This window comes from Yersinia sp. IP36721, from assembly GCF_003634395.1.
Classification (GTDB): domain Bacteria; phylum Pseudomonadota; class Gammaproteobacteria; order Enterobacterales; family Enterobacteriaceae; genus Yersinia; species Yersinia entomophaga.
On the sequence record NZ_QCZL01000031.1, the window covers coordinates 1 to 41,663 of the forward strand.

The following is a 41,663-nucleotide window of genomic DNA, read 5'->3' on the forward strand; positions in this document are numbered from 1 at the left end:
AAAGGGGTTTTTATAACTGGCTCAAAGCTGAAAGCTTTACCGAACCTCCAGCCTAGCTGGAGGTTTTCTGTGCACAATAAAACGGGAGCCGATTGGGCTCCCGTTTGCTGATTTATTTTTGCCGGTTTAGCAAAAGGCATCAGTGAGTTGCATTGTATATTTAGTTACACTGCACTTTGATCGCCAGACCGCCGCGAGAAGTTTCACGGTATTTAGCATTCATATCTTTACCGGTTTCAAACATGGTTTCGATAACCTTGTCGAGAGAAACGCGCGGTTCGCTGCTACGGCGCATTGCCATGCGTGCGGAGTTAATCGCTTTTACCGAAGCAATCGCGTTTCGTTCGATGCAAGGAACCTGTACCTGACCGGCAACCGGGTCACAGGTCAGACCCAGGTTGTGCTCCATACCGATTTCGGCCGCAATGCATACTTGAATCGGGCTAGCGCCCAGCAGCTCCGCTAAACCGGCCGCCGCCATAGAACAGGCTACGCCCACTTCACCTTGACAGCCCACTTCTGCACCGGAAATCGACGCATTCATTTTATACAGAATGCCGATAGCGCCGGAGGCGAGGAAGTAACGGATAAAGATTTCCGGTGTCACAGGCTCGATAAAGTGATCGTAGTAAGCCAGAACCGCTGGAACGATACCGCAGGCGCCGTTGGTTGGTGCAGTCACCACGCGTCCACCGGCGGCGTTTTCTTCGTTCACGGCCAGCGCAAACATATTCACCCAGTCAATCACGTTCATTGGATCGCTGGAAAGTTTATCGGAAGAAACCAACAGACGGCGTAGCGCAGAAGCGCGACGCGGAACGCGTAGCGGACCCGGGAGAACCCCTTCGGTATTCAGACCACGATCGATACAGGCGCGCATAGTGTCCCAAATCGCCGTAAAGTAAGCATCAATCTCTTCTTTACTGTGCATGGCCAGCTCGTTCTGCATCACCATACCGGAGATGGACATCCCGGTGGTGCGACAGTGGGCCAGAATGTCTTCAGCGGAGTTAAACGGATAAGGTACGCTAATCTCGTTGACTGAGGCTTTACCGAAATGTTCTTCATCGACGATGAAGCCGCCGCCGATAGAATAGTAAGTTTTGCTGTACACTTTTTCATCGCCAGCGAAGGCGTGAATTTGCATACCGTTTTCATGCAGGGGCAGGTTATCGCTACGGAAAACCATGCCGCCTTCACGCGGGAAATCAACTTCGTGCAAGCCATTGGCCAGCATCAGTTTTTCACGTTGCTCAACATCGCGAATAAAACCGGGAATGCTATCGATATCTACGGTGTCAGGCATATTGCCCGCTAACCCCATAATGATAGCGATATCAGTATGGTGGCCTTTACCGGTTAATGACAGTGAGCCGTAAACCTCCACGGCCACACGCGTGATAGAAGGCATTAGTCCCTGTGTTACCAGGTCGTCTACAAACTGTTTGCCGGCTTTCATCGGTCCAACCGTATGAGAGCTGGACGGGCCGATGCCGATCTTAAACATGTCGAAAACGCTAATCACGCTAGAACTCCTCAAAAGGCATTGTGTTTAAAGCCGATGTTTTATGGTCGAAGCGTTTAAAAATTACGCAACGGGAACATCGGTATTGTAGGTTGACTCGTCAATTTTCGTGACTTTATTCGCATGAAATAAAGTAATCGCGAGCCTTAGTTTATTTTGTTTTTACTGGTGTTAGCGGTATCGATCGGATACAGCAACGGTCACTCTGTTAACCAACAACATAAGTGACTTTTTTTACGGGTTATTAACCCCACACTATTAGTGGTTTATAGTGAAGGAAGCTATTTTACAGGTATTTCATAACGCTGACAGGCCTGTTTACAGTTTTTTTAAAAACTGCGATACAGAGAACATAGAGTAAAAGTGGTAAAAGTGAGGTGATAGGGATCGTTTTATGCTGAAAATGAGGGGGTTAGCGCGTGATGATGTGATGGTTATCACGCGTTTCAGCGCGGTTCGATGCTGACCTGCTGAGCCAGACGGCGAATAATGGCGGCGGTGAGTCCCCAGACAAATTGGCTTTCGTACCAGGAAAGGTAAATCCGGTGGTGCGCGCCCGCGCGATGAACATCCAGTGGATAATAACGTGAAAGGCTTAACGCTTCGTATAGCGGCATTTCGAATAGACCGGCAACCTCCTCTTCATTACCGTGAAAGGGGACGTCCGCAGGAATAAGACCCACAATTGGCGTGACCTGAAAACCCGTCGAGCTATCCAGTGGCCCTAGCTGACCCAGCACGCGTACCGATTCAGGAGGAATCGCTACTTCTTCCTGCGCTTCCCGCAGAGCGGTTTCAATCAGCGAATGATCTTCTGGATCGGCCTTGCCGCCAGGGAAAGCCACTTGTCCGGCGTGTTTACGTAAATGAGCGGAGCGACGAGTTAACAGCAGCGTCGGCTCTGGGCGACAAATAATCGGCACCAGCACCGCCGCGCGATGATGATGAGCCGACAGGCTGCCGGGCTGGGGCAACTGAAGCTGAAAACGACTGATAAATTCGGCTAAACTGATCCCACTCACGGCTGCGGGTTCTCCCCCAATAATGGCAAAATGCGCGCGATTTTATCAAAAGTTTCTTGATATTCGGCTTGCTCCTGACTGTCTGCCACTATGCCACCTCCCGCCCAACAATAGATTTTACCCTTTTCCGTCAATAAGGTACGGATGGTGATATTGGTATCCATGGTGCCACAGCAACTAATATAGCCAATGTTTCCGCAATATCCATTACGACGATGAGGCTCCAGTTGTTCAATAATCTGCATGGCACGGATTTTGGGCGCGCCGGTAATCGAACCGCCGGGGAAACAGGCACGCAGCAATTGTGTTGGCGAACAATTCGTCGGCAGGGTGGCGGTGATGGTACTCACCAGATGATGCACCGCAGGGAAAGGTTCCACCACGAACAGCTCCGGTACCCGAACGCTGCCAGGTTCAGCGACGCGGCCAATATCGTTACGCAGTAAATCCACAATCATCAGGTTTTCTGCTCGATCTTTGGGTGACGCGGCTAAGCGCTCAGCCTGCTGCCGATCGGCATCCGCATCTTTCAGTCGTGGCAAAGTGCCTTTGATTGGCCGAGTCTGGATCTGTTGATTTTCTAGCCAGACAAAACGCTCGGGGGAAACGCTGATCACCGTATGTTCAGGCAGGCGAATAAATGCGGAGAAAGGCGCGCGATTGCTGGCGCTCAGGCGTAAAAAAGCCTGCCATTCATCCCCCTGATATTCGGCGCTGAAGCGTTGCGCCAGATTGATTTGATAGCAGTCGCCACTGTGCAGATATTCCTGTACCTGACGAAATTTTTCGCCGTACTCTTCACGAGCCATATTGGCCTGCCAAGGGCTTTGCAGCTCGAAAGACTGGGGCGTAGCCGGGCGCTGCTGCTCGAGCCATTGATGGCGTTGCTCTATATCCCCGTGGCTAATTAGCGTCAGTTTTTGCCGTTGGTGATCGGCAATCAGCGCCCAGTCATACAAACCAATGGCCATATCCGGCAAGTGAATATCTTGCTGTGCCAGCTCCGGTAAGACCTCGATTCTGCGTCCTAAATCGTAACCAAATAGCCCTAATGCGCCACCCAAAAAGGGTAGGTCTGGATTCGGTGAGCAGGTCAATCCCAAGCAATCCAGCTGTTGCTGTAATAAATCGAAAGGATCGATTTCTGAATATTGGGTATTCAGGGAATCGCTGATTTCCGTTTCTTTGCCTCGGGTGATCAAACGCACGCGGGGTTCAGCGACCAAAATATCAAACCTGTTATGGGAATGCTCGGCAAAACCCGAATGCAGCAGCATCGCCCAAGGCAAAGTGGAAATCGGAGCGAAATAGCGTAACAACGCATCGGGGTGATAAGGCAGGCTTTTACAGAAAGGAGCATTGGCTTGCAGGCTATGAGTATTTTTTTCGACTGACGACATGACAACTCGTGAAATAATTTCGGGGAAAAGATTCGGCCTGTAAGGTTATCACAGATTATGTGGGCGAGGGCAGTAGCGGCTTGACAGGGAATTCCCTATTACGCTAAAGAAACGGGTATACTTGCCGGCTAATTCGTAGGAGACAGATAATGCTAGCGGGAATGCCCTCACTTTCTCACCAAGAGCAACAGGAAGCTGTTGAACGTATTCACCAACTGATGTCCGAAGGGATGAGCAGTGGTGAAGCCATAGGTCTGGTTGCGGAAGAAATTCGCGAGCGCCACAAAAACGATCCTCAGGCAATGGTCATCTTTGATGATGAAGACTTTGAGGAACACAGCGATCCTGAATATCGCCGCGACAATGAAAAAGACGCGGACGAGTATGAGGATGACTACGAAGGTTAGTGATAACTATCAGTGACCAGAAGCTAAGTTATCCGAAGGCTAGCTAGCCAAAGTCAATCGCCATCATGAAGGTTTCGGTAAACTAGCCTGCAACCTTCATGATGTTTCGTATCACTTCCTAGAGCCTTGGATTTTTAGCTGTGGCTGACCGTGATTTGCCCAGCGGCATTTTTCGCCACGGCCACGGCTTGTTCTACCGTTTCGGCTACGGCCAGCGCGACGCCCATCCGCCGTCTGCCGGCAATTTCGGGTTTACCAAACAAACGCACGTCCACGTCACCCAGCAGCGCATTTCCCAAACCGCGATATACCACATTCTGGCTGGTTAACTCAGGTAAAATAACCGCCGAGGCGGCGGGGCCATACTGGCGAATCTGGCTGATTGGCATGCCGAGGAAGGCGCGAACATGCAGCGCAAATTCGGAAAGATTTTGTGAAATCAGCGTGACCATACCGGTATCGTGTGGGCGAGGGGAGACTTCGCTGAAAATAACTTCATCACCGCAGATAAACAGCTCCACGCCGAATAAACCGTAGCCACCCAAAGTTTGAACCACTTTAGCCGCGATCGCCTGAGCGCGTTGCAACGCCAGTTCGCTCATCTGCTGCGGCTGCCAGGATTCGCGATAATCACCCTCCTCCTGACGGTGGCCAATCGGCGCGCAGAAATGGATACCATCTACGGCGCTGATGGTCAGTAGGGTAATCTCGAAGTCAAAATTAACCAGACCTTCCACAATCACCCGACCGCCGCCGGCGCGACCGCCTTGCTGTGCATAATTCCATGCGGTTTGTCGTTGCTCTTCACTGCGGATCAGGCTTTGCCCTTTGCCAGAGGAACTCATCACTGGTTTCACAATGCACGGATAACCGATTTCGGCCACGGCTTGACGGAAGCGGCTTTCGGTATCGGCAAAACGGTAGCTGGAAGTGGGTAATCCCAGCGTTTCTGCGGCCAGACGACGAATGCCTTCACGGTTCATTGTCAGGCGAGTGGCTTCGGCGCAGGGCACTACGTGTTGACCCATAAGCTCCAGCTCCACCAGCATATCGGTGGCAATGGCTTCAATTTCCGGCACGATGTAGTGGGGGTTTTCCAGCTCCACAATTCGTTTGAGCGCCGCCCCATCCAGCATATTAATCACGTGACTGCGGTGGGCGACGTGCATAGCAGGCGCATCGGCATAGCGATCGACGGCGATCACTTCCAGCCCAAGGCGCTGACATTCAATCGCCACTTCTTTGCCCAGTTCGCCAGAGCCAAGCAGCATCACACGGGTTGCGCCGGGGCGCAAAGCAGTTCCAATGGTTAACATAATTCGATACCTACATCAGCAAGATAATATGCGAGGAAGAAACCGCCGCAGTATATACGAAAACGATTGCGCGGGCAGCGCTTAGGGCAAAAAACAGGTTTGAGTGCGGATAAATTCAGCAAAGTAAGGTCTGGAGCAATCAGGGGGGCGAAGATATCGAAAGGGATGCATTTGACCCATATCTAGGGTTACAGGAGAAAAACGCAGATTTCCCCGCGCTTTTTTACGCTTTAACTCAAGAAAAGGCCTCAACTCTGCTATTATCGCCGCAAATATTGCGCTTGCCTTCAGGCATCGCTTTCAATCCATTCCGTTATATAAGAGTTACCGCCGTGAGCACAACGTCCTTTTCTTCCCTAACGCTGCCTGCCGAGCAGTTGTCGAACCTTAATGAACTCGGTTATACCGAAATGACGCCGGTACAGGCCGCCGCGTTACCGGCCATTCTGAACGGGCAAGATGTTCGGGCCAAAGCCAAAACGGGCAGTGGTAAAACGGCCGCATTCGGCATTGGTTTGCTGGATAAAATTGCCGTGGGTGAGTTTGTGACTCAGGCATTGGTACTCTGTCCAACTCGCGAACTGGCCGATCAGGTCAGTAAAGAACTGCGTCGTTTGGCTCGTTTTACTCAAAATATTAAAATTCTGACCCTATGTGGCGGCCAGCCAATGGGGCACCAGTTGGACTCTCTGGTTCATGCGCCGCATATTGTTGTGGGCACGCCGGGACGCATTCAGGAACATTTGCGTAAACGCACCTTGGTATTGGACGATCTGAAAGTGCTGGTGCTGGATGAAGCGGATCGCATGCTGGACATGGGCTTTACTGACGCGATCAATGACGTTATCAGCTACACGCCGCCGCAGCGCCAGACGCTTCTGTTTTCCGCTACTTATCCGGTGGGGATCGAACAGATCAGCGCAAAAGTACAGCGTGAGCCGCTGAACGTAGAAGTGGCCGATGAAGGCGATGAACCGGCGATCGAACAGGTATTCTTCGAAACGACTCGTGAAAAACGTCTGCCGCTGCTGATCTCAGTGTTAAGCCACTATCAACCGGCGTCCTGCGTAGTATTCTGCAACACGAAAAAAGACTGTCAGAGCGTTTACGATGCGCTGGAATCACGTGGAATCAGCGTATTAGCGCTGCACGGTGACTTAGAGCAGCGGGATCGTGATCAGGTGCTGGTGCGCTTCTCTAACCGTAGTTGTCGAGTGTTGGTTGCCACCGACGTCGCGGCGCGCGGTCTGGATATCAAAGATTTGGAACTGGTTGTGAACTTCGAACTGGCTTTCGATCCGGAAGTCCATGTACACCGCATTGGTCGTACCGGGCGTGCGGGCATGAGCGGGCGGGCAGTCAGTCTGTGTACGCCGTCAGAAATGGGGCGTGCGCACGCCATTGAAGATTATCTGCAAATCAAAGTGAAATGGACGCCGGCGGAGCAAGTGAGCCGCAGCGCCAATGTCATGCTGGAGCCAGAAATGGTGACGTTATGCATCGACGGTGGCCGTAAAGCCAAGATTCGCCCAGGCGATATTTTGGGGGCGTTGACCGGCGATGCGGGTTTGACGGCGGCTGACGTCGGTAAAATCGATATGTTCCCAGTTCATGCTTACGTTGCTATTCGCAAAGCCAGTGCGAAACGGGCTATACAACAATTGCAGCAAGGTAAAATTAAAGGCAAAAACTGCAAGGCACGTTTGTTAAAATAGTAAATAACGATTTTTACGGGGTAGCGTGTATTGCGTTGCTCCGTTTCAGCCCCTTATATTGAATGTTAATAACTGACGGATTTACTGCTTAAGTTATTGAATTTATATATTTATTTCTTTTGTTTGAGCTGGCCGGAATCATTCCTTCCGCTCAACGGAATGACTATTTAACCGCATTTAATAAAGGGAATGTATTAAATATGATACCTGCCATTAATCAGACCGCAGTATTTTTCCGCCCAGCTTCTCTTTCTTCTTCCTCGGTTAACCCTAATGATTTTGCACCCCCAACAGGTGAGATAAAGTCCGCGCTGGATCAGCATATTAAGGGAAAGCAGGTGCTGGTTTTTAGCGGCTTTTCCGGCATGGGGTACGACGATGTTGAAGCGTTTCAAACCTCACTTGAATCTACATTAAAAGAGGCCAGCCTCAACCACGGAAAACATAATGTAGTGGTGGTCGCGGGGGCGACCAGCGTAGGTATTGGAGCGGTTTATTCGCTAGCAAAAAAACTCGAAATTAAAACGCTGGGGATTGTTTCTGAACAAGCCAAAGGCGGCGGTGAAATAGCCAGTAGTTGTGACGATGTAATTTATGTTCCTGAAAAGAAAGGCAGTTGGCAGGTGCTCTACGATATAGATAAGGCGAAGGGATTAACGGGTTCATATATGACTTATGTCGCCTCAAAAGCATCGCCAGCTTCAGGTGGTGAGTTCTTCGCTTTTGGGGGCGGAGACGTGACGGTGAGTGAACTTAAGGAAGCGAAAAAACTGGGAATAACCACGCGAGTTTATCCTGATTTCCAACCCAATCGGGATAAAGTAAAAGAGCGCCAGGCCAATAAACCGGGTAGCGATATGACGCCCGTGAAAACTTATATGACTCAGGTTCTGGAATAAAGCCTGACCACATTTTTCGGTAGCGGATGCCAATCCGGGTTTGAGATCCGTATTTACGAAAATCGTGTTCGCTAAATGAGTGTTCATCAATTTGCCGTTGAATGACTTCGAATAATGGGAAGCGCTGAGCCGCAACGAGAGCTTCCCATTATGTTATAATTTCTCCGGATTAAATATTTCCTGCTTATGTATCCGCCACTTATCGTTTTCAAAATCCCTATTATTGGAAGGGAATTCGTTCTTTCATTTTGAGGTGAATAACGCAGCAGGGAATGATTACCATCATGTCTGAGTGTCTCTTCGGGGCGTCGCGGATATTAATAAAGTTACGGGTTGGTAAAAGGACTCTAATAAATGGCCGTTGAAGTAAAATTCGTTGTAGTACGACAGGGTGAGGAAAAAATGACTTTCACAACCAAAAAAGAAGCCGATGCATACGATAAAATGTTGGATTTGGCCGATAATCTGGCCGAATGGTTGTCGCAGTCCCCTCTGACGATGGAAGAAGAACAGCGTGAAGCGCTGAGTTTCTATCTGGCTGAAAATAAAGATGTTTTAGGGCAGATTTTACGTGGCGCTGCTCCAACCGCAGCGGCGGAGCCTGTGGTGAAAACCAAGGCAGAGAAAGGCGCTGCCAATAAGAAAAATGACAAAACCGAAGAAATTCAAGCGGCTTAATGAGTTATCTCCCGGCAAAATGGGAAAAAAGGATCTAGAATGAATCGTGAAATCACCTTCTTCAGCCGTTTTGAGGCGGATATTCTGGCGAATCGTAAAACCATTACTATTCGTGATAGCAGTGAATCCGATTTTCAACCCGGTGAAGTTTTGCGGGTTTGCCGCAATGAGGATGGCGTATTTTTTTGCCACATTGAAGTGAAGTCAGTGACGCCAGTGACATTGGACGCATTAACTGAACGCCATGCGAAGCAGGAAAACATGTCATTGGATGAACTGAAAAAGGTGATAAAGGAGATCTATCCCGGTTTGCAGCAATTTTATGTGATCGAATTTACCCAGTGCTAGTTCTGTAATGGAATTCACTCTGTAACCTACAACGCGATCTTTTGCTGCACCTCCGGATAGAAATAATAACGATTGGAGGAGCAATGAAAAAAACGGCATTCACTTTGACTGCGATGATGATGGCGCTGGGTAGCATGGCTGCATCGGCTCAAAACCACGAGCAGGAGCAACGCACTGCGAAGTTCCCCGCCTGCGTGGGATTGACTCAGGCCAAGGTGGCGACTCAGGTGAAACGTGACTTTTTGCAAAATCGCATTGTCCGTTGGGAGTCTGATAAAAAGCTGCTGGGAACCGCAACGCCGGTGGCCTGGGTGAGTCCAGATGATATCAATGGGAAAGACGATATCTGGGAAGTGCCGCTGACGGTGCGCGGGACCAAAGCGAATAAAAGCTACGACGTGGTTCTGAACTGCGTTGAAGGGACGATAACCTACAGTTTGCCGCAGTAACAGGTTAAATTTAGACAGGTTTTAGTCGCTCAGGCTATTTTGAATGACAGTGTCCGAGTGCCGCTTTCTGACTGAAATCCCGATTCGCAGGAACGGCATTCGGCGCTGATTATAGTTTCTCCGAATTATTCAACGACTGTTTACGTTGCCTCTCGATACACCTCTTATTTATCATATGGTTACCACGACATCGGATTTGCCGAAAACGTGCAGGTGCTCTTGGCATCGTGCGTTAATCGTGTCACTCTGGCAAACATATATTGATACGGATAATTCACAGATGATCACACCTCCAAAGGCGGCCAAGCGCCCTCATACCATGACTTTGCACGGCGATACTCGTGTAGATGATTACTATTGGCTCCGCGATGATGAACGGAGCAATCCCGAAGTATTACGCTACCTGCAGGCGGAAAATGATTTCACCGAAGCGGTGTTACAGCCTCAGCAACCGCTGAGGGAAAGCTTGTATCAGGAGATGGTAGCGAGGATCCCTCAACAGGAAGCCTCGGTTCCTTATGTGCGTAATGGATATCGTTACCAAACTCGCTATGAACCGGGCAATGAATACGCTATTTACGTTCGCCAACCTAAAGAGGTCAATGCCGAATGGCATACGTTGCTGGATGGCAATATCCGTGCTGCAGACAGCGAGTTTTATACTTTAGGCGGTTTGGACGTGAGTCCGGACAATCAGCTACTGGCGGTTGCGGAGGATTTTCTGTCTCGCCGTCAGTATGATATTCGCGTTAAACAAATCAGCGACGATCGCTGGCATGACGAAGTCATCCGCAATACCTCGGGTAATTTCGAGTGGGCGAATGATTCGCAAACCCTGTATTACGTGCGTAAACACGAAAAGACGCTGCTGCCTTATCAGGTGTATCGCCACCGTATCGGCACCGATCCAGAGCAGGATGAGCTTATCTATCAGGAACAGGACGATACTTTTTACGTCAGCCTGGAAAAAACCACCTCGGAGCGTTTTATTCTGATTCACCTCGGTAGCACCACCACTTCGGAAATCCTGCTATTGGATGCCGATGACGCTGAGGCGATGCCGCAAATGTTTGCTCCGCGCCGTCAGGATCATGAATACGGTTTGGATCATTATCAGCAGCATTTCTATATTCGTTCGAATAAAAACGGGAAGAATTTTGGGCTGTATCAGAGCCAGCAGGCTGATGAAAGCCAATGGCAAACCCTGATCGAGCCACGAGTTGAAGTGATGCTGGAAGGCTTCAGCCTGTTCCGTGATTGGCTAGTGGTGGAAGAACGTAGTCAGGGGTTGACGCATCTGCGGCAAATTCACTGGCGTAGCGGCGAAGAGAAAACCATTGCCTTCGACGATCCAACCTACACCACCTGGCTTGCCTACAATCCAGAGCCGGATACCGCGCTGTTGCGTTACGGTTATTCCTCCATGACCACGCCAAGTTCGCTGTTTGAAGTCAATATGGATACCGGCGAACGGGTTTTGCTGAAGCAGCAGGAAGTGAAAAACTTCACGGCAGAACATTATCGCAGTGAACGGATTTGGGTGAGCGCGTCGGATGGGGCAAAAGTGCCCGTTTCGCTGGTTTATCATCGCGATCACTTTAAGCCGGGGACTAACCCGCTCATGGTTTATGCCTACGGTTCCTACGGGAGCAGTATGGACCCAGCGTTTAGCGGCAGTCGTCTGAGCCTGTTAGATCGTGGTTTTGTCTACGCATTGGCGCATATTCGCGGCGGCGGCGAACTGGGGCAGCAATGGTATGAAGACGGTAAGTTATTCAACAAAATGAATACTTTTAACGACTTTATTGATGTAACCAAGGCTTTAATCGAGCAAGGCTACGGCGACGCCGAACGAGTGTTTGCTATGGGCGGCAGCGCTGGCGGCTTATTGATGGGCGCGGTGATCAATCAGGCTCCTGAATTATTTAAAGGCGTAGTAGCGCAGGTACCTTTCGTTGATGTGGTCACGACCATGCTGGATGAATCTATTCCGTTGACGACTGGCGAATACGAAGAGTGGGGCAATCCGAACGATAAGGCTTATTACGACTATATTAAACAGTACAGCCCTTACGATCAGGTGCGCGCTCAGGATTATCCTCATTTACTGGTGACGACCGGCCTGCACGATTCCCAGGTGCAATACTGGGAACCGGCAAAATGGGTCGCGAAGCTACGGGAAATGAAAACTGACGACCATCAACTGCTGCTGTTTACCGATATGGACTCCGGCCACGGCGGTAAATCAGGTCGTTTCAAAGCCTACGAGGATATCGCACTGGAATACGCGTTTATCCTCGCGCTGGCTTAATTTACCTATGATTCCAGATAATGCGTTAGGGTATGGCGCATGTCTGGAGTCAGGTCTTTCACCGATTTCAGCATCCAACGCAGATAGTCCGGATCTTGCTGGGCTATCTGTTCAATGTTTTGCCCACGATACTTGCCAAATTTCAGCGTCCGTAACAGCAGGGGGGCCTGCGTCAGCTCAACCATTTTCTCAGCGGTCCAACCGGAGTCTTTAATTATGCGTTGCAGCAGGGCGGCGGTGATATAGCAGTCATATAATGCGCGGTGGGGATAAAGATTTTCCGGTGGCGTAACTTCCAGTCGCAGGGCATAACGCAGATATTGATTACTGTATTTGATATCCGGATACAGTGCTCGCGCCAATTTATAGGTACAAATCCACTCACCGCCCATTTCCGGCAAGACACCTCGGTCAAACGGGGCATTGTGCGCGACATAATATTGACTGCCTTGATATCGGCCAATGGCTTTAGCAATTCGAGGCTTACCTTCCACCATTTCTTCGGTGATATGGTGAATGGCCATAGCTTCAAGGCTAATTGGCCGGTCCGGGCTGATTAAATCACTGATCGGATTAACGATTCGCCCATCAATCAGATCCAACGAAGCAATTTCGACGATCCCGCCGTCTAACCCGCAAGTCTCAGTATCAATAATGCGAAAATTCATGTGTTCTCCAGAGACTGGCCATTATTCGGTTTTATCTGGCGATCATAATAGACTGGCCAGTCCCTGCCAACTTTCTTCAGTCAGGCGGGTAATCACCAGAGCCTCGTGTTACCGCTAATCTGGGCGATCGCGTTGCCTTGTTGATCCCACACTGCGCTTATGCCCGCGCCGATTTTAGCCGAATAAATTAAGTTATAGGCAATAAAAAACCCGCCTGAGCGGGTTAACTTAACGTGATGAAAAACCTTTACTCTGCGCTGGAAGAAGATGCCTTCTTCGCACGTTTCTCCGCCTTTTTTTCGGCCGGAGTTTTCAGTGGTTTTTTCTTCGCGTTCTTTTTGCTGTCCATTCCCTTACTCATGGTTTGCCTCTCTATGACCTTCGGTTAGGTTGGTACGCATCTTCATTAAGGCCCTAATAGCGAATACTTGCAAGGAGATAAAGTCGAGAAAAGGCTAAAACGCTGTTAATTATAATGATTATTAAAATGTAATACTTGATATTAACGAGGAATAGCGACATTAACATCCTTTGCCAGTGAAACCGATGTAATGATCGGTTATGGAATCTGCAGCGCATTTCCTAATGATTGACTCATCAACGGCGATAAAAAATGCGCGATAGGGATCGTATAACCGGTATTTAAATGATTAATCAGCTTTATTTGACCTCTTTAGTCGTTGACCCTGCGTCAGGCATAGGCTTTTATAGAGAGGTGATCAATAACAAAAATGGAAAATGCGATGGGACAATTACGGGGACTCTATCCGGCTTATGAGCCTTACGATTGCGGCTGGTTGGAAACCGGTGATGGGCATAGCATCTATTGGGAGTTATGCGGTAATCCGCAGGGAAAGCCCGCAGTATTTATTCACGGCGGTCCCGGTGGCGGCATTGCGCCATATCATCGCCAGTTATTCGATCCAACCAAGTATAAAGTGATGCTGTTTGATCAACGCGGCTGCGGGCAATCCAGACCACATGCCAGCCTGGATAACAATACTACCTGGCATCTGGTGGAAGACATTGAGCGTCTGCGCGAACTGGCGGGTGTCGGTCAATGGCTGGTGTTCGGCGGTTCCTGGGGCTCTACGTTGGCATTGGCCTATGCGCAGAAGCATCCGGAGCGGGTGAGTGAGATGGTGCTTCGGGGGATTTTCACCCTGCGCAGAGAAGAATTGCTTTGGTACTATCAGGACGGCGCATCCCGTTTCTTCCCCGATAAATGGCAAAGGGTATTATCCATTTTATCTGAAGAAGAGCAAAAGGATGTGATCGCGGCTTATCGCAAACGTCTGACATCCCCGGATCGGGCTGTGCAGCTGGAAGCTGCGAAATTATGGAGCCTGTGGGAAGGGGAGACGGTAACGTTATTACCAACTAAAAGCTCGGTTTCATTCGGAGAGGATGATTTTGCCTTGGCTTTTGCCCGCATTGAAAACCATTATTTCACCCATAACGGTTTTTTGGCCCATGACAACCAGCTTCTGGATGATGTTCCATTAATTCGTCATATACCGACGGTTATTGTTCACGGCCGTTACGATATGGCATGTCAGGTGAAAAATGCCTGGGATCTGGCCCATCGTTGGCCTGAGGCAGAGTTACATATAGTGGAAGGTGCCGGGCATTCATTCGATGAGCCGGGGATATTGCATCAGTTGATGTTATCAACGGACAAATTTGCCAAATAATCGGGTTCCCGCAGGCTAAACGCTGGCGGGAACCTTTCAGTCGCCTTACTTAATTTTAGGCTCATAAGGCAAACGTGAGAATTTATTCGATTCGCTCCGATAGTGCGCGAGGCGCTGCAAAAAGTAGTCTCGCAGGTTTTCCGTCTGTTCACGGGCAACCAGTTCAGGGATCACTGGCATGTTATAGCGTTCCTTAAATGCAACGCCCGATGCAGCTAAATCGACGTTCATTTTTGCCGTTTCTTCGTCAGAAAGCTCTGCCAAGTTGTAACCCATCGTTTTCTCCTCTTTCGACTTAAGCGGCGGATTGTATCAAATCAGCGTTGAAAATAATGCAGGCATCTCCCTATGGCAAGAGGGTGTGGATAACGGCAGAGAGGAATGTAGAGAAGAAATAGCGAGCCAAATAATAAATGAGAATGATTGGCGTTTATTTTAAATAATAAATTAAAAATAAGAATGATTCCTTTTATTATTGGCGGGCTTGTTGATAATAGTTATCAAAGTTATTTGCCCACTTTTTCCCAGATTAATTAAATAATTTATTTCCTCATATTAAACATGCAGTTAATACAATTTGTTGTTTTAATCTTTTTAAATGTGAATAGGGTGTTTTTATTTTGTGTTTATGTTGGCATAATACGTGAAATAACCTCCTGCCAACCTGCATGATAAAAACTAGGGACTAATTATGTTGAAGAAAGAAATGGCTCAAAAGCTCAATGAGCAACTCAATTTAGAATTCTATTCTGCCAATCTTTATTTGCAAATGAGTGCATGGTGCAGCGATAAAGGTTTTGAAGGTGCGGCCGCTTTCTTGAAAGAACATTCGCAGGAAGAGATGCAGCATATGCAGCGTTTGTTTGAATACCTGAGCGGCACAGGTTCGATGCCGATATTGGGCACCATCAGTGCGCCCCCGGTAGAGTTTGGCTCGTTAGCTGATGTCTTCAAGCTGACCTATGAACATGAGCAATTGATCACCACCAAGATCAATGAACTGGCACATGTTGCCATGACTACGCAAGATTACTCGACGTTCAACTTCCTACAGTGGTACGTTTCTGAACAGCATGAAGAAGAAAAACTGTTCAAATCCGTATTGGATAAATTGGCTCTGGTGGGTAACAGCGGTAATTCTCTGTTCTTTATCGATAAAGATTTGAAGAACATGGCCACCAGCGCGCAAATCCATTCTCAAGGTTAATTCTATCTTTTGAGCTATAACCGCAGTTTCTCTGTTATCGACAGAGGCTGCGGTTTTTTATTTTGTGTCATCCCTGCCTGAAACCATTTCTTGTCTGTGCCTGTAAGCTCGACTTCATACTCTCAACTCATTATTATTCATGGCTAACATACGGAAACGGATGACTTCAAGTGAGCATCCGGTGGCTTTTCGACCACTTATCCGATGTCGGCAGTTTATTTTGTGTGGTATCTCACATGTAGTACATCCAACTGGAAGCGATCGGGGTTTACGCCGCCAATATAGGGTAAAGTTGGTAGCAGCGATTTTTTTACCCCAATTTATTTAAGGGACTTTATGTTAATTAACAAAGTACGTTCATCCTGCCGCATGCTTTCTGCACTGGTTGTTTTGTTTGTTGGCCTTTCCAGCCAGCAGGCTTTAGCTCATGCTCATTTGAAAGTGGAAACCCCTGCCGCCGATACCACGGTAAGTGCCGCTCCAGAAGCGTTAACACTTAATTTTTCCGAAGGGATCGAGTTGGGTTTCAGCGGTGTGAAGGTGACGGGGCCAGATAATAACGCGGTGAAAACCGGCGCGTTAAAACTTGACCCGGTTAATAACACTCAGTTGATTTTGCCGTTGGATAATGCGCTAAGCGCAGGGAAGTATAATGTTTCCTGGCATGTGGTGTCCGTTGATGGCCACAAAACCAAAGGCAATTACAGCTTCACTGTAAAATAATATGTCTTTAGCGGCCTTATTTGTCCTGTGTCGCTTTGTGCATTTTATGGCGGTGATGCTGATGTTTGGTGTCAGCGTATTCACCGCCATATTGTCATCCGACCGTTTCGCTCTAACATTACAACAACGCCTTCAACCCTTGCTGGCTAGCAGTACGCTAGTCGCGGCATTTTCTGCCGTCGGCCTGCTGTCCATTCAGGCTGGAATTATGGGCGATGGATGGGCAGATACCTACCAGTTTCCCGTGTGGGGGTTAGTGCTGGGCACGCGTTTCGGCCAGGTTTGGCAGTGGCATCTCGCACTGTCTTTCATCAGTATCCTGCTGTTGTTTTTCAATCGAAAATCATATTTTTCGGCTCTGATGGTCGCCTGTTCGTCGCTGTTACTGGCTAGCTTGGCTTTTATCGGTCATGCGGCGATGCATGATGGCATAATTGGCTGGATACATCAGTCGAATCAAATTCTGCATCTTTTCAGCGCCGGTTATTGGTTCGGTAGTCTTTTACCTTTGCTGGTTTGCCTGCCCTATACCCGCAATAGTCAGCATAAACCCGCCGCTATCCATACTTTAATCCGTTTTTCCAGTTGGGGTCATTTGGCTGTCGTGCTGGTGGTTGTCACCGGAATGATTAATAGTTTCATTATACTGCGTGGTTGGCCCCTGGATTTCACCTCGACATATCAGAGATTGCTTTGGTGCAAAATTGTCTTGGTTGTTTTGATGATTATCATTGCGGTAATCAATAGGTATCGCGTGGTTCCAGCAATTCGTCATTTACCGGAAAAAGCGCACTATTGGCTGGTGATGAACGCTTGGTTTGAGGTGGTACTAGGGGCGGCGGTTCTACTTTTGGTGAGCACCTTTGCTACATTTGAGCCGGTATAAGCGGCTAGAGGGCTAACTAGCAGGGAACAAGGCTTGCTTCTTTAGGGTTAGATGCAGGAAAATCAGGTCAATCAGCTAACTTAGGAATAGTTAACATGAAGGGTTTCGCGCTAACGCTTTCTCTTTTGCTTCTGGCTGCTAATGCTGCGGCAGCATCAAAGATTATCACGGTCAGTAAGTTTGAATTTGGCAAGCAATGGGCATTCACGCGTGAAGAAGTGATGCTGGAGTGCCGCTCAGGTAATGCGCTGTTCGTGATTAATCCCAGTACACTAGCGCAATATCCTCTCAATGAAGTAGCAACTGAGCAGATGAAATCAGGAAAAGTATTGGCTTCATCATTAGATCCGTTGGTTTTGGAAGACAAAGATAATCCGGGCAAAAAAATGAGCCTGCAACCTTTCCAGCAACGAGCTCAAACTCTGTGTGAAAAATAGGGCGAAAGCGGATATGCCCGCCGGGATAGCGTTTGAATAATCTCATAATTACCAGTGGACTAACTAAGAAGCTATTAGTTAACCTGAGTGATTATTAAGTTATTATGTCGAAAGTTGGTAAAACGTGGGTCGTCTACTACGCTTAAGTAGTACGGCTGAATAAGCCTGCATGAAATGCCAACTTTTAGCGCACGGCTCTCTCCCAAGAGCCATTTCCCTAGACCGAATATAGGAATCGTATTCGGTCTTTTTTTAATTAGTTGATTTTAAAGCAATTATTTTACAGCAAACGAAAATAAACGAAATTTCCACGAAATCCTATACTCGGCCTAAATTTCTACCCACTCATTTTTACGTGAATCCAGGTATACATTAGTCATTTTCATCGACTTGTGACCGAGCAGTTTCTGTGCAAATTCCTTACCGTATTCCGCTTCATACAACCGCGATGCCAGGCTGCGGATTTCATGAAAACTGGGCGGGGAGACTTCATAAACCAGATCGGTAGCCTTCAATGCCTTAACAAATGCTTTAGTGAGCGAGTCGGCATTAAGTGCACCTGGTTCCCGGCCGGCCGTTTTACTGGCTGAGCTAATCAAGAATTCACTTTTACTTTCCATTAAACATTTTGCAATGATCTCCCCTACGCTGGTATTCATTATTTCCAACCGCAGTGATAGCGATATCGCTATCTGCATCTTGGTTTTACTCTGGACTATCCAAAGCTTGCCGTCATGCACGTCGCTTCTTTTTAATTGCCGCACATCATCACGGCGCTGACCGGTAATCAGAGCCAATGCCAGGCTGAGTTGAACCCAGTTCTGTTGTTGGCCGGCTGCCTCATAAATCTTGCAAAAGGCTTCATAGTCGAGCCGCTCTCGCTTAACTTTTGGTGACGGCGTCCGGGTTGCTTCCACAGGATTGCGGCTAATTAATCCATCAGCTATGGCCTCTCTGAAAACGTCTGATAAAACAGAGCGCAAATTAACCGCCATCGAACTTTTACCATTATCGACATAGGTATTAATAAAATCAGCAATATGCTTAGTGGTAATAGCCTCGATCGGCTTATCTCCAAATTCTTGGTTAATATATCCGATTTGCAGAACTCGCATTTTCATGGTGTTCTCGGCCAGTTCGCGACGCTTTAATAGTCCTGAATAGCGCTTTAGCCAACGCGCTACGGTATTAACTTCAGCTTTAGCCGCAGGAGTGGGGGCGGGGGCTTGCAATCGTTCAAGGAGGGCCACTGGCTGAAAGTTTGATTCAATATAATTGTTAGCCTGGATGGCCTGAGATATGGCATCCCTCCGGGCGATTTGTCCCAGAGGAATTTCTTTTCCAGTAAGTGGATTTCGCCAGTAATAAGATTTGTAATATCGCCGATAGGTCAGATTTTTTGGTAAGTTGGCATCATATCGTTTTGGCCTTGATGCCATGATTAATTCTCTCTATCAGTGATGAACTTGTACTGGGCGATGTTTTAAGTATTTCTTTTGCCAGCCGGTAGCTTTTAGGCTGAATATAAATAGCGCCGGGCTGCACACGATATTCCCGCCCATGTTTTTCAGGGGCCGGGTAAATATTACCGCCTCGCGCCCAGCGCTGAAGTGTCTGGGGAGTTGGTTGCTTGCTGCGGTAGGTTTCTTCCGCCCATTCTTCTAATGTCAGTAATTTGGTCATTGGTCTTTCCTCAGTAGGAAAGGGCGCAACGATGCTACGCCCTATTATGGTCGTTTGGTCTGGGGTGGTAAGGGGCTATGAATATTCGTAAAGTTGTAGGGAATGTTTACAGATCGGTAATGCGTTTATTTCCGTTAACCAGCGGTGCAGATTGCTTCGATAGTGTGTTGCAGTAATTCCTGATGGCAAAGCTCTAATTGATTAGACATTTCACCTACCTCAATAAACAAGAACAGTTAGATAAATAATCCCAGTTACTGCCGCTGTGAATATCACGGCAAGTAACAGGAACCACACGGATAAAGGCGCTTTGTAATGCATGGCCTTGTGAATTGTTGATTTGATTTTTTCCCACCTTATTGCCTAGTAGCTGTTCGTAGGCGCTCATAAATTTCACCAGCAAAAATACGCTCTTCACCCAAATCACAGGCTGCAAAATATTGATGTGAAGCTGTAACGGCAGTTTGGTGCTTAATTAGAAATTCAGTTTTTAATGCTTCGATATGGCATTGTTCGCGGTGGCTTGCTAAAGCATCAGGATCGCATTCGATAGGGCGAAGCCAGTAACATACTGGGCCGTCTTCTGTGTCATGTATTGAAGCCATAAACCAACCGTCACCCGCTGGTGGTGTGGGTTGCCACGTACTGATATTGCAATCACCACTTTCATACGCGGCATTTAACTCATCAGCGTTATCTTCGCCCTCCATCCATCCCAACGCGCCAGTGACGCGGTTTAATGCTTTCCATGCTTTGAATTCACCTTCAACACCAAACTCCCGGCCATTTTCTGGCTCAAAGTAATCAGGGTGTGTCCAGAAACCACGTTCATCGCGCTCGACCGGTACAGCTGTAATTGTCTTGATCATCATTGCTTCCTCGCAAAGAGAACGCCATCGACTGGCAGGCATTCATATTCAGGTGGCAGACCTTGCTGTTGAATGTCAGCCAGGCAGTTTTTATCATCGGGATAGATATAACCTTGCGGTTCGTACTGGCAGGGTTGGAATGTAAAGCAGACGTATAGAAACAATCCAAACATGGGATGACTCTTTAATTGAATGAAATAACCCCCAGCCTGCTGGCAGGAATATAATTAATGATTACTGGGGATTTATTGGGGGATATTATTTGGAATTATTAAGCCAATGCATAACGAAGCTAATTCGGATTTGTTATTAAAGGTTAATAATTGTTGGGGTAATAAACTTCATCCGCGTCGGATTCGTCTAATAGCAGCAGGCTATCGCCGTAGTACAATGCTGCCACTAGCTTTTCAAATTTGCCGCGGAACGTGATGACTTTTTTACCGATCACATCACCATCCAACTTACCGGAGTACAGGCTGTAGACCGGAAGGCCATCAACTTCTGCCCATACTTTTTCTTGGCGGCGCTGGCCCTCAATCTCAATGTACTCACCTTCACGAGAAAAATAGAGATTGTCCGTGAACTGGAATGGGTGTGTTTTCTTTCGTGACGAACTGAATAACGATGAACTTTCTCCTGCCGGCTCTTTTTCGATCCCCATGCGGAAACCATCATGTTCGCTCATTTCCATCAGTACTTCAGGCCGTTCCCATCCCTCTTGCGCCGCTTCTTCCTTGTGCTGCTCAACATAAGCTTCCCACAGGTCTGACGCTTTGATGTATTTTGGCGTCTGTTCAGACTTAATGAAATCCAGCACGATCTTTTGCATGCCAGCGGTCAATTGTTCCCCAACGGCATTGAGCGTCCAACTTTCTTCCAACGTCTTAGCCATAAGGATGTTGTAGCGCGGCAGATCGACCATATCGGAAATATTGGCCGGTAAAGCGGATTCCAGCGCTTTCTTGACTGCTCGAGGGAAGTCGCCCAATCAAGGGTTTCTTTGATGGTATTTTCGTACAAATTGGCAACGTGTTTTTGTAACATCGCTGAATAATCCGGCGACTGCTCGAAGGCTAAGCAGTGAGCTGCAATGTCCGTAGCCAGGCTTGTTGTTTTTGGTTGTGTAGTAGCGGTTAGTTTTTCGTTGGTCATTGGTCAGTCCTCAGTTTATTTTTTCGAAATTGATTACCCATACTCATGGGCTTTTCCTCTACAACTAAACCTCCCGTAATAATCGGCTGATAATGTCTCTCTTAGCGGGAATGCGGAGCTGGTGAGCCAGTTGCCAGGCTTTGCGTTGGGTTTGAGTTTTATGCTCGAGCATTTTACGGATAGTAGCCGCTGGGATACCGGTATCACTGGCGATCAAGTTTTCATTGTGGCCAGCGCGGTGAAACTGATAGATAGCCAACAACACTTCCAGTGAGTAGCGCTTACGGATACCGATATCGACTGTATTCACCTGAGGAATGGCATCACATTGGTCATCACCGGGATAAATCGGCTTTGGCATGGGTCGATAGGGATTACCGCTGCGGATCTCTGCGCGGGAGCGCATTAGCCAGATGATACGAGCGGTATAGTCTCCCCGGTCATCTTCTTTAAAGTAGCTGCCGGTACTCTGGTTCAGTTCCTCATCCATCATGCGGCTTCCTTCTGTTTCTGCTCTAATTCCCAGTCTTTCACGATCCTGGAACATTGAGCATGTACCTGGCGGGCGCTGGCAATCCCGAAGCCTTTGACGGCATGAGCCAGCATATCCGGCGTTCGGCGGACAACATCAAGCAAAGAATGGATCCCGGCACGGGCTAGCAGTTCTAAATGTTGCTCTTTCAAAGGGAGGGTTTCGGTAAGCACTGATTCTGCCCATTCAGCACGCTTAACTAAGTGTGGGTGAGTAGGCTCAAGCAGATCACGAATACGTTGGGTAATAGCCGGGGTTAGGCCATCTGGCCAGTTCTGTTCGAAGTCATCAACCATGGGATAGACGGGTAATGCCCACTCATTGACAGAGACGATCAGGCCAATGCCGTTGGTGGAACGAATTTCAATATGCCAGTCAATATCGTTAATTAGTTGCATATCGTAATCGCCTGAGCGCAGTTTCAGCCCCCACTGGAAGGTATAAAAGTAAAACTCAATGTCATCATTGCCACGATAGTAGGTTGGCTCGACGTCACCATCCATACGCTGGATCCGGTTGGTGAGGTCAGAAACAACATTATTCAATTGCTCATTAACATTAACCATGACAGCCAGTTTGCTGGTTTTTTCTGCTACCTCTTTTTTGTATCGCCGAATCTCCGTCAATTGCTGATTTAACAGTGTGCGCTTATTCTCCAGATCATCTTTCAGTCGAATGATCTGGATTTTCATTTTTTCAGGATTCAGTGACTTTAGCCGATTCACCTCAGTAGCCAATACTCGTTGGTCTGAAAGTGAAAGGTTGTATTTGGCTGAAATACTGTCTCGCTGTGCATTGGCTTCAGCCACTGCTAGATCGGCATTTTCTATGCGTTCCTGCACTTGTGTTAGCGCCAAGGATTTCGTAATTAGGTCGTTTTCAGTTTTTTCTAAACGGTCGAATAATAGGTTGTACTCGTCAGTCTCGATGTTGAGTTGTTCAATACATAGGGACTGCGCTTGGTTGAGTAAAACAGTCGCGCTCTCTACAGAACGCTGTGCGATGCCGGTAGTCTGCTCAATGGCAAGGTCTAGCTGCGCCCGAACTGGGCGCAGGGATGACTCCAGCACACTGGCAGTTGTGGCCTTTGTGGTCATGATGGGTTACCTGTGGAATGCCTGCCGTGGCAGGTTATGAAAGGTTATTGCGTGATAGAGAAATAGCGGATCTGGCCAGCTTTCACCGCGTTGTACAGACGGTTAACTGTTTCAGTAGTAAGCTCAATTCCTGCCGCCACTAAATCAGCGTTAATTTGTGCAATCCAATCAACTGGCTTGTCTATAGTTGCCGAATTTACAGATTTGCCCAGTTGCTTAGGAAAGTTAACCGATCTCGCAGGGTGCAACGGCTGATGGGCAGTTGTATCAGTGCTAGCGGCAACAGTCTCTGTGGTGATCACTGATGCAGCCTGTTGCTGTTTTTTCAATTCATCAAGCCGCAATGCTTCCTGCTGTCTGTGCTGTTCCTCAATCTGTTTTTGCCTGGTAATGCGTTGTTCAATCATCAGCGCCAAATGTTCGTGCTCAAGAGCAATTATCTGGTTGATGTCAGCGAACAGATTTTTATAAGCCGGTTCAATATCAGCAAATAGCGCTAAATTAGCCTGATATTTTTCACCTAATTGATTAGCGGCAATCTTGGCGCGGGCTAGCTCATCGTTGGCGGCACTTTGCAACGAGGTGAGGGTTTTCTTGCCTTTGATGGCAGTGGCAAAGTCAGCCGGAATCGCGGGTAGGGTGACAATAGCCAACTGTTTATTGATAACAGCAATGTGCTCGGCAAGCGCGGCTTTGGCCTTATTCAATATTTCAAGGCGAATAGCTTCTTTGCGCAACTTAACGAGTTTTGACAGGTCTAGCCGTTTGTTTCGCATTTCATCGCGCAAGGTATCAATGGTGCGGAAAAGGAGATCAATCTGTTCAGTTTTAGACAGTGCCTGTTGTTTAATCAGATCCAGCTCTTTCTCCGCCTTTTCGCAGAACTTAACGGTTTCTTCTGCGTCAGCGAAGTCCTGATCGGTCACCAGATTGGTGTTGATGGATTGAATAAAGGCCAGCGCCTGATTCTGGTAAACAGTCAGGTTTGATTCTTTTACTGCTCCTTCGATTTCTACCAGCAGAGCCGGGAGGCGCATTAAGGCTTTACCCTGTGGGATGTCTTTTATCTCAGGGGCTGTGTAACCGTTCAAATCCTGCTCAAATTGCTGCCAGCCCGCCATCAAAGCTTCACGGCGACCAGGTACCGGTAAATACTCCATCCACACAAAGTTATCTTCAGTGCCATCTGATACCACAAAAATGACCTTTTCGGACCCACTCACTAAAAGCTGCTGTTCTAACTGCCAGTAATACTCTGGCGGCAAGTCTTTATTTTTCACTGCCAGTGCCAGTGTGGCATTCCACATTTTGTGCTCAAACAACACATCTTCCATCATGGTCATGCCATCAAAGGAAGCCAACAAATAGCCATCATCATCGATGGCGGTTGCTGGGAATAATTCGGTACCGATCATGGATTCTACGATTACCCGTGCTGTGGCCTCCTGCGCGTGACCTTTATCAAACAAGTTGGTTTGTACCCAATCGCTGATTTCCCGTTCTGAGCCGGTAGCCTTCATGTTCAGCAATTCATCGCGGCGCATTTTACTGGAGGCTGCCATCATTACCGGGGCTTCGCTGGCGGTGAAATGGCGACTGCGCAAGGCGTGCCATTCCGGCGTGCCTTGCTGGACATTAATGATTTGCATCTTCCGCCTCCAGATGTTCGATAGTTTTGATTTGTGCTGAGGTCAGGGTGTATTTGCTTTCGATGGTGTTGATGATTTGCGCGGCGGTTTTCTTGCCCTTGTTGATCAGCGTTGTCCAGTCAGCAAGTGCGCGTTGAAATTGTTCCGCGCTGTATTCCGGTAGTGCCTGCGGTTGGCTTGGTTGCTGGCTGCCTTGGCTGTGTTCTTTACCTTCATTCACATCAAGACTTTTACCTTCCATTTCTTCCGCTGTTGGCTGCTGACCAATTTCCGGCCACCCTTTACGGAGAGCCTGGGCTTCCGCACACTTGGCGAGTTGCCCATAGGGCCGCTTTTTCCACATAGCATTGGGTGCCTGAGTATCGCGGCCAGCGGTTGCGTAGTTTTCCAACCAATACTCTTTCGCGCTGAACGCCACGATAGTGCCGTTAGGCATGAGTTTGCTCAGTGTGTATTTGCACCACTGAGGGAACGTAATTTCTACACCGCTAAGTGTTTGTGTAATATCCGGGCCAAACTCTGGTTCTTGTGCGCCAGCATAGTTACCGGAGCGGTCTGCTTGTATACGATAAAGCCCAACACCGGGCATCACCACATCGCGCCATTCGTTTTTACCGGTTAGAGCATCTTTCACGCTCATTGGAACTAAATGAACGGGTTTCATCAACGGGTCTAACTGGCGGGCGCGGCAATAACTCACCGCCATGATGACTGAATCATCTTTAGCGCCAGGGTAAATACTGTTTTTCAGCGCGTTCCACGTTGGTTCGTCAATATTCAACCCAACCACGGCGGGCGGGAGATTACGGGTTGTTACTGCTTGGGTGGTCATTGGTCAGCCCTCAGATTTTGATAGCGATAGCCAGAAACATGAAAGCGCCTAAAACACAGGCGAAGAAGAATTTCAGGCCAGATTGGCGGGGATAAAGGTTAAAATCGTCGCCAGTAACTCGGTGGCGGTATTGGAGTCTCTTGATGAATTCAATAGGCATGGTATGCTTTCCCACGGTTGGGTTTGGTCACTCAACCACGCTGATAATAATCCTCGTGGTTATTGTTCAGTCCTCAGTAGGTTTGCGGTTGGTCCCGCACTCCTGGGATAGCCCCGGCTTAATCGCTGGGGCTTTTCTCTTTATTGGAGTTGGTGGTTTTTCTCAGCGTCTAATTCCATTGCTCGTTCTGCCTTGGCAACCCGGAGAAATATTTCCTCCTGTACCTCATCCAGATAGAGTTCCATATCGGCGGTTTCGGTAAATGCCGGAAGATGTTCACCGCTTGAACCTGCAACATGGCAACTATTTTTAATTGCGGATTTAAAAGCACTGAGCATTTTCGAGTGCTGACGTAGGAACTCAATCCGCTTGCCCAATTCCTTTTGCTCACCGGGATCCGATATCAACAGGCGGTCATATTGCTCCAGCGATTGCTCAACCATTCGCTGATAGTTGTACTCATTCACGATGCACCTCGCTTATCAGGTTGAGAGATAGTCTTCACATATCTGTTTCGCTTGTTGGCACTGCTTAATGTCAAACCAACCAAAGTGGCATTTCTCTGCGGGTATCCCCATTTTTTCAGCTAGCCATCCATACGCCTGAGAGCGAGACATAAGCCTTGATTGCCAAATGCACTCAAATGGGGTTTTGCACTCCTTCCTCGCTTGCCTGGTGGCTTTGTCAGCCAATGTCCCTAAAGGAATTGCAGTGAATGGGTGCAATCCCACATACGCGCCACAGCCTTGGCATAAATAGACATAAGGCCAGTCGTTGTAGTCGCGCCCATAAACTTCTTGATGCGTGGCGATTTGAACGCTACCAGAGCAAAAATGGCACTCTGTGGGGGCCGGAAGAGGATTTTTTACTCGGGCAGTAGCTGTTCGACTTGGATTGGTCGGGGTCTTAATTTTAGAAGTGTCCAATATGTTTTCCTCAATGGTCTTACTCATGCGCCCATACTGATTAGGCGCATGGTGAAAGAGCGTTGATTATTCGCCGTCTTTCTTTTCGTTAATGCGTTGGAATGGGTAGCGATCTGTATCTGGCTTGATATTGCGGTAGAAGTGGGAGCCAATTGATTCAGCACCGGAGAATGCCGCGTAATCATCAGCGGACACATTCTGGTAGTGATACAGGGCTGCCGGTTCACCCTTCGACTTAAAACGAATCGCCAGAGTGTTGCTAACTGGGTCATGGCCGATGCTGTGGATCTGGGAAGATTCAATCTGCTTCATACTAATTGCTGGTAAATTGCTCATATTAGTTCCTTTTAGGTAAAAAAAAGAGCCACAGCCTAAGCTGTAGCTCCGATGGTTTATTTTGCTTTCCTGCTAATTAATGCTTAACGCACCCCGCGAGGTAACTTACTGCAACCACGCATCTTCTGGCGGGCAACTGCTGCAATCCGTTTCTCTGGATCTGCTGAAGTTCTGGGCTTGCTGGGTACGGCTGGCATATCTGGCATCGGTTTGCACCGCACCAAAACTAATACTGCTTTTTCAACTCGGTTACTTTCACGCTTTGCCAGTGCCTGGATATAGGCGTTGCGTTTTTTTGCCATACGCTTTTGACGAGATGTTGTGGCCATTGGTCAGTCCTCAGTTGCTTCTATCACCGCAGTACCTTTTAAAAAGGCACATGGGTAATTAGTGGTTTTATGCCTGCGGCCTCTAACTGACAGCAGCAGGGTAAATCCACTCGTCATTTTTAAGCTGCTTATGCGTTAACCGGGCGCGAACCGGTTACTCAGTGATGCTTCACGCCTCCTTTCCCTCACTACGCCGCTGTGGGAACCCGACCTGTAACGCCGTCGTCGCGAGCCTGAATTTAATCAGGCAGTGGGGTGCGGTCTATCCGCGTTGTTACTTCATGATTTTTTCCTCCATTGTGGGTACTGCGTGGTTTAGCTGAGCCGTGACTGGTACACGCGGACCGTTTTGATGTCACTTAACCGATTTGTTAAAGAGCGTACCCATTGATTCGGGTGGTAGTCTTGTTCTTGAACTTAAATGTAACTTTAGTTTCGGATTGCGTCAAGTGAGGTTTGATACTTTAGTTTCGGATTGATGCGAAAGGATAAAAGCAGAAGGAGGGAACTTCAGGCAGTAACTATTTTTTCAGGCAAAAACTTTTATCAAACTTATAGTCAAGAGTGCCAGTTATAAACTGGTAAGACAAAACAAGCTGACCACCATGTTGGGTTATTAACGGATTTTGGCACATGTTTTCGTTGAACATTTTTAGTGCCATAGTATAAAGCTCATTTTTTAGTTCTTCTGTTACAGCTAAATTTTTTACAGTATATACATAGTGTATTTTTCGATCTTCAACATAGATATCTCTGAAAATTGTATATTGATCCACTACGACTGGTAGGTTTTGGTCCGCTTTGATTTTCTTATATTTTTCGGTTGCAACTGCCCATGCGTCTGGTTTTATTTCATTATTTGCTTCAATTTGTATTAAATCTTTTCTTACTAAACTAAAGATCAGAAAAGCTATTGAAACTAAAATATAAAATCTCCATTTCTTAAAAAATCCATCACCTTTTATTTCATTTGCAACAATAGGTTGTGCTTTTAAAATGGTTTTTTGTTGGTTGTCTTGTTTATCGTGCCAAGGATTTGATTTATTTACCTCATTTAATTGAGCGATTTGTGTTCCACAGGATGGGCAAAATTTGTTGTGTGGATCAACTGATGTACCGCATTTCATACAATACATTGCAATATCCTTATAAATTTTCCCACTTGGCTTCTACAACCACGCCTATTATTTTGCAGTTGCCGTTGATTTTTATCATTGGGTACTGAGGGTTAAGCGGCTTTAAATACTTGTTACCAGCATCTTCAATGTAGCGCTTGAAAGTGGCTTCGTTATCATCGGTTAACTTGGCGATAACTAGCTTGCCAGATGTTGGTTCTGCGTCGGGGTTTATGAGTATCGACATGCCTTCAGGAATGGTCAGCCCAACAGGTGAAGTCATCGAATCGCCTTTCACATCCAGCCAAAATGCATTTTGCCCAGCATATTTAGTTGTCGTAACCCAATGGTCAATCTCATTAATGCTGTATGGCTCAATGGCCTCACACCAATTTCCGGCACTTACCCAACTAATTTTCGGGTACTCATAGGACTGAGCTGATTGATGACGGTTAATTTCAGTCACATTAGCGTCCCAATTGTTATGAGATGTGCTTTGCAACTCAGGGCTGCCTTTCCCTGTTTGTAACCATTCAGGATTGCATAGCAATGCGCGTGCGACGTTAAATAAAGTATCGCCATTAAAATTCTTAGTGAGCCCTAGTTCAGCTTTACTGATGGCAACGCGAGAGACGCCAGCTTTCTTTGCCAGATCTTCCTGGCTTAAATTAAGTGCCAATCTGCGTTCACTAACCCTTTCGGCTAAAGTGCTTCCCATTAACGACTCCTGATATGTAAAAGACACTATACGAATCTGACACCAAAGTAACATTATCTAATGAAACTTTGTTTTCGTTTTTCCCTTGTGTCATCCCGACACTTTAGTTACGATTAGTGAGGAGGTATTAATGAAACTTTATGAAATATTGAAAACAGAAATGGGAAGTAATGCGGAGATAGGACGTTGCTTCCCAACCAGAGGGAAACCTCGAACGGGGCAAGCCGTGGGGAAATGGCGATCTCAAGGCGTGCCAGAAGATATCGCCTTGTTATGCCATTTATCGCCCAACATCCCATACACCTATAACCCGGCAGATTATGGCCGCAACCCGGAAAATCTCAGTCTGGTTCTGACCAAACCAGCTCATCAGTAAAGATAGAGGACTGACCAATGACTATTAGCCCAAAGCGTTGGCTTGCTAACTGGAGAGCCAAACGTAAGAAACAAAAAACTGCTACTCCTCTTTGCCCCCTCTCAATAAACGCAAATGTGGGGAGGAGTGTGACTTTTCAGGATCTGGATCTTCTTGGCGTATCCGTGCTGAAAGGAAAACCTCAGTGCTTGAGCCATCCAGAAGGGCAGCAAAGTGAGCGAACAGTTCCTGGCCTTCATGTGACATCTCCAGTGTCGGATGATTCATGATTGCATCCAGACTTTGCTTGATACGGAGCTTATGTTGTTCATCACTACCGGATAGCACGGTAATGGCGACAACATCGACCAAGGCTCTAATGTAACTAAGGGAATTATCACTGGACATTGCGCCTCCGTGGCGGACTAAAAAAGAAACTATTCACAGTTTATGTCCATGTGTGTAATCACCAAAGATATTTAAGGACTGACCAATGACCACAATTTACCAACCTGCCGGTATAACGGCAGGGGCTGCGATAGCCTCTGACGTTCGGCGGGAGTTGTTATCCCGCAAAAAAGTAGGCAAGAACGGATTACCGTTCCATACCGTCCGCGAAGATCAGATTAAAACCCGATGGACAGAAAGCGAGGCAGTGACCATCAAAAGCACCGCCAGCGCACTGGACTCAAACCCCGCAGTAGAAACCAATGTGGCGGCGATTCGTGGTTTTTTGGCAATGTTCGCCGAAGCGCCTGAAATGCTGGCCCATGTTTATGCCGAATTAAAACTCGCCGGGCTACCGGTACCCGAATGGCTGCCTGAGCTTCCACCAAAACAGGAGAATCCTCTATGAGCAATATCACACCCAACACCACGCCATCAGTGGAACTGATTGCCAATATCGTGGGTAAAAAACTGGCTATTGACGGGCAGGAGGCCCGCCGTATGGCTATTACAGGGACGTTGTCCGGTGTGACGCAGGCGTTCTATTCCCGTCAACATAGTCCCTCTGATGCAAAGCAGCCGTAGGGGGATCTATGACGCCATCTGAACTCATATACCAATTTGGCCGGCCGATTGCCTACTACCCTGGCTTGGTTCCATATCTTGGGAGCGTAAATGCAGTCATTTTATTCTGCCAGTTCTTCTATTGGACGGGCAAAGAAACTTCAGAGTTTGGCATTTTTAAAACTACGGAAGAGATTGAATCTGAAACAGGATTGACCTACGAGGAACAACTTACAGCTCGTAAAAAGCTCAAGCAAGCGGGGGTTTTGAAAGAAACAAATAAGCGGTTAGAACACCGTATTTACTATCAGATTGATACCGACCGGTTGGATGGAATGCTATCGCAACCTATTGATAAATCGCCAAATGGGGAAAGCCCATTTCGGGAAACGGGAAAAACCCAATTGGCGAACGAGGAAAAGCCCAAGCCGCCAGCAAGGGATTCCCTAACTGGCGGGCAAGGGATTCCCCATTTCGATCATACAGAGATTACTACAGAGATTACTACAGAGAAGCGCACACGTAAGGCGGCTAAAAGTTCTGCAATAGACTTCTCCGCTTTTCCGATGGCTGTTAGCTCTGAGATTTGGGATGACTACCTAAAACACCGAAAAGCAAAACGAGCGCCAATGACTCAGACCGTGGTGAACATGCTGGGTAAGGAGTTGAGTAAAGCGGCTGCCGCTGGATGGTCGGTGGATGATGCGTTATCTGAAGCCATGGCCGCCGGTTGGCAGGGATTGAAATTTGAATGGTTACAGAATCGTAGCCGGCCACAGAACCAGTGCGCTGGTAACACCAGCATGAGTCGTCAGGAAGCACTGGAGGCTCGCAATGCGCAGGTTGCAGACGATTTTGTCAATGATGGGTGGTGAATATGCAGGGTATCGCTGATAGACGTGAATTCGCGGAGGTCATGAAAGCCACTCTGGCGATATACGGAAAAGATGCATCAAAAGCTGTGCTTGATCTCTATTGGAATGCGTTGCTGCCATACGATATCGACACCGTACGCCAGGCATTTAGCAACTGGCTTACTGATCCAGACCAAGGCAGATTCTCACCAAAACCTGCCGATATTATCCGCAATATCCAAACTATTGCCGGTAAACCCGATTGGCTCTCAGCGAATGAGGCATGGGCATTGGCATTACCCGCGCAAGATGAGGCTAACACTGTGGTTTGGACAAATGAAATTGCCCAGGCATGGAATATTGCTCTGCCAATTATGCAGGAAGGTGACAAGGTGGGTGCGCGTATGGCTTTCATTGCGGCCTATGAGCGATTGACTAAGGCAGCACAGGGAACAGGCCGATCACCTGAATGGTCAGTGTCTGAGGGATGGGATAAAGAGACCGTAAAACGCAGCGTTGAACAGGCGGTTACAACAGGACTCCTGCCAAAACCTAAAGTTGAAAAATATCAGTTGTTGTTATCAGACAGGGGCAAGTTGGGTAATGGGGTACCAACTAAAATCCGTCATTTTTTAGACGAACTGAAAGATAAAATTAAACAGGATCAGGAGGAAATGGCAAGAAGATGGCGAGATGAAAGTATCAGGTTACAAGAGTCTCTGGGCAGTAAACACCAAAAGCCATTACAGCAGGCCGCTGACCACGGTTTGCAAAATAATAAAATTACCGAGGACTGATCAATGAGCATTAATTTCAAGAACGTGTTGATTTACAAACTATCCCGCGATGTCTCTTTCGCCAATCTGGAAGAGCAAATGGCACAATTCGCATTTACACCCTGTGGTAGCCAGGATATGGCGAAAACTGGTTGGATATCGCCAATGGGTAACGAAAGCGCCACGCTAGCGCATGTGGCTAATAAGCAAATCCTGATCACATTGCAGTGTGAAAAAAAGGATTTACCTGCGCCGGTTATCGCCCGTGAACTGGCGAGTAAAGTCGAGCGTTTGGAACAAGAGCAACATCGTAAACTGAAAAAAACAGAAAAAGACTCGCTGAAAGATGAAGTTATCCAGACTCTGTTGCCACGGGCCTTTAGCAAATACGCTACAACATCCATTTGGATTAACGCAGGGGCTGGGTTAATCATCATCGATGCCGCTAGCGCGCGGAAAGCTGAAAATGCATTGGCATTACTGCGCAAAACCATGGGTTCTCTGCCTGTTGTCCCCTTGACACTTGATACCCCAATTGAACTGACGTTAACCGAATGGCTGCGATCAGGTTCCGCGCCCGCTGGGTTTGCGCTTCAGGAAGAAGCTGAGTTAAAGGCGGTGCTGGAGCAAGGCGGGATTCTACGCAGTAAACATCAGGATTTAGTCAGTGACGAGATCCGGGGGCATATCGCCGCGGGGAAACTGGTTACTAAGTTGGCGTTGGAATGGCAAGAACGCATCAGCTTTGTGTTGGCCGATGACGGTACCCTGAAGAAAGTGAAATTCAGCGCCGTGTTGCTGGAACAAAATAACGACATCGATCGGGAAGATTACGCCCAGCGCTTTGATGCCGATTTTATTCTGATGACGGGTGAATTAGCCGCTTTAATTGCGGATCTGGTTGCCGCATTAGGCGGCGAGGCAACCCGTAGTTCATGGATCGATTTGGATGGTGCAGAACGGGACAATGATGATCGCTATCCTGAGGCAGTGAAGTTCATCAAGGCGAAAGGTAGAGCTTCAATCTCTGGGCTACAGCGTGAATTCCGCATTGGTTATAACCGTGCGGCCTGGCTGCTTGAAAGAATGCAGGTTGAAGGCATTGTGTCACAACCAACGCCAGACGGAACCCGCCAAGTGCTGATCGGGGAGGGCGCGTCATGGTGATCAAACCGGAAGTACCCAACGCCGAAAGGGTTGGTATTAACAACGATATAAGGTCTATGCGCCTGGCTGGTCGGGTAAACGATGCCAACAGCCAGTTAAACCGCGTGATCAGTGCTGCCAGTGGTGCTGACTGGCGGACCCTGCGCGATCTCGAAAAATTATTATCCCAGATGTTCCCCGGTGAAGGTGATACCCAGACCGCTATAAGCGCACGCCTGCGTGAAATTAATCCTGTCCGTCATGGGCTGGTGAAACAGGTTAGAACTGTCCGCAACGAAGATAGCGGTAAGCGGGTTTGGTTTTATCGTCTGATTCCAAATACTGGTCATGGGGAGCCATTGCATGATTGATTTCTCCAATACCCAATATGTTCATGATCTCGCCGCTCTCAAATCCGCCCCAACGCATAAGTTGAAATTGATTGGTGATCAGTGGCGCACGCCAGATGCTCTGTTCTGGGGCATCAATGCGATGTTTGGCCCGTTAGTTCTGGATCTGTTCAGTGATGGTGAGAATGCGAAAACGCCTGCTTATTACACTGCGGAAGATAATGCGCTCACTCAAGATTGGGCCGCAAGACTGACCGAATTGAATGGTGCCGCATTTGCCAATCCTCCCTACAGCACGGCGAAAAAGCATGAAGGGCAATATATTACAGGTATGAGGCACATCATGGGTTATACCTCTGAAATGCGGCAGCGTGGCGGTCGATATGTCTATTTGACCAAAGCGGCAACGTCAGAGGTGTGGTGGCCTGAAGTGGCAGACCATATTGCATTCATTCGCGGCAGAATTGGTTTTGAAGTACCTGCATGGTTCCGTCCCGAAGATAGCACTCAGGTGGCCTGTAATGCTGGGTTTGGTGCGGCTATTGCAATTTTCGATAAGGAATGGCGTGGCCCTGCGATTAGCTATATCAGCCGTGAGCAATTACTTGCCACTGGAGAGGCATTTCTAGCGCAGATCCGCAGAGAGGCCGAGCGGCTGTCCTCAATGGGGGCCGTATGACAACAGCGCAGCGAACTAAGTCCCCGAGAAAGAAAAAGACAGAAGTTATGGGCGTGCTGTTACCCGGTGGTGGAATTAAGTACGCCACCGATCACGATCGCGAAACCATGAAAGGGGTGCCTGTTGGCACTCCAATATCTATGAGCCCTATCGGTGACCGGCGTAACCTGAAACATCATCGTAAATTCTGGAAATTGCTCGAGCTGGGTTTTTCATATTGGGTACCGGATTGGACCTTCGTCAGTGCGCCAGAGGAATGGATAGCCCATGAGGTAGCGAAAGCAGTGGGCAGCGCCGCTGGAGATTCAGAACTCTATGAAAAGGTTACCAAGTCTATTGCTCAAGCGGTATTAGACCGAGTCATCAGGCAGCGCCAAAAAAGATTTGATGGGGAGGCGGTAAAGACCGATACCGCTTATTTTAACCACGTCATGATCAAAGCCGGATTCTATGACCTGATGCCCAACCCAGAAGGTGGCACATTGAAACAGCGTTGGAGTATTGCGTTCGTGAATATGGATCAGGGTGCTTTTGACCGGATTTATAAAGGGGTGGCCGGTGTTATCTGGAATGAGACATTAGGCCAGCACTTTGATAACGAGTATGAAATGGAACAGGCAGTTAACCGACTGCTGGAATACTGAGGATTGACCAATGAGCGATAATAACGATATTCATGATGATCAAAGTGACAATGTATTGGCATTCACCAAGCGATTTAATGAGAACGCTGATATCAAAGAAATGCTGAATTTTGTTAAGGCTGAGCCAGCCCAAAGTCAAGACCGGCGCTGTAAGCACGGAAAAATTCTAGTCGATGAGCATCTACGTACGCTCACTTGTCGCAGGTGTGGTGCGGTGGTCGATGCATTCGACTGGATTAATTTAGTTTGCAACGGTGAAGCAAAAGTCGATTGGGAACTTAAAGGACTGCGTGGAGAAATTAAGCAACATCGTGAGGGCTTGGAAAAGCTGAAACGTGAAGAGGTTAATTGCCGGGCAAGAATTAAAAACGCCGCATTCAAGTTGAATGATATTAACCTCCAGATCAGCAAAGCAGAGAGCGTTCTAAGGTATAAAAGTGAGTAAGTCCCCGGCATTTAGAAGCAAAGCCCTGCGCGATTCTGCGCGGGGCCAATGCTGCACGCTCCAGATCCCCGGAATTTGTAATGGAAACTCGGAAACAACGGTATTGTGCCATTTACCCAGTTCGACCCACGGCATGGGGTATAAGTCAGATGACTACTGGGCCGTATTCGGCTGTTCGGATTGCCATGATGTGTTAGATGGGCGGGTGCCATATGAGTGGCTGGTGGGGGAGAGGGAGGAAACTTTGTTATGTTCACTATATAAAACCATGCAATATTGGTTTAATGAGGAACTAAAGTAAGAGTGACATAAAAGGAAAAAAAGTGAATTGGGATACATTTTTTACTCAAGCTAGTATTGGACTCGTTATAGGTGGTATCGCGGCATATCTGACGATGAGATTTGCATTATCACGTTTTTATCGCGAAAAATGGTGGGAGAAGAGAGCTGCTGCTTATATTTCTTTGACTGAATCTCTTTATACACTGAAAAATGATTATATAGCATTTAGAGATGATTCATTCCAATCTTCCTACCTAGGAGACGATATGGAGCCTTTATTAACAGAGGAAGAAATTAAAGAAATAAATGCGAGACGTAATTCTACTATTAGTCAAATTACCAAACTTTCTGAACTAGGACCGCTAGTACTAACCACCTCAGCAAGCGAAAAACTGCGTGATTTCTTAAAAGAGGAGAGAAAGGTTCATAGGGAGGTAATGGAGGATGGTCTAGATCACTTTGAGGCATATGATAAAATGAGTTTTGCGGCAGAGCAATTGTTTTTTGGCATGATGGAAGAGGCTAAACATGAGTTGAGAGTTGCATCTTTAGGGGAAAAGATAAAAACTAATATTAGAGAGTTATGGAGGAAAGCTGAACACTTGTATAAAGAAAATCTACCGAGAGTGTAAATTAAAAACAGATTCCAAAAAAATAGAGTAGGTGCTTATTTTTAATAGTATTGATGTTATTAGCCATATAGGTACAAAAGCTAAATTAAAATTTTGCAACGGCAAGGTACGCAAAGTTAATCACCAGGCAGAAACGGAGGAACAGGCCGCGCTTATCAAATGGGCGGATAACACTGTTATCGATGGTATCTGTGTTGGTGATTACCTGATCCATATTCCTAATGAGGGGAAGCGTGGGCCAAAGGCGGCAAGGGATGCCAAGCGGCTTGGGTTGAGGAAAGGCGTGCCGGATTTATTTCTGGCTTTGCCGCGTGGTGGCTATGCAGGGTTGTGGATTGAGATGAAAGCATTGCATGGAAAGCTAACCACAGATCAAAATCAGTGGCTAAATAAAATGAATGAAATGGGCTATCTTGCAATTATAAAATTTAGTTGCGTTGAAGCTGTAAAAACGATTACTGAATATATAAATAAAAACCCAGCAAGGGCTGGGCTTAATAATTAATCTTTTTTGGTCGGAGGAGATGGAGGTGATGCTGGTTTAGTCATTGCAGGCGGCGGCGGTGGATTTTTGCTATTTTGTGCGTAGCCTGGCTGATTTTTGGGATTTATATGTGCTTTATTGGACATTTATAACTCCCGATTATTTACCCTTCGGAGGTTGCGGCGGTGGTGCCGGCCTAAGATTGGTCGGCGGTGGAGGATTACGGCTAAACTTCTCATCCCTTGATTGCGATGGTGGTGGTGTAGGTGTTCTATTACTCATACTCACTCCTTATTTGTCATTTTTAGACGGTGGTGGTGGCGGTGGTGGCGGTGATGGCCTCTTAAAGGTTGGTGGCGGATTTTTACTTTCACCAATTGCTTTTTTAGTTTGATAAGGTGGTGGCGTCGGCGCTTTACTCGACAAAGTTGACTCCTTTTTCTTCTTGTAGAAACTCAACCCATTTAATATCGGATACGCTTATCATAAAGAGTTTTACCGTAGGCATATCTTGATAACCATCTTCAGTGACCCAACTCGGATCCTGAAGAATTACATGTCCTTTTGTTGGATCTGAAGACCACTCAGTAGGCCATCCAAATATCCGGCGCTCATCTTTCAAATGTAGGATAACGAACGTTTCATTTTCCTTAAAAGTGCTAAACCATTCACAGTGATAAGAGCGTTCTTTGGTGATCTTTCTGTCCCTAAGGAATGTATGGAATCTGTCATTATTTGCGAGAGTGCTGAATGTAAAACCAATTAAGACAGAAAAACCATAGGACCAAAAAACATGAGACGTACCGCTCCAACTTCCTAGCGACCAATATTTACCGATGAATAGCATTAAAGGCTTTGTTACCATTACGCAGCCTTGAATAAACGCAGTAAATATTAGTGCTTGTATAATCCGTTCAAACTGGGCTTGCTTAGGATAGGATGTAAATGAATGGAATATCCACGCACTTACAAAACCCGGTAGTAAATATTTTAGTATGTTGAATATTTCACTGCTAAGTGAATCCATTAAAAGCTCCACTGCATATCTAAATACCTCAATGTTATATTATTTGCAATAATGCCAATGGTTATTGTGTTTAATGCAATGAGCTATACAATCAATATGTTGCATCATAATACTAGGACTGACCAATGACCACTGCAATTGAACAACTAATTAAAATGCACGATCCGCGCTGCGTCAGCATTGAATCGCTGAACATTGGCCGAGGTCGTGCAGTTCTGACCAAAGACCAGATATTAGGGACTTTCGCTACCTGCCAGCACCAACATCCTGTTGGATTCGATATATTGATGACCAAATACCGCAATGACTATAAAGCAGAACAACGTGTGCGGGCGGCTATTGGCGTATGGCTGCATAAGCGACCGCATCCAGTGCGTGCTATTGCTGCCTGTCAGTTGGCGTTCAACATGGTATTGGATAGAAATCTCCCCGCGCAGGTAGAGCAAATTGCAACTTTATTAAGACGTTACGGCTCCCGAACAGGGATGACCAGAAAGGTCGTTGATGGGATACAGCAGCAAATCAAATTACTGGAAAGAAATAAAGCCCAGGCACTTGATGATGGCACGATCGCATTACTGGCAGACGAAATAAAAACCCTTCAGTCTAAAATCAAAACAGAACGCGGCGCACTACGGGCATGGGCAAATCAACAGGCAACCACAACGCAAGTCTGTCCACGTTGCCACGGTGCCGGTAAAACTCTGCGACCTCATCCCGAAATATGCAACGAGTGTGGGGGCAGTGGCCGTATACCGCCAACAATGGAACATCTGCGCAAATCCATGGGCATCATAGGGGCTGAGATACCGGCCGGAGAGTGGGCTGCGCAATATGCACCGCTGGTGAAGGAATGCATGCGCTGGCTATATGTAGAAGAGTCGAATGCCGGTGATGTTTTAATTGAGAGAATTCAGTTAGAAAAAGACTTTTGACCAATGATTGACCCTGAATCATATATGCGCTAAATTTCCGAAAGATGCCGGAGTATGCTTAAAAGCTGCTCCGGTTTTTTATTGGTCAGTTCCGGTCAGTCCTGATTATCCCAAAGCCTGCATGGTTCGCCTTGCGGGCTTTTTTTATTCCCCAAATCCGGGGAGGTGGAGCATGAAAATGGAGAGGCTCACAACCGGTATCTCTTATACCGCGTCCGGTGGCGGCGCTTTATTTTGGTTTAAACAATTATTGAATGGATTTGCCCCGGAACAATGGGCGGCAATTGGCGTGCTGGGTAGCCTGATGTTTGCCTTCCTGACATTCCTAACCAATTTGTATTTCAAAGTCCGAGAAGATAAACGCAAAGCGGAAAAGGGGGAATAATGGCAATATCCCCCGTGTTACGCAATAAACTATTGGGCGTAGCTGCGAGCGGTGCTATGGCTATCACTCTGGCTCTGGTCGGTGGTCATGATGGACTGGAAGGGCGTGAGTATATGCCTTACCGTGATGTAGTTGGCGTGCTGACGGTCTGCGATGGTCACACTGGCAAAGATATTATCCCCGGCAAACGCTACAGCGATACAGAATGCGACACTTTGCTGCGACAAGACCTGATACCCGTATTTGCCGCTATCGATCGCAGCGTCAAAGTACCACTAACTGATTTCCGCAAAGCCGCCCTGGCATCATTCGGTTATAACGTCGGTATTACTGCAATGTCGAATTCAACTATGGTGAAGAAACTCAACCGTGGAGATACCTCCGGGGCGTGCGAAGAATTACGCCGATGGGTTAAGGCCGATGGCAAGGTCTGGAAGGGGTTAGTTAATCGCCGTGAAGTCGAGCGCGAATTATGCCTAACTCCATAAATCCCTTATAAATTAGCTAATAACACCCATTTACATGCTGTTTTGGTAGCGCTACGTGAAATCTGAATCACGGGTGTATGCCATTACCCCTGCTTTTTTCATAGTAAACGGCATTAAGCCCGGATCCTGATATGTCCACAAAACTACTTATCGCGATTGCCAGCGTTCTGCTGGTGGTGATCCTGTGCCTTGGCGGTACCGCTTTCTATTTCCACAAATCTGCTGTTGAGAAGGCCGGGCAATTGTCCCAACTGCAAAGTGATCTGGATGAGTCAAAAGCCACCCAGGCATTACAGGCTTTTCAGTTCCAGCGTTCCAATGAGATAGCTGCGGCTGCTGGTAGCTATAACGTTGGCATTACAGCTAAAAGCGAGGAAAGGCAAATTGAAAACCGCAAAGACCTCAAAGTTGAGGAATGCGCTGATCGGTATATCCCTGATTCTACTGCTCAGCGGATGTACGACTATACGGACGGTCTACGTGCCAGGGCAATGCGCAATTCCGGCCAACCTGACGGAACCCTTACTGGTACCACATCCCCCCACAGAATGACTTACCGCCAAGCAGTGCTGTGGATTGACCCGTTGCTGACTCTGTTAGACAGGGCCAACAATGACCGTGCGTCAATTCGCAGCCTGCCGTCACAGCAACCAACCAAACAGGAATTACCATGAGCGATAAAGATATTGAGAAAGAAATTCAGCGTAAAGGCTTAACTGCACCACGGATTACCCCGGAGCATATCGAGCGCGTTCAGGTTGCGGGCCAATATCATCGTTTTCCAGGCACCACTGTAATCATTTGCTGTATCACATTAGAGAATGGTTACACCGTTACCGGTGAGAGTGCCTGTGCAAGTCCCGAGAACTTTGATGAAGAGATAGGTCGTAGAATCGCTATGGATAACGCGGTACATAAAATATGGGGGCTGGAAGGATATTTACTGCGCCAGAAATTGCATGAGCAGTCACCGAGGGCTTTATCCCGTGGGCAAACATCGGGTAAGGCTGTTTAAGTCATTACAGAGTCACTTCCCAATAGGTGGCTCGATAATGGCCCACAACAGACCAATAGAACACTATGGCAAAGCATGATTGGAAAACGTTGCAAACGGCCTTTCTGGCAGACAACGCAGAAACAGGGATTACTGCTCAGCAATGGTGTGAACAGCATGGACTTAATTACCAATCTGCACGCCGCTACATCAAACCTCGCGCTGCGAAATCTGCGCAAAAGATCCCCCGCACAACTGCGCACAATGCGCAATCTGATACTACTGCGCAACAGTGCGCAAACAGTGATGACGCGGAAGAGGAAGAACAGAAATTATCATCGGGCGTAGATGATGACCGCGATCCCGAGTCAGAGCCAAGCGAGAAACCGAACTCCGGCAGATCTGGCAACGGGCAATTCACCAAAGGTAATCGTCATTCAGAAGGCAATGCAGGTAATCCCAATCCGGTTGGTGCTTTTGCTCCCGGCAACCAGGTTGCGAGAAAGCATGGTGCTTATGCGCGATATCTGAATGCAGATGATTTGTTTGAGGCGGCGGCAGATTCAGATCTTAATGACGAACTGATATTTACCCGAGCGCGGGCATTATCGGTGACAAAAACCATGCGGAAAATCCATGAGGATTTAGCGGCAGCAGAATCCGTTGAAGCGCGAATAGAACTGTATGACAAGTTGCTAAAAGCTGAATCGGCTCTGGATAGAAACATTGGTCGCATTGAATCCATTGAGAACAGTTTGAGCAAATTAAGGCTGGATGCCATCAACGGACCTCGTTTAACGGCTGATATGTATCGTATCAAAGCGGCCACTTCTAAGCTGAAGGCAGAAACCCAAAAATTAACCTCAGAAGGCAAGGGCGTGACAACCCCGCTCAGCGAAGCCGTGAAGGAAGTTAGGGACTCAGGACAGGATGGTTTGCTGTGAAACAAGACAATAGGATTGGCGATGCAGGTATTGCCGCAATGAGTGAAGCAGAACAGATCGCCTATATCAAAGTGAATAGACCCCAGTTTCCTAGACGGTAGCGTGCCTCATGAACCAGGCACTTTCATAAACTGCAGGGGGTTGATCTT

General features: G+C 47.5%; 55 protein-coding genes and 1 pseudogene. 33 read left to right on the forward strand and 23 right to left on the reverse strand.

Annotated elements, in window-relative coordinates; all coding sequences use genetic code 11:
• Nucleotides 1-160: 160 nt before the first annotated feature.
• From sdaA to pabB, 3 genes are all read right to left on the reverse strand, one after another.
• Entirely contained in the window at nt 161-1,525 is a 1,365-nt protein-coding gene (sdaA, locus tag DBA33_RS18220; protein ID WP_049600486.1) for an L-serine ammonia-lyase, read from the reverse strand.
• 446 nt (nt 1,526-1,971) lie between these two features.
• Nucleotides 1,972-2,568 carry a CoA pyrophosphatase gene (locus tag DBA33_RS18225; protein WP_064517966.1) on the reverse strand — a complete coding sequence of 199 codons (597 nt, stop codon included), beginning with the start codon at nt 2,566-2,568 and terminating at the stop codon, nt 1,972-1,974.
• Entirely contained in the window at nt 2,544-3,947 is a 1,404-nt protein-coding gene (gene pabB, locus DBA33_RS18230) for an aminodeoxychorismate synthase component 1 (RefSeq protein WP_064517968.1), read from the reverse strand. The genes DBA33_RS18225 and pabB overlap by 25 nt, the downstream gene beginning before the upstream one ends.
• Before the next feature lie 149 nt (nt 3,948-4,096).
• Here pabB and DBA33_RS18235 point away from each other — a divergent pair, with 149 nt between their 5' ends.
• Nucleotides 4,097-4,354: a YoaH family protein gene (locus DBA33_RS18235; protein WP_064517971.1), complete on the forward strand. Its 258-nt coding sequence runs from the start codon at nt 4,097-4,099 to the stop codon at nt 4,352-4,354.
• Between the two features lie 134 nt (nt 4,355-4,488).
• Here DBA33_RS18235 and purT read toward each other — a convergent pair whose 3' ends face one another.
• A complete protein-coding gene (gene purT / locus DBA33_RS18240; RefSeq protein WP_064517973.1) occupies nt 4,489-5,670 on the reverse strand; it encodes a formate-dependent phosphoribosylglycinamide formyltransferase in 1,182 nt (393 codons plus the stop codon).
• A 332-nt stretch (nt 5,671-6,002) separates the two neighbouring features.
• Between purT and dbpA the strand changes: the two genes are divergently transcribed.
• The 6 genes from dbpA to DBA33_RS18270 all read left to right on the forward strand — a co-directional run bounded on the left by dbpA (nt 6,003) and on the right by DBA33_RS18270 (nt 12,070).
• A complete protein-coding gene (gene dbpA / locus DBA33_RS18245; RefSeq protein ID WP_120806936.1) occupies nt 6,003-7,385 on the forward strand; it encodes an ATP-dependent RNA helicase DbpA in 1,383 nt (460 codons plus the stop codon).
• 200 nt (nt 7,386-7,585) lie between these two features.
• Nucleotides 7,586-8,284 carry a hypothetical protein gene (locus tag DBA33_RS18250; RefSeq protein ID WP_162975239.1) on the forward strand — a complete coding sequence of 233 codons (699 nt, stop codon included), beginning with the start codon at nt 7,586-7,588 and terminating at the stop codon, nt 8,282-8,284.
• Nucleotides 8,285-8,638: 354 nt separating this feature from the next.
• Nucleotides 8,639-8,962 (forward strand): YebG family protein, encoded by a 324-nt coding sequence (locus DBA33_RS18255; protein WP_120806938.1) that lies wholly within the window; start codon nt 8,639-8,641, stop codon nt 8,960-8,962.
• Between the two features lie 39 nt (nt 8,963-9,001).
• Nucleotides 9,002-9,310: a N(4)-acetylcytidine aminohydrolase gene (gene yqfB, locus DBA33_RS18260; protein ID WP_064517981.1), complete on the forward strand. Its 309-nt coding sequence runs from the start codon at nt 9,002-9,004 to the stop codon at nt 9,308-9,310.
• Nucleotides 9,311-9,393: 83 nt separating this feature from the next.
• On the forward strand, nt 9,394-9,759 hold the full coding sequence (gene yebF, locus DBA33_RS18265; RefSeq protein ID WP_064517983.1) for a protein YebF: 366 nt from the start codon (nt 9,394-9,396) through the stop codon (nt 9,757-9,759).
• A 280-nt stretch (nt 9,760-10,039) separates the two neighbouring features.
• Nucleotides 10,040-12,070, forward strand: a complete 2,031-nt coding sequence (locus DBA33_RS18270; protein ID WP_064517985.1) for a prolyl oligopeptidase family serine peptidase — start codon at nt 10,040-10,042, stop codon at nt 12,068-12,070.
• 5 nt (nt 12,071-12,075) lie between these two features.
• Here the strand turns inward: DBA33_RS18270 and exoX are convergent, their stop codons facing one another.
• Entirely contained in the window at nt 12,076-12,738 is a 663-nt protein-coding gene (gene exoX, locus DBA33_RS18275) for an exodeoxyribonuclease X (RefSeq protein WP_120806939.1), read from the reverse strand.
• Between the two features lie 743 nt (nt 12,739-13,481).
• Between exoX and pip the strand changes: the two genes are divergently transcribed.
• Entirely contained in the window at nt 13,482-14,432 is a 951-nt protein-coding gene (gene pip, locus DBA33_RS18280) for a prolyl aminopeptidase (RefSeq protein ID WP_064517989.1), read from the forward strand.
• Nucleotides 14,433-14,477: 45 nt separating this feature from the next.
• Here the strand turns inward: pip and DBA33_RS18285 are convergent, their stop codons facing one another.
• Nucleotides 14,478-14,708, reverse strand: a complete 231-nt coding sequence (locus DBA33_RS18285; protein ID WP_064517991.1) for a DNA polymerase III subunit theta — start codon at nt 14,706-14,708, stop codon at nt 14,478-14,480.
• 415 nt (nt 14,709-15,123) lie between these two features.
• Between DBA33_RS18285 and ftnA the strand changes: the two genes are divergently transcribed.
• The 4 genes from ftnA to DBA33_RS18305 all read left to right on the forward strand — a co-directional run bounded on the left by ftnA (nt 15,124) and on the right by DBA33_RS18305 (nt 17,685).
• Entirely contained in the window at nt 15,124-15,639 is a 516-nt protein-coding gene (ftnA, locus tag DBA33_RS18290) for a non-heme ferritin (RefSeq protein WP_064517993.1), read from the forward strand.
• A 336-nt stretch (nt 15,640-15,975) separates the two neighbouring features.
• Complete coding sequence (gene yobA / locus DBA33_RS18295; protein ID WP_064517994.1) at nt 15,976-16,362, forward strand: CopC domain-containing protein YobA; 387 nt, start codon at nt 15,976-15,978, stop codon at nt 16,360-16,362.
• Nucleotide 16,363: 1 nt separating this feature from the next.
• Nucleotides 16,364-17,248: a copper homeostasis membrane protein CopD gene (gene copD / locus DBA33_RS18300; protein WP_064517996.1), complete on the forward strand. Its 885-nt coding sequence runs from the start codon at nt 16,364-16,366 to the stop codon at nt 17,246-17,248.
• Nucleotides 17,249-17,343: 95 nt separating this feature from the next.
• Entirely contained in the window at nt 17,344-17,685 is a 342-nt protein-coding gene (locus DBA33_RS18305; protein WP_064517998.1) for a YebY family protein, read from the forward strand.
• Between the two features lie 329 nt (nt 17,686-18,014).
• Here DBA33_RS18305 and DBA33_RS18310 read toward each other — a convergent pair whose 3' ends face one another.
• The 15 genes from DBA33_RS18310 to DBA33_RS18375 form a co-directional block, all read right to left on the reverse strand.
• Nucleotides 18,015-19,124, reverse strand: a complete 1,110-nt coding sequence (locus tag DBA33_RS18310) for a tyrosine-type recombinase/integrase (protein ID WP_162975240.1) — start codon at nt 19,122-19,124, stop codon at nt 18,015-18,017.
• On the reverse strand, nt 19,099-19,368 hold the full coding sequence (locus DBA33_RS18315; protein WP_049688719.1) for an excisionase: 270 nt from the start codon (nt 19,366-19,368) through the stop codon (nt 19,099-19,101). The genes DBA33_RS18310 and DBA33_RS18315 overlap by 26 nt, the downstream gene beginning before the upstream one ends.
• 356 nt (nt 19,369-19,724) lie before the next feature.
• Complete coding sequence (locus DBA33_RS18320; RefSeq protein WP_240442721.1) at nt 19,725-20,240, reverse strand: hypothetical protein; 516 nt, start codon at nt 20,238-20,240, stop codon at nt 19,725-19,727.
• Between the two features lie 313 nt (nt 20,241-20,553).
• Nucleotides 20,554-21,225 carry a hypothetical protein gene (locus DBA33_RS20810; RefSeq protein ID WP_205582788.1) on the reverse strand — a complete coding sequence of 224 codons (672 nt, stop codon included), beginning with the start codon at nt 21,223-21,225 and terminating at the stop codon, nt 20,554-20,556.
• Nucleotides 21,226-21,453: 228 nt separating this feature from the next.
• Entirely contained in the window at nt 21,454-21,882 is a 429-nt protein-coding gene (locus DBA33_RS18330; RefSeq protein ID WP_120806941.1) for a hypothetical protein, read from the reverse strand.
• Nucleotides 21,879-23,018, reverse strand: a complete 1,140-nt coding sequence (locus tag DBA33_RS18335) for a hypothetical protein (RefSeq protein WP_120806942.1) — start codon at nt 23,016-23,018, stop codon at nt 21,879-21,881. The genes DBA33_RS18330 and DBA33_RS18335 overlap by 4 nt, the downstream gene beginning before the upstream one ends.
• Before the next feature lie 44 nt (nt 23,019-23,062).
• Entirely contained in the window at nt 23,063-24,667 is a 1,605-nt protein-coding gene (locus DBA33_RS18340; RefSeq protein WP_120806943.1) for a YqaJ viral recombinase family protein, read from the reverse strand.
• Nucleotides 24,654-25,499, reverse strand: coding sequence for a phage recombination protein Bet (gene bet, locus DBA33_RS18345; RefSeq protein WP_038243369.1), 846 nt, complete (start codon nt 25,497-25,499; stop codon nt 24,654-24,656). Before bet ends, DBA33_RS18340 begins: the two co-directional genes overlap by 14 nt.
• A gap of 10 nt (nt 25,500-25,509) precedes the next feature.
• Nucleotides 25,510-25,659, reverse strand: a complete 150-nt coding sequence (locus DBA33_RS20715) for a hypothetical protein (protein ID WP_162975241.1) — start codon at nt 25,657-25,659, stop codon at nt 25,510-25,512.
• A gap of 140 nt (nt 25,660-25,799) precedes the next feature.
• Entirely contained in the window at nt 25,800-26,126 is a 327-nt protein-coding gene (locus DBA33_RS18350; RefSeq protein ID WP_126940132.1) for a hypothetical protein, read from the reverse strand.
• Nucleotides 26,127-26,141: 15 nt separating this feature from the next.
• Nucleotides 26,142-26,612, reverse strand: coding sequence for a zinc-finger-containing protein (locus DBA33_RS18355; protein ID WP_120806944.1), 471 nt, complete (start codon nt 26,610-26,612; stop codon nt 26,142-26,144).
• Nucleotides 26,613-26,651: 39 nt separating this feature from the next.
• Nucleotides 26,652-26,921, reverse strand: coding sequence for a KTSC domain-containing protein (locus DBA33_RS18360; RefSeq protein WP_050126798.1), 270 nt, complete (start codon nt 26,919-26,921; stop codon nt 26,652-26,654).
• Between the two features lie 83 nt (nt 26,922-27,004).
• Entirely contained in the window at nt 27,005-27,250 is a 246-nt protein-coding gene (locus DBA33_RS18365) for a hypothetical protein (RefSeq protein WP_120806945.1), read from the reverse strand.
• A 521-nt stretch (nt 27,251-27,771) separates the two neighbouring features.
• Nucleotides 27,772-28,386, reverse strand: a complete 615-nt coding sequence (locus DBA33_RS18370) for a zinc ribbon domain-containing protein (RefSeq protein ID WP_038243379.1) — start codon at nt 28,384-28,386, stop codon at nt 27,772-27,774.
• A 10-nt stretch (nt 28,387-28,396) separates the two neighbouring features.
• Nucleotides 28,397-29,083 carry a S24 family peptidase gene (locus tag DBA33_RS18375; protein WP_038243382.1) on the reverse strand — a complete coding sequence of 229 codons (687 nt, stop codon included), beginning with the start codon at nt 29,081-29,083 and terminating at the stop codon, nt 28,397-28,399.
• Nucleotides 29,084-29,213: 130 nt separating this feature from the next.
• Between DBA33_RS18375 and DBA33_RS18380 the strand changes: the two genes are divergently transcribed.
• A complete protein-coding gene (locus DBA33_RS18380) occupies nt 29,214-29,459 on the forward strand; it encodes a hypothetical protein (protein ID WP_038243385.1) in 246 nt (81 codons plus the stop codon).
• Between the two features lie 81 nt (nt 29,460-29,540).
• Here DBA33_RS18380 and DBA33_RS18385 read toward each other — a convergent pair whose 3' ends face one another.
• A complete protein-coding gene (locus DBA33_RS18385; protein ID WP_038243388.1) occupies nt 29,541-29,846 on the reverse strand; it encodes a hypothetical protein in 306 nt (101 codons plus the stop codon).
• 85 nt (nt 29,847-29,931) lie between these two features.
• Here DBA33_RS18385 and DBA33_RS18390 point away from each other — a divergent pair, with 85 nt between their 5' ends.
• The 14 genes and pseudogenes from DBA33_RS18390 (at nt 29,932) to DBA33_RS20720 (ending at nt 37,135) form a co-directional block, all read left to right on the forward strand.
• Entirely contained in the window at nt 29,932-30,294 is a 363-nt protein-coding gene (locus tag DBA33_RS18390; protein WP_038243391.1) for a hypothetical protein, read from the forward strand.
• Nucleotides 30,291-30,470 (forward strand): hypothetical protein, encoded by a 180-nt coding sequence (locus DBA33_RS18395; RefSeq protein WP_096823462.1) that lies wholly within the window; start codon nt 30,291-30,293, stop codon nt 30,468-30,470. Before DBA33_RS18390 ends, DBA33_RS18395 begins: the two co-directional genes overlap by 4 nt.
• Nucleotides 30,471-30,478: 8 nt before the next feature.
• A complete protein-coding gene (locus tag DBA33_RS18400; protein WP_120806946.1) occupies nt 30,479-31,324 on the forward strand; it encodes a hypothetical protein in 846 nt (281 codons plus the stop codon).
• A gap of 41 nt (nt 31,325-31,365) precedes the next feature.
• The gene (locus tag DBA33_RS18405; RefSeq protein WP_240442722.1) at nt 31,366-32,100 is read left to right on the forward strand and encodes a hypothetical protein; all 735 of its coding nucleotides are present in this window, start codon (nt 31,366-31,368) and stop codon (nt 32,098-32,100) included.
• A 3-nt stretch (nt 32,101-32,103) separates the two neighbouring features.
• Nucleotides 32,104-33,003 (forward strand): annotated as a pseudogene (gene rdgC, locus DBA33_RS18410) (recombination-associated protein RdgC); the annotation flags it as partial.
• Between the two features lie 66 nt (nt 33,004-33,069).
• Nucleotides 33,070-33,246: a DNA translocase FtsK gene (locus DBA33_RS21005; protein WP_240442723.1), complete on the forward strand. Its 177-nt coding sequence runs from the start codon at nt 33,070-33,072 to the stop codon at nt 33,244-33,246.
• Nucleotides 33,240-33,596, forward strand: coding sequence for a hypothetical protein (locus tag DBA33_RS18415; protein ID WP_120806949.1), 357 nt, complete (start codon nt 33,240-33,242; stop codon nt 33,594-33,596). Before DBA33_RS21005 ends, DBA33_RS18415 begins: the two co-directional genes overlap by 7 nt.
• Complete coding sequence (locus DBA33_RS18420) at nt 33,589-34,254, forward strand: phage N-6-adenine-methyltransferase (RefSeq protein WP_120806950.1); 666 nt, start codon at nt 33,589-33,591, stop codon at nt 34,252-34,254. The genes DBA33_RS18415 and DBA33_RS18420 overlap by 8 nt, the downstream gene beginning before the upstream one ends.
• Nucleotides 34,251-34,898, forward strand: a complete 648-nt coding sequence (locus tag DBA33_RS18425; RefSeq protein WP_120806951.1) for a DUF1367 family protein — start codon at nt 34,251-34,253, stop codon at nt 34,896-34,898. The genes DBA33_RS18420 and DBA33_RS18425 overlap by 4 nt, the downstream gene beginning before the upstream one ends.
• A 10-nt stretch (nt 34,899-34,908) precedes the next feature.
• Nucleotides 34,909-35,343: a hypothetical protein gene (locus DBA33_RS18430; RefSeq protein ID WP_120806952.1), complete on the forward strand. Its 435-nt coding sequence runs from the start codon at nt 34,909-34,911 to the stop codon at nt 35,341-35,343.
• On the forward strand, nt 35,336-35,644 hold the full coding sequence (locus tag DBA33_RS18435; RefSeq protein WP_071665737.1) for a DUF1364 domain-containing protein: 309 nt from the start codon (nt 35,336-35,338) through the stop codon (nt 35,642-35,644). The genes DBA33_RS18430 and DBA33_RS18435 overlap by 8 nt, the downstream gene beginning before the upstream one ends.
• 22 nt (nt 35,645-35,666) lie before the next feature.
• Entirely contained in the window at nt 35,667-36,257 is a 591-nt protein-coding gene (locus tag DBA33_RS18440; RefSeq protein WP_038245411.1) for a hypothetical protein, read from the forward strand.
• Nucleotides 36,258-36,288: 31 nt separating this feature from the next.
• Complete coding sequence (locus DBA33_RS18445; RefSeq protein ID WP_234402485.1) at nt 36,289-36,762, forward strand: VRR-NUC domain-containing protein; 474 nt, start codon at nt 36,289-36,291, stop codon at nt 36,760-36,762.
• Nucleotides 36,763-36,820: 58 nt separating this feature from the next.
• Entirely contained in the window at nt 36,821-37,135 is a 315-nt protein-coding gene (locus DBA33_RS20720) for a hypothetical protein (RefSeq protein WP_139240118.1), read from the forward strand.
• Between the two features lie 21 nt (nt 37,136-37,156).
• Here DBA33_RS20720 and DBA33_RS18450 read toward each other — a convergent pair whose 3' ends face one another.
• A complete protein-coding gene (locus DBA33_RS18450) occupies nt 37,157-37,768 on the reverse strand; it encodes a DUF6338 family protein (protein ID WP_038246024.1) in 612 nt (203 codons plus the stop codon).
• A gap of 125 nt (nt 37,769-37,893) precedes the next feature.
• On the opposite strand from DBA33_RS18450, the gene DBA33_RS18455 reads away from it, so the two are divergent.
• From DBA33_RS18455 to DBA33_RS18480, 6 genes are all read left to right on the forward strand, one after another.
• A complete protein-coding gene (locus tag DBA33_RS18455; RefSeq protein WP_120806953.1) occupies nt 37,894-38,703 on the forward strand; it encodes a TIGR02642 family protein in 810 nt (269 codons plus the stop codon).
• 172 nt (nt 38,704-38,875) lie between these two features.
• Nucleotides 38,876-39,088 carry a class II holin family protein gene (locus DBA33_RS18460; RefSeq protein ID WP_038245276.1) on the forward strand — a complete coding sequence of 71 codons (213 nt, stop codon included), beginning with the start codon at nt 38,876-38,878 and terminating at the stop codon, nt 39,086-39,088.
• Nucleotides 39,089-39,093: 5 nt separating this feature from the next.
• Nucleotides 39,094-39,576 (forward strand): lysozyme, encoded by a 483-nt coding sequence (locus DBA33_RS18465; RefSeq protein ID WP_162975242.1) that lies wholly within the window; start codon nt 39,094-39,096, stop codon nt 39,574-39,576.
• Nucleotides 39,577-39,707: 131 nt separating this feature from the next.
• Nucleotides 39,708-40,250, forward strand: a complete 543-nt coding sequence (locus DBA33_RS18470) for a DUF2570 domain-containing protein (RefSeq protein ID WP_096823449.1) — start codon at nt 39,708-39,710, stop codon at nt 40,248-40,250.
• Complete coding sequence (locus DBA33_RS18475) at nt 40,247-40,591, forward strand: Gp49 family protein (RefSeq protein ID WP_051847063.1); 345 nt, start codon at nt 40,247-40,249, stop codon at nt 40,589-40,591. Before DBA33_RS18470 ends, DBA33_RS18475 begins: the two co-directional genes overlap by 4 nt.
• 65 nt (nt 40,592-40,656) lie before the next feature.
• Nucleotides 40,657-41,514, forward strand: coding sequence for a terminase (locus DBA33_RS18480; RefSeq protein ID WP_120806955.1), 858 nt, complete (start codon nt 40,657-40,659; stop codon nt 41,512-41,514).
• The last annotated feature ends 149 nt before the right edge of the window (nt 41,515-41,663 follow it).

What these genes read in the sequence shown, in the direction of transcription:
- yobA (WP_064517994.1), top strand. Translation starts at nt 15,976, where the DNA reads ATGTTAATTAACAAAGTACGTTCATCCTGCCGCATGCTTTCTGCACTG.
- DBA33_RS18285 (WP_064517991.1), bottom strand. Translation starts at nt 14,708, where the DNA reads ATGGGTTACAACTTGGCAGAGCTTTCTGACGAAGAAACGGCAAAAATG.
- DBA33_RS18330 (WP_120806941.1), bottom strand. Translation starts at nt 21,882, where the DNA reads ATGATGGATGAGGAACTGAACCAGAGTACCGGCAGCTACTTTAAAGAA.
- DBA33_RS18235 (WP_064517971.1), top strand. Translation starts at nt 4,097, where the DNA reads ATGCTAGCGGGAATGCCCTCACTTTCTCACCAAGAGCAACAGGAAGCT.
- DBA33_RS18425 (WP_120806951.1), top strand. Translation starts at nt 34,251, where the DNA reads ATGACAACAGCGCAGCGAACTAAGTCCCCGAGAAAGAAAAAGACAGAA.
- DBA33_RS18255 (WP_120806938.1), top strand. Translation starts at nt 8,639, where the DNA reads ATGGCCGTTGAAGTAAAATTCGTTGTAGTACGACAGGGTGAGGAAAAA.
- DBA33_RS18460 (WP_038245276.1), top strand. Translation starts at nt 38,876, where the DNA reads ATGAAAATGGAGAGGCTCACAACCGGTATCTCTTATACCGCGTCCGGT.
- DBA33_RS18400 (WP_120806946.1), top strand. Translation starts at nt 30,479, where the DNA reads ATGACGCCATCTGAACTCATATACCAATTTGGCCGGCCGATTGCCTAC.
- DBA33_RS18430 (WP_120806952.1), top strand. Translation starts at nt 34,909, where the DNA reads ATGAGCGATAATAACGATATTCATGATGATCAAAGTGACAATGTATTG.
- DBA33_RS18475 (WP_051847063.1), top strand. Translation starts at nt 40,247, where the DNA reads ATGAGCGATAAAGATATTGAGAAAGAAATTCAGCGTAAAGGCTTAACT.
- DBA33_RS18470 (WP_096823449.1), top strand. Translation starts at nt 39,708, where the DNA reads ATGTCCACAAAACTACTTATCGCGATTGCCAGCGTTCTGCTGGTGGTG.
- yebF (WP_064517983.1), top strand. Translation starts at nt 9,394, where the DNA reads ATGAAAAAAACGGCATTCACTTTGACTGCGATGATGATGGCGCTGGGT.
- pabB (WP_064517968.1), bottom strand. Translation starts at nt 3,947, where the DNA reads ATGTCGTCAGTCGAAAAAAATACTCATAGCCTGCAAGCCAATGCTCCT.
- ftnA (WP_064517993.1), top strand. Translation starts at nt 15,124, where the DNA reads ATGTTGAAGAAAGAAATGGCTCAAAAGCTCAATGAGCAACTCAATTTA.
- DBA33_RS18405 (WP_240442722.1), top strand. Translation starts at nt 31,366, where the DNA reads ATGAAAGCCACTCTGGCGATATACGGAAAAGATGCATCAAAAGCTGTG.
- DBA33_RS18415 (WP_120806949.1), top strand. Translation starts at nt 33,240, where the DNA reads ATGGTGATCAAACCGGAAGTACCCAACGCCGAAAGGGTTGGTATTAAC.
- DBA33_RS18385 (WP_038243388.1), bottom strand. Translation starts at nt 29,846, where the DNA reads ATGTCCAGTGATAATTCCCTTAGTTACATTAGAGCCTTGGTCGATGTT.
- DBA33_RS18450 (WP_038246024.1), bottom strand. Translation starts at nt 37,768, where the DNA reads ATGGATTCACTTAGCAGTGAAATATTCAACATACTAAAATATTTACTA.
- DBA33_RS18250 (WP_162975239.1), top strand. Translation starts at nt 7,586, where the DNA reads ATGATACCTGCCATTAATCAGACCGCAGTATTTTTCCGCCCAGCTTCT.
- DBA33_RS20715 (WP_162975241.1), bottom strand. Translation starts at nt 25,659, where the DNA reads ATGCCTATTGAATTCATCAAGAGACTCCAATACCGCCACCGAGTTACT.
- DBA33_RS18380 (WP_038243385.1), top strand. Translation starts at nt 29,214, where the DNA reads ATGAAACTTTATGAAATATTGAAAACAGAAATGGGAAGTAATGCGGAG.
- copD (WP_064517996.1), top strand. Translation starts at nt 16,364, where the DNA reads ATGTCTTTAGCGGCCTTATTTGTCCTGTGTCGCTTTGTGCATTTTATG.
- DBA33_RS18365 (WP_120806945.1), bottom strand. Translation starts at nt 27,250, where the DNA reads ATGGCCACAACATCTCGTCAAAAGCGTATGGCAAAAAAACGCAACGCC.
- DBA33_RS18420 (WP_120806950.1), top strand. Translation starts at nt 33,589, where the DNA reads ATGATTGATTTCTCCAATACCCAATATGTTCATGATCTCGCCGCTCTC.
- DBA33_RS18335 (WP_120806942.1), bottom strand. Translation starts at nt 23,018, where the DNA reads ATGACCACAAAGGCCACAACTGCCAGTGTGCTGGAGTCATCCCTGCGC.
- DBA33_RS18310 (WP_162975240.1), bottom strand. Translation starts at nt 19,124, where the DNA reads ATGGCATCAAGGCCAAAACGATATGATGCCAACTTACCAAAAAATCTG.
- DBA33_RS18320 (WP_240442721.1), bottom strand. Translation starts at nt 20,240, where the DNA reads ATGATGATCAAGACAATTACAGCTGTACCGGTCGAGCGCGATGAACGT.
- DBA33_RS18390 (WP_038243391.1), top strand. Translation starts at nt 29,932, where the DNA reads ATGACCACAATTTACCAACCTGCCGGTATAACGGCAGGGGCTGCGATA.
- exoX (WP_120806939.1), bottom strand. Translation starts at nt 12,738, where the DNA reads ATGAATTTTCGCATTATTGATACTGAGACTTGCGGGTTAGACGGCGGG.
- DBA33_RS18270 (WP_064517985.1), top strand. Translation starts at nt 10,040, where the DNA reads ATGATCACACCTCCAAAGGCGGCCAAGCGCCCTCATACCATGACTTTG.
- purT (WP_064517973.1), bottom strand. Translation starts at nt 5,670, where the DNA reads ATGTTAACCATTGGAACTGCTTTGCGCCCCGGCGCAACCCGTGTGATG.
- DBA33_RS18375 (WP_038243382.1), bottom strand. Translation starts at nt 29,083, where the DNA reads ATGGGAAGCACTTTAGCCGAAAGGGTTAGTGAACGCAGATTGGCACTT.
- DBA33_RS18455 (WP_120806953.1), top strand. Translation starts at nt 37,894, where the DNA reads ATGACCACTGCAATTGAACAACTAATTAAAATGCACGATCCGCGCTGC.
- yqfB (WP_064517981.1), top strand. Translation starts at nt 9,002, where the DNA reads ATGAATCGTGAAATCACCTTCTTCAGCCGTTTTGAGGCGGATATTCTG.
- DBA33_RS18360 (WP_050126798.1), bottom strand. Translation starts at nt 26,921, where the DNA reads ATGAGCAATTTACCAGCAATTAGTATGAAGCAGATTGAATCTTCCCAG.
- bet (WP_038243369.1), bottom strand. Translation starts at nt 25,499, where the DNA reads ATGACCACCCAAGCAGTAACAACCCGTAATCTCCCGCCCGCCGTGGTT.
- DBA33_RS18305 (WP_064517998.1), top strand. Translation starts at nt 17,344, where the DNA reads ATGAAGGGTTTCGCGCTAACGCTTTCTCTTTTGCTTCTGGCTGCTAAT.
- DBA33_RS18480 (WP_120806955.1), top strand. Translation starts at nt 40,657, where the DNA reads ATGGCAAAGCATGATTGGAAAACGTTGCAAACGGCCTTTCTGGCAGAC.
- DBA33_RS18340 (WP_120806943.1), bottom strand. Translation starts at nt 24,667, where the DNA reads ATGCAAATCATTAATGTCCAGCAAGGCACGCCGGAATGGCACGCCTTG.
- DBA33_RS18370 (WP_038243379.1), bottom strand. Translation starts at nt 28,386, where the DNA reads ATGTATTGTATGAAATGCGGTACATCAGTTGATCCACACAACAAATTT.
- pip (WP_064517989.1), top strand. Translation starts at nt 13,482, where the DNA reads ATGGGACAATTACGGGGACTCTATCCGGCTTATGAGCCTTACGATTGC.
- DBA33_RS18315 (WP_049688719.1), bottom strand. Translation starts at nt 19,368, where the DNA reads ATGACCAAATTACTGACATTAGAAGAATGGGCGGAAGAAACCTACCGC.
- DBA33_RS18395 (WP_096823462.1), top strand. Translation starts at nt 30,291, where the DNA reads ATGAGCAATATCACACCCAACACCACGCCATCAGTGGAACTGATTGCC.
- DBA33_RS18355 (WP_120806944.1), bottom strand. Translation starts at nt 26,612, where the DNA reads ATGAGTAAGACCATTGAGGAAAACATATTGGACACTTCTAAAATTAAG.